At 67.2% G+C, this 57,299-nt stretch carries 49 protein-coding genes; 22 read left to right on the top strand and 27 right to left on the bottom strand.

Annotation, left to right across the window (positions count from 1 at the left end; translation table 11 throughout):
- Positions 1-144: 144 nt before the first annotated feature.
- Positions 145-1,443, bottom strand: a complete 1,299-nt coding sequence (locus LL962_RS12240) for a murein hydrolase activator EnvC family protein (protein WP_228317081.1) — start codon at positions 1,441-1,443, stop codon at positions 145-147.
- Positions 1,444-1,540: 97 nt separating this feature from the next.
- Here LL962_RS12240 and LL962_RS12235 point away from each other — a divergent pair, with 97 nt between their 5' ends.
- Both LL962_RS12235 and LL962_RS12230 read left to right on the top strand, forming a co-directional pair.
- Positions 1,541-2,197 carry a hypothetical protein gene (locus LL962_RS12235; RefSeq protein ID WP_104588184.1) on the top strand — a complete coding sequence of 219 codons (657 nt, stop codon included), beginning with the start codon at positions 1,541-1,543 and terminating at the stop codon, positions 2,195-2,197.
- 268 nt (positions 2,198-2,465) lie between these two features.
- A complete protein-coding gene (locus LL962_RS12230) occupies positions 2,466-4,277 on the top strand; it encodes a M28 family metallopeptidase (protein ID WP_228317080.1) in 1,812 nt (603 codons plus the stop codon).
- Between the two features lie 261 nt (positions 4,278-4,538).
- Here the strand turns inward: LL962_RS12230 and LL962_RS12225 are convergent, their stop codons facing one another.
- The 4 genes from LL962_RS12225 to LL962_RS12210 all read right to left on the bottom strand — a co-directional run bounded on the left by LL962_RS12225 (position 4,539) and on the right by LL962_RS12210 (position 9,231).
- Complete coding sequence (locus tag LL962_RS12225; protein WP_228317079.1) at positions 4,539-4,982, bottom strand: PepSY domain-containing protein; 444 nt, start codon at positions 4,980-4,982, stop codon at positions 4,539-4,541.
- Between the two features lie 264 nt (positions 4,983-5,246).
- Positions 5,247-6,326 (bottom strand): glycoside hydrolase family 5 protein, encoded by a 1,080-nt coding sequence (locus LL962_RS12220; protein ID WP_228317078.1) that lies wholly within the window; start codon positions 6,324-6,326, stop codon positions 5,247-5,249.
- A 370-nt stretch (positions 6,327-6,696) separates the two neighbouring features.
- Positions 6,697-7,692 (bottom strand): glycoside hydrolase family 5 protein, encoded by a 996-nt coding sequence (locus LL962_RS12215; protein ID WP_228317115.1) that lies wholly within the window; start codon positions 7,690-7,692, stop codon positions 6,697-6,699.
- 465 nt (positions 7,693-8,157) lie between these two features.
- Entirely contained in the window at positions 8,158-9,231 is a 1,074-nt protein-coding gene (locus LL962_RS12210) for a glycoside hydrolase family 5 protein (protein WP_228317077.1), read from the bottom strand.
- 329 nt (positions 9,232-9,560) lie between these two features.
- Here LL962_RS12210 and LL962_RS12205 point away from each other — a divergent pair, with 329 nt between their 5' ends.
- Complete coding sequence (locus tag LL962_RS12205; protein ID WP_228317076.1) at positions 9,561-10,619, top strand: NAD(P)-dependent alcohol dehydrogenase; 1,059 nt, start codon at positions 9,561-9,563, stop codon at positions 10,617-10,619.
- 776 nt (positions 10,620-11,395) lie between these two features.
- Here LL962_RS12205 and LL962_RS12200 read toward each other — a convergent pair.
- From LL962_RS12200 to LL962_RS12185, 4 genes are all read right to left on the bottom strand, one after another.
- Positions 11,396-11,674, bottom strand: a complete 279-nt coding sequence (locus LL962_RS12200; protein ID WP_228317075.1) for a hypothetical protein — start codon at positions 11,672-11,674, stop codon at positions 11,396-11,398.
- 174 nt (positions 11,675-11,848) lie between these two features.
- Positions 11,849-13,330 (bottom strand): FAD-dependent oxidoreductase, encoded by a 1,482-nt coding sequence (locus LL962_RS12195; protein WP_228317074.1) that lies wholly within the window; start codon positions 13,328-13,330, stop codon positions 11,849-11,851.
- 129 nt (positions 13,331-13,459) lie between these two features.
- Positions 13,460-17,932, bottom strand: a complete 4,473-nt coding sequence (gene gltB, locus LL962_RS12190; RefSeq protein ID WP_228317073.1) for a glutamate synthase large subunit — start codon at positions 17,930-17,932, stop codon at positions 13,460-13,462.
- Positions 17,933-18,135: 203 nt separating this feature from the next.
- Complete coding sequence (locus tag LL962_RS12185; RefSeq protein ID WP_228317072.1) at positions 18,136-18,516, bottom strand: I78 family peptidase inhibitor; 381 nt, start codon at positions 18,514-18,516, stop codon at positions 18,136-18,138.
- Between the two features lie 55 nt (positions 18,517-18,571).
- Here LL962_RS12185 and LL962_RS12180 point away from each other — a divergent pair, with 55 nt between their 5' ends.
- The gene (locus LL962_RS12180) at positions 18,572-19,843 is read left to right on the top strand and encodes a DNA topoisomerase IB (protein WP_228317071.1); all 1,272 of its coding nucleotides are present in this window, start codon (positions 18,572-18,574) and stop codon (positions 19,841-19,843) included.
- 64 nt (positions 19,844-19,907) lie between these two features.
- Here the strand turns inward: LL962_RS12180 and LL962_RS12175 are convergent, their stop codons facing one another.
- Complete coding sequence (locus LL962_RS12175) at positions 19,908-20,252, bottom strand: hypothetical protein (RefSeq protein ID WP_228317070.1); 345 nt, start codon at positions 20,250-20,252, stop codon at positions 19,908-19,910.
- Between the two features lie 407 nt (positions 20,253-20,659).
- Here LL962_RS12175 and LL962_RS12170 point away from each other — a divergent pair, with 407 nt between their 5' ends.
- From LL962_RS12170 to LL962_RS12150, 5 genes are all read left to right on the top strand, one after another.
- Positions 20,660-23,056 (top strand): penicillin acylase family protein, encoded by a 2,397-nt coding sequence (locus LL962_RS12170; RefSeq protein ID WP_228317069.1) that lies wholly within the window; start codon positions 20,660-20,662, stop codon positions 23,054-23,056.
- Positions 23,057-23,202: 146 nt separating this feature from the next.
- A complete protein-coding gene (locus tag LL962_RS12165; RefSeq protein ID WP_208621470.1) occupies positions 23,203-23,601 on the top strand; it encodes a BlaI/MecI/CopY family transcriptional regulator in 399 nt (132 codons plus the stop codon).
- Positions 23,602-23,604: 3 nt separating this feature from the next.
- The gene (locus LL962_RS12160; RefSeq protein WP_228317068.1) at positions 23,605-25,293 is read left to right on the top strand and encodes a M56 family metallopeptidase; all 1,689 of its coding nucleotides are present in this window, start codon (positions 23,605-23,607) and stop codon (positions 25,291-25,293) included.
- A 601-nt stretch (positions 25,294-25,894) separates the two neighbouring features.
- A complete protein-coding gene (locus LL962_RS12155; protein ID WP_230439679.1) occupies positions 25,895-26,464 on the top strand; it encodes a hypothetical protein in 570 nt (189 codons plus the stop codon).
- A gap of 77 nt (positions 26,465-26,541) precedes the next feature.
- On the top strand, positions 26,542-27,660 hold the full coding sequence (locus LL962_RS12150; protein WP_104588169.1) for a saccharopine dehydrogenase family protein: 1,119 nt from the start codon (positions 26,542-26,544) through the stop codon (positions 27,658-27,660).
- Positions 27,661-27,777: 117 nt separating this feature from the next.
- On the opposite strand, the gene LL962_RS12145 is transcribed toward LL962_RS12150, so the two are convergent.
- From LL962_RS12145 to LL962_RS12125, 5 genes are all read right to left on the bottom strand, one after another.
- The gene (locus tag LL962_RS12145) at positions 27,778-29,961 is read right to left on the bottom strand and encodes an FUSC family protein (RefSeq protein ID WP_228317066.1); all 2,184 of its coding nucleotides are present in this window, start codon (positions 29,959-29,961) and stop codon (positions 27,778-27,780) included.
- Entirely contained in the window at positions 29,958-31,406 is a 1,449-nt protein-coding gene (locus LL962_RS12140) for an efflux transporter outer membrane subunit (RefSeq protein ID WP_228317065.1), read from the bottom strand. Before LL962_RS12140 ends, LL962_RS12145 begins: the two co-directional genes overlap by 4 nt.
- Positions 31,403-32,332, bottom strand: a complete 930-nt coding sequence (locus LL962_RS12135; RefSeq protein WP_228317064.1) for an efflux RND transporter periplasmic adaptor subunit — start codon at positions 32,330-32,332, stop codon at positions 31,403-31,405. The genes LL962_RS12140 and LL962_RS12135 overlap by 4 nt, the downstream gene beginning before the upstream one ends.
- Positions 32,329-32,538, bottom strand: coding sequence for a DUF1656 domain-containing protein (locus LL962_RS12130; RefSeq protein ID WP_228317063.1), 210 nt, complete (start codon positions 32,536-32,538; stop codon positions 32,329-32,331). Before LL962_RS12130 ends, LL962_RS12135 begins: the two co-directional genes overlap by 4 nt.
- A gap of 97 nt (positions 32,539-32,635) precedes the next feature.
- Positions 32,636-33,091, bottom strand: coding sequence for a MarR family winged helix-turn-helix transcriptional regulator (locus LL962_RS12125; RefSeq protein WP_104588164.1), 456 nt, complete (start codon positions 33,089-33,091; stop codon positions 32,636-32,638).
- 128 nt (positions 33,092-33,219) lie between these two features.
- On the opposite strand from LL962_RS12125, the gene folE reads away from it, so the two are divergent.
- From folE to LL962_RS12100, 5 genes are all read left to right on the top strand, one after another.
- On the top strand, positions 33,220-33,822 hold the full coding sequence (gene folE, locus LL962_RS12120) for a GTP cyclohydrolase I FolE (protein ID WP_104543982.1): 603 nt from the start codon (positions 33,220-33,222) through the stop codon (positions 33,820-33,822).
- Positions 33,823-34,092: 270 nt separating this feature from the next.
- Positions 34,093-35,562 (top strand): DUF3375 domain-containing protein, encoded by a 1,470-nt coding sequence (locus LL962_RS12115; RefSeq protein ID WP_104588163.1) that lies wholly within the window; start codon positions 34,093-34,095, stop codon positions 35,560-35,562.
- Positions 35,549-36,265: a DUF4194 domain-containing protein gene (locus LL962_RS12110; RefSeq protein WP_104588162.1), complete on the top strand. Its 717-nt coding sequence runs from the start codon at positions 35,549-35,551 to the stop codon at positions 36,263-36,265. The genes LL962_RS12115 and LL962_RS12110 overlap by 14 nt, the downstream gene beginning before the upstream one ends.
- A gap of 65 nt (positions 36,266-36,330) precedes the next feature.
- Positions 36,331-39,708 (top strand): ATP-binding protein, encoded by a 3,378-nt coding sequence (locus tag LL962_RS12105; protein ID WP_228317062.1) that lies wholly within the window; start codon positions 36,331-36,333, stop codon positions 39,706-39,708.
- A 22-nt stretch (positions 39,709-39,730) separates the two neighbouring features.
- Complete coding sequence (locus LL962_RS12100; protein ID WP_228317061.1) at positions 39,731-40,906, top strand: Wadjet anti-phage system protein JetD domain-containing protein; 1,176 nt, start codon at positions 39,731-39,733, stop codon at positions 40,904-40,906.
- A 50-nt stretch (positions 40,907-40,956) separates the two neighbouring features.
- Here the strand turns inward: LL962_RS12100 and LL962_RS12095 are convergent, their stop codons facing one another.
- Positions 40,957-41,730, bottom strand: coding sequence for a sulfite exporter TauE/SafE family protein (locus LL962_RS12095; RefSeq protein ID WP_208621469.1), 774 nt, complete (start codon positions 41,728-41,730; stop codon positions 40,957-40,959).
- A 159-nt stretch (positions 41,731-41,889) separates the two neighbouring features.
- Between LL962_RS12095 and LL962_RS12090 the strand changes: the two genes are divergently transcribed.
- Together LL962_RS12090 and LL962_RS12085 are read left to right on the top strand one after the other, a co-directional pair.
- On the top strand, positions 41,890-42,279 hold the full coding sequence (locus LL962_RS12090; protein ID WP_228317060.1) for a YchJ family protein: 390 nt from the start codon (positions 41,890-41,892) through the stop codon (positions 42,277-42,279).
- Positions 42,280-42,673: 394 nt separating this feature from the next.
- A complete protein-coding gene (locus tag LL962_RS12085; protein WP_104588240.1) occupies positions 42,674-42,880 on the top strand; it encodes a hypothetical protein in 207 nt (68 codons plus the stop codon).
- Positions 42,881-43,155: 275 nt separating this feature from the next.
- Here LL962_RS12085 and LL962_RS12080 read toward each other — a convergent pair whose 3' ends face one another.
- Positions 43,156-43,386, bottom strand: a complete 231-nt coding sequence (locus LL962_RS12080; RefSeq protein WP_228317114.1) for a hypothetical protein — start codon at positions 43,384-43,386, stop codon at positions 43,156-43,158.
- A gap of 285 nt (positions 43,387-43,671) precedes the next feature.
- On the opposite strand from LL962_RS12080, the gene rmuC reads away from it, so the two are divergent.
- From rmuC to LL962_RS12060, 4 genes are all read left to right on the top strand, one after another.
- Positions 43,672-45,207, top strand: a complete 1,536-nt coding sequence (gene rmuC / locus LL962_RS12075; protein ID WP_208621472.1) for a DNA recombination protein RmuC — start codon at positions 43,672-43,674, stop codon at positions 45,205-45,207.
- Positions 45,208-45,548: 341 nt separating this feature from the next.
- On the top strand, positions 45,549-45,923 hold the full coding sequence (locus tag LL962_RS12070) for a hypothetical protein (RefSeq protein WP_167395387.1): 375 nt from the start codon (positions 45,549-45,551) through the stop codon (positions 45,921-45,923).
- An 81-nt stretch (positions 45,924-46,004) separates the two neighbouring features.
- Positions 46,005-46,550: a glutathione peroxidase gene (locus LL962_RS12065; protein WP_228317059.1), complete on the top strand. Its 546-nt coding sequence runs from the start codon at positions 46,005-46,007 to the stop codon at positions 46,548-46,550.
- Positions 46,551-46,578: 28 nt separating this feature from the next.
- A complete protein-coding gene (locus tag LL962_RS12060; RefSeq protein WP_228317058.1) occupies positions 46,579-47,382 on the top strand; it encodes an FRG domain-containing protein in 804 nt (267 codons plus the stop codon).
- A 77-nt stretch (positions 47,383-47,459) separates the two neighbouring features.
- On the opposite strand, the gene LL962_RS12055 is transcribed toward LL962_RS12060, so the two are convergent.
- Genes LL962_RS12055 through LL962_RS12030 form a run of 6 tightly spaced genes read right to left on the bottom strand, consistent with a single transcriptional unit; the run spans position 47,460 to position 51,562 of the window.
- Positions 47,460-48,524 carry an MlaA family lipoprotein gene (locus tag LL962_RS12055; RefSeq protein ID WP_228317057.1) on the bottom strand — a complete coding sequence of 355 codons (1,065 nt, stop codon included), beginning with the start codon at positions 48,522-48,524 and terminating at the stop codon, positions 47,460-47,462.
- A 10-nt stretch (positions 48,525-48,534) separates the two neighbouring features.
- On the bottom strand, positions 48,535-48,828 hold the full coding sequence (locus tag LL962_RS12050) for an STAS domain-containing protein (RefSeq protein WP_228317056.1): 294 nt from the start codon (positions 48,826-48,828) through the stop codon (positions 48,535-48,537).
- A complete protein-coding gene (locus LL962_RS12045; protein WP_104588151.1) occupies positions 48,818-49,480 on the bottom strand; it encodes an MlaC/ttg2D family ABC transporter substrate-binding protein in 663 nt (220 codons plus the stop codon). Before LL962_RS12045 ends, LL962_RS12050 begins: the two co-directional genes overlap by 11 nt.
- On the bottom strand, positions 49,477-50,010 hold the full coding sequence (gene mlaD / locus LL962_RS12040) for an outer membrane lipid asymmetry maintenance protein MlaD (protein ID WP_064507882.1): 534 nt from the start codon (positions 50,008-50,010) through the stop codon (positions 49,477-49,479). Before mlaD ends, LL962_RS12045 begins: the two co-directional genes overlap by 4 nt.
- Positions 50,011-50,018: 8 nt before the next feature.
- Positions 50,019-50,768 (bottom strand): MlaE family lipid ABC transporter permease subunit, encoded by a 750-nt coding sequence (locus LL962_RS12035; RefSeq protein WP_228317055.1) that lies wholly within the window; start codon positions 50,766-50,768, stop codon positions 50,019-50,021.
- Positions 50,768-51,562 (bottom strand): ABC transporter ATP-binding protein, encoded by a 795-nt coding sequence (locus tag LL962_RS12030; protein ID WP_104588149.1) that lies wholly within the window; start codon positions 51,560-51,562, stop codon positions 50,768-50,770. The genes LL962_RS12035 and LL962_RS12030 overlap by 1 nt, the downstream gene beginning before the upstream one ends.
- A gap of 377 nt (positions 51,563-51,939) precedes the next feature.
- On the opposite strand from LL962_RS12030, the gene LL962_RS12025 reads away from it, so the two are divergent.
- Entirely contained in the window at positions 51,940-52,227 is a 288-nt protein-coding gene (locus LL962_RS12025; protein ID WP_104588148.1) for a DUF6916 family protein, read from the top strand.
- 21 nt (positions 52,228-52,248) lie between these two features.
- Here LL962_RS12025 and LL962_RS12020 read toward each other — a convergent pair whose 3' ends face one another.
- The 4 genes from LL962_RS12020 to LL962_RS12005 form a co-directional block, all read right to left on the bottom strand.
- Entirely contained in the window at positions 52,249-52,797 is a 549-nt protein-coding gene (locus LL962_RS12020) for a GNAT family N-acetyltransferase (protein ID WP_228317054.1), read from the bottom strand.
- Positions 52,798-52,805: 8 nt separating this feature from the next.
- Positions 52,806-53,342, bottom strand: coding sequence for a phage tail protein (locus tag LL962_RS12015; RefSeq protein ID WP_104588146.1), 537 nt, complete (start codon positions 53,340-53,342; stop codon positions 52,806-52,808).
- A 60-nt stretch (positions 53,343-53,402) separates the two neighbouring features.
- Complete coding sequence (locus LL962_RS12010) at positions 53,403-53,930, bottom strand: phage tail protein (protein WP_104588145.1); 528 nt, start codon at positions 53,928-53,930, stop codon at positions 53,403-53,405.
- Between the two features lie 69 nt (positions 53,931-53,999).
- Complete coding sequence (locus LL962_RS12005; RefSeq protein WP_228317053.1) at positions 54,000-54,545, bottom strand: phage tail protein; 546 nt, start codon at positions 54,543-54,545, stop codon at positions 54,000-54,002.
- A gap of 314 nt (positions 54,546-54,859) precedes the next feature.
- Between LL962_RS12005 and LL962_RS12000 the strand changes: the two genes are divergently transcribed.
- On the top strand, positions 54,860-57,299 hold a 2,440-nt coding region (locus LL962_RS12000), incomplete at its 3' end, for a beta strand repeat-containing protein (RefSeq protein ID WP_228317113.1).

Below are 57,299 nucleotides of genomic sequence, written 5' to 3'. Positions count from 1 at the left end.
CATGCCGCGCAGGCCTGTCTGGCTTGCGTGCGGGCACGAATACGCCGCTCATGCCACGGCGCCGATGACAGACAGCGCCGCATGCGCGGCCGTGGCGCCGGGCAGCTGCCGAAGCTGCGCGCCCATGCGCCCGGCATGCGTGGACTAGCGCCGCTGCAACCAGCTCGATGGATCCACCGGCTGCCCGTTGCGGCGCAGTTCGAAATACAGCGCAGGCACGCCCTGCCCGCCAGAGCTGCCGACCTTGGCCACCGCGTCGCCGCGCTTGATCGACGCGCCGGCATCGCGCAACAAGGTGTCGTTGTGCGCGTACAGGCTCATGTAGCCGTTGCCGTGATCGACGATCATGATCATGCCGTAGCCGGTCATCCAGTCGGAGAACACCACGGTGCCGTCGGCCACCGCGGTGACCGTGCTGCCCTTGGGCGCGCCGATCAGCACGCCCTTGCTGGTGTGGCCATCGGGCAAGGTGGCGTTGAAGCGTGCCAGCAGATTGCCGGCCACCGGCCAGCTGAGTCCGCCCACCTTGGGCGCTGGCGCGCTGGCGACGACCTTGGGCGGGGTCTTGCCGGCGCGCTCGGGGCGCTCGGACTTGCCGCGCTTGGCCTGCGCGGCGGCTTCGGCGGCGGCGCGTCTGGCGGCAGCACGGCGTTCGGCTTCGGCCTTGGCAGCGGCGGCGCGCAAGTTGGCCAGTAGCTGCTCCAGTGCCTTGGCGTCCTGGCCCAGGGCTTTCTCGCGTTCGGCGCGTTGCTTGTAGCGGTCGTCCAGCTGGGCGACGGTGGCGGCCTGTTGCGAGCGATCCTTCTGCAGGGTTGCCGCCTGCGCCTTCTGCTGCGCGCGTGCGGCATCCAGCGCCTGACGGCGGCTGGCGATGTCCTGTTCCACCTTCGCCAACGCATCCAGCTGGGTGGTGAGCGCGTGGATCTGTTGTGCACGGGCGTTCTGCACATAGCGGTGATCGGCCAGCATGCGCGTGGCATCGCCGACCGTGTCCTGCGACAGCAAGACCTTCAGCGGCGCGTTGCGGCCGACCTGGTCGGCGGCGCGCAGCAGCGCCGCCAGCTGCGCGCGCTGGCGCTGCAGGCCCTGCTGCAGGCGCGCACGATCCTGCTGCAGCGTGGACAGGTGCTGTTCCTGCGTGCGCATCGCCGCTTCGGTCTCGCTGAGCGCGCGCGCGGTCCTGGCGACCTTTTCGTCGGCCTGCCGCAGTTGTTTGGCGGCGGTGCCGCGCTTGCCTTCCAGCTCGCGTCGATCGGCGCTGATGGTCTTCAGCTCATCGCGCAGCTGCTGCAGCTTGCGTTCGGTCTCGCGCTGGCTTTGCGCCGTGACAGCGGCGCTGCCCAGCAGCAGGCAGGCCAGCACGGCCGCCGACAACCACCGGCGGCCATGGCCAGTGGCACGGACGAGCGGCAGGTGCGGCAGCGGTGCGGGCGAAGGGGGCAACGAAAGGTCCAGTGACTTCAGGCAGATGCGCGATTGTAGCCAAGCGTGATGTGATCGCCGCCACGTCCCCGAACGCCACTGCCGCACGAGGTTCAGCATGAAGTCCCCGCATCTTCTCCTGGCGTTGTCCCTGGTCTGCACGAGCGCCTGGGCCGACGACGACATCAGCAAGGTCAACGGCCGCATCGGCGCCGAGGCCGGCAAGGTCTACGGCAACCTGGAAACGGTCAACGGCTCCATCGAGGTCGCCGCCGGCGCGCAGACCAAGGACGTGGAAACGGTGAACGGCGGTATCCAGATCGGCAACGGCGCACGCACCGGTGGCGTGTCCACGGTCAACGGCGGGATTTCCGTCGGCCAGAAAGTGATCGTGTCCGGCGGGCTGGAAACGGTCAACGGCAGCGTGCTGGTGGAGCGCGGCAGCCGAATCAGCGGCGGCGTGGAAACGGTCAATGGTGGTATCGGGCTGGTGGGCACCGACCTCGGCAAAGGCATCGAGACGGTCAACGGCGACATCACCGTGGGCGTCGATTCGCACGTGCACGGTGGTATCCAGGTCGAAAAACCGAACTTCAGTTTCGCATTCAAGCCGGCGCGCAAGCCGCGGGTGGTGATCGGCCCGAATGCCGTCGTCGATGGGCCGCTGCAGTTCGAACGCGAGGTGAGCCTGTACGTGCACCGCACCGCCAAGATCGGTGCGGTCAGCGGTGCCACCGCGCGCAGCTTCGACAGCGACGTGGCACCGCAGGACTGAAGCCCTCGCCCGTGCATGCGGGCAGACGGTGCCCGGCATGCACGCCACGCAGGGCCCATCGTGGCGTGCGGCGCCCAGGCAGGCGCCAGCGCCGCCCTGCGTGCGCGTCGCCAGCCGGTCGCCGGCCAGCGCCGTAATGGCCTGGCTGCCCTGCCCGACTGCGCGTCCAGCCGGTGATCGGCGGTACGTCCGGGGCGGCCAATCCCATGCTCACCTCGCCCTCCGCCGCACGTTCTAAGATCGGGGCCTGGTTGCACGAGGAATTCCGATGCCCCGCAAGATCCTGTTGTGCCTGTCCGCGAGCCTGGCCCTGGCCGGCTGCCAGCGCGACGCTGCCGATGCGCCGGCTGCACCGACGGCGCAAACACCCGCCGAGACCGCGCCCAGCGCACCGCCGAGTCGGCATGCGTTCTCGCCCGAGCTGACCCAAGGCGACTTCGCCGAGCTGGTCAAGACACTGGCTTCGGACGATTTCGAAGGCCGCGGTCCGGGCACTGCCGGCGAAGAAAAGACCGTCACCTATCTCCGCGACCAGATGCAGCGCATCGGCCTGCAGCCGGGCAATGGCGACAGCTGGTACCAGGAAGTGCCGATGGTGGAGACCACTGCCGATCCCGCCACCGCGCCCAGCCTGCGCAGCGGTGAGCGGACCCGCACGCTGGCCTTCGGTACCGACATCGTGGTGGGCACCCGCACCGGGCAGCCGGAGGTCAAGCTGGACAACAGCGAGCTGGTGTTCGTCGGCTATGGCGTGGATGCGCCCGAGCAGCAATGGAACGATTACGCCGGCCAGGACTGGAAGGGCAAGACGGTGGTGATGTTCGTCAACGACCCGGGCTTCCACAGCAACGACGCCAAGCTGTTCGACGGCAAGCGCATGACCTACTACGGGCGCTGGACCTACAAGTTCGAAGAAGCCGCGCGCAAGGGCGCGGCGGCGGCGTTGATCGTGCACGACACCCCTGGCGCCAGCTATGGCTGGGACGTGGTGAAGAACTCCTGGTCCGGTCCCCAGTACGACCTGCCAGCCAAGGAGGATCCGGATCCGCGGTTGCCGGTGCAGGGCTGGATCAGCGCCGAGACGGCCAAGCAGCTGTTCGCCGATGCCGGGCTGGATCTGGCGCAGGCTTACAAGGACGCCGGCAAGCGCGGCTTCAAGCCGGTGCCGTTGAAGGCCAGCTGGTCGGTGGATCTGAAGAGCAGCATCGCCGAAAAGACCTCGCGCAACGTGGTCGGCGTGCTGCCCGGCACCACCCATGCCGACGAGGCGGTGCTGTACATGGCGCACTGGGATCACCTGGGCAAGCATCCGGGCGAAAGCGGCGACAACATCTACAACGGCGCGGTCGACAACGCCACCGGCGTGGCCGGGATCCTGGAGATCGCCGACGCGTTCGCCCATCAGGAGCCCAGGCCGGAACGCTCGGTGGTGTTCGTGGCGGTCACGTTGGAGGAATCGGGCCTGCTCGGTTCCAAGTACTACGTCGCCAATCCGAGCTTTCCGCTGGACAAGATCGCCGCGGTGATCAATCTGGACGCGATGTCGGTGGCGGGGCGCGCGCGCGATGTGACCGTGGTGGGCATGGGCAGCTCGGAGCTGGAAGACATCCTCAAGCCGATCGCCGCGATGCAGGGCCGCAGCCTGCATGCCGAAGCCACGCCGGAAAGCGGCTCGTACTTTCGTTCGGACCACTTCAATTTCGCCAAGGCCGGCGTGCCGGCGCTGTATGCCGACGGCGGCGAGGACCTGCGCGAAGGCGGCACCGCTGCCGGACGCGCGGCGGCGCAGGACTATGGGCGCCACCGTTACCACGCACCCGGCGATCAGTACGATGCGGCCACCTGGAAACTCGACGGCACCATCGAAGACCTGCAGGCGGTGTATGGCGTGGGCAAGGAAGTGGCGGTCGGCGGTCGTTGGCCGAACTGGTATGCGGGCAACCCGTTCAAGGCGGCACGCGATAGCATGATGGCCGGCAAGCCGGGAGCGGGTGCACATGCCGCGTCGCAGCCAGGCGGGACGGAGACCGCAGCGCAGCGTAGCGCTCCGGCAGAAAGATCTGTGCCGCAGACTCGCTGAGCGAATCGATCGCCCAGCTTCGCCCTGCGGCGGAGCAGCCGGTGAGCGTTACGGTACGACGGCAGGGCGATGATGCAGCGGGCCTCCCTGGGAGGCCCGCTGTGTTCGTGCGTTGCGCCGCCTGCCATGCAATGCCCGGCAGCAGGTTATGTGCGCTGCCACCAGGCCGACAGCGACCGGCCGGGCAAACAGTGGCAGCACCGCCTCGGAGGCTTTCGCCAATGGCACGCGCCGTCACGCAGGACAGCACGCACCCGCGCATCAATCCTGTTCGGCGCTGACCACGTGGCCGTCTTCCGGGTCCACATGCAGTTCCACCTTCCGCCCGTCGCGCTTGGCATCGGCCTTCCACAGACCGTCCTTGAACTCCAGGTCGTGCACGTCGGAATAGCCGCCGGTGGAGAGGGCGGCGCGTACGTCCGCTTCGGTCAGGCGCGAGGTGGTCTGATCGCCGTAGATGCGGCCGGTGACCGGATCGATGTGCACGTCGACATCCTTGCCATCGCCGCTGCGTGCGTCTGCCGTCCACACGCCGTGTTCGAACTTGACGTCGTGCACCTTGGTGTAGCCCTTGGCGGTCAGCATGCGGGTGACCTCGTTGCTGGTCAGTGCTTTGGCCGGTTTGTCGGCCGCCTGCGCGACCGTCGCGTACGAGGCCAGCGCCAGCGCTCCGACCAAGGCGGTTTTCATCAATCGCTGCGTCATCGTCGTGCTCCTCACAGTGAAGTGCGCCGATGCTGAGCCTGCCGCAATCGATGGCAGGTGAAAAACGCAGAACGGCTGCAGAGGAAGTTCATGCAGCTGAAATCGGCGTGATCCTCGCTGTCGTTCTCTGCGTGGTGATGACATGCAGGTCCAGGCATCCGAACCGGTACCGCCAGCCTGCGCCAACAGGGATCGGCCACCGCTGCGTGGCCACGACCGAAGAGCCGCCTTGCGGCGGCTCTCCTCGTTCTGCATCACTTGTCCTCAGCGCTTGGAACGCATGACGCCGGCTGCGCGTGTCGTTCGCGTCGCCTGCGGCGACAGGATCGACATCTGCGGCTTGGCGGTCCCGTCCTTGTTGGGGTGCACGTTGTAGGCGTAGGAAAGATTCCACCACGAGCCGGCCGCCCACCAGGTCCAGCCCAACCACACATCGGCGTTGGTATCCAGGAAGGCGAGCATGCCCTGCAGTGCCTGGTTGCACACTGCATTGTTGGCGGTACCGAACTCGGCCAGAAAACCGCGCTTGTTATGGATGCGCAGCCACTGGGTGAAGTTGCGCAGGCGATCGGCACCGATGGTGGGGCTGACGCAAACGCTGCTGGTACCGCTGGAATCGGCGTCCAGATACTGATGCACTTCGAAGGCGTACCGATTGAGCGGGTCGTAGATGGAGGCCAGTGCAACGGCGTTGGAGTACCCATCGCTGGTCGGCGAATACCAGCTGTGCGCACCGGTCCACGACGCCCCCGGCACCAGGATCAGATTATCGGCACCGGTGGCACGGATGGTGTCGATGGCTGCCTGTGCGGCGCCGGCCCACTGACTGGACGAGATGTTGTAAGGCTCGTTCATCAGCCCGAAGATCACTGCGTTGTCGCCTTTGAACACCAGCGCCAGGCGACGCCACAGATCGGTGAAGGTGGCAACCGGAACTTCCGGCCCGCCGATCAGGTAGCCGTAGTACTTGGCGTAGTTATGGATATCCAGCACCAGATACATGCCCGATGCCTTGGCGCGTGCCACCGCCTGTTGCACCAGCGCCAGTTGCGCCGGATCCAGCTCGCCGCGCGCGCTGGGCTGCAGGCGTTCCCACAGGATGGGAAGGCGCACGGTATTCATGCCGACGCCGGCGAAATAACTGTAATCGCTGGCCGAGGCGTACATGTAATCCTTGTTGAGGACCCCGGGTTTTTTCGAGGAAGCGAACTCCGCGCCGGACAGATTGACGCCGGCATACGTGAGCGCGCGGGTTTGTGCCTGCACCTGCGGCAACATGCCGAGCAGAAGCAGCAACAGGACGCAGCGAACGATGCCGCGTGGCGGGACAGAAACGACAGACATGGAAAGACTCCTGGCGACGAGGTGGGGGATGCGTCGCAGCTGATTGCGTACGATCTGCGCGCAGTGCGGCGCATCGATGCACAGCAGTGCATCGGCCGTGCCTAAACGTCGTGTTCACTGAACGCGGCTGAATGTGTGGATTCATCCGCAGTCATTAAGTGCCTAGAGCACGCTTGTCGTAGGGCGCTGGTACGCTCGAGGCGGATGGCGCGATGCCACGTCAGCGGCATCGCGGCAAAGGCCGTACCTGCGTCAGCAACCGGGCGTATGGATGCGCCTGCTGTCGGTGCGGTGACGCCGGCCTACCGACGCGCGGCGCAGGCGACAGGCGCGGTGGTCACCGCGCCTGCGTGTCCCCGGAACGTGTCGTCTACCTGGCGCGTCGCGCGGCGCGCGCGCTCAGCAGTGCCATCTGCGGTTTGTCGCGCCCCTGGGCGTCGGGATGCACGTTGAACGGATAACCTGCCCTCCACCACGCGCCGGCAGCCCACCATGTCCAGCCCAACCAGACATCGCCATTGCCCTCCAGATACCCCAACATGCCTTCCAGTGCGCGATTGCAGGTGACGTTGTTGGCGGTGCCGAATTCGCCCAGAAAGCCGCGCTTGCGGTGGATGCGCAACCATTGGGTAAAACTGCGCAAGCGCTCCACGCCGACGGTAGCGCTGACGCAGCCGGCGGTGGTGCCGCTGGAATCGGCATCCAGATACTGATGCACCTCGATGGCATAGCGGTTCAGCGGATCGTTGATGGACGCCATGGCCACCGCGTTGGATTGGCCGGCAACGGTCGAGTACCAACTGTGCGCCCCGCTCCACAGCGCGCCCGGTACCAGGATCAGGTTATTGGCGCCGGTCTTGCGAATCGTGTCGATGGATGCCTGTGCGGCGCCGGCCCAGGCGCGTGGATCGATACCGTAAGGCTCGTTCATCAGGCCGAAGATCACGCTGTTGTCGTTCTTGAAGGCGAGGGCCAGCCGCCGCCATAGATCGGCGAAGGTGGCGATCGGTACGCGCGTGCTGCCGATCTTCTGCCCGTAGTATCTGGCGTAATTGTGCACGTCCAGGATCAAATACATCTTGGACGCCTTGGCGTTGGCGACGGCCTGCCGGATCGAGGCCAGCTGCGCTGGATCCAGTGCACCGCCGGCCCTGGGCTGCAGGCGCTCCCACAGAATGGGCAAGCGGATCGTGTTCATCTGCTTGCCGGCGAAGTAGTCGTACTCATCGGCGTCGGGATAGCGGTAGTCGACGCCGGCGATGCCGGGTTTTTGCGAGGATTTGATCTCTGCGCCAGAGAGATTGACGCCGACGAACTTCAGCCGGTTGCCGCTCTGTGCCTGCGCCAACGGCATGAGGACGAGCAACAGCAGCAGCAACGACACGCGCGCGCAGCCAAGCAGCCGGCGCAACCGGGTGGAGAAAGAGAACATGGGCACTCCTGATACATGCGGGGGAGATGCAGCGCCGTGGCCTGGATCTGCACTCGGCATCGCGACACCGCACCACTGCTCAGCCTAAGCGCACGCGCATCGGCAAACTACGCATGCGAGGTATCGCAGCGGCAAGCTGTGCAGCACTTCTCAGTCGAACTGCCGACGCCGTGCGGTGATGCATGCAGGCCGCGCATGGCAATACCCGATGCGCGCAGCAAGTCTGGAGTCGATTGCCCATCGCGGCGCCGTTGCGGATACCGCTGGCTCGATAAGGCGTGTGTCGGTGCGCAGATGCGCGGTGCGTAGATGTGCCGTCGCGTCCTGCCACTGGCCGCGTGTCGCCCGTCGCAGCCGCAGCGGCTAGGCTGCGGCCAGTCAGACGGGCAAGGCGACGGGTTATCTGGCGGCGCGCTGCGCGTACTTGCTCAGGATCTTCATCTGCGGCTTGTCGCTGCCGTCCTTGCCCGGCTGTACGGTGAAGGGGTAGTCGGGCTTCCACCACGCGCCGGCCGCCCACCAGGTCCAGCCCAGCCACACATCGCTGTTCTTTTCCATGTAGGTCAGCATGCCTTCCAGCGCCTTGTTGCAGACCGGATTGTCGGCAGTGGCGAATTCGCCCAGGAAGCCCTTCTGCTTGTTCTCGCGCAGCCAGGCGGTGAAGCCACGCAGTTTCTCCTCGCCCACGGTCTCGCTGGTGCACACCGGCTTGGTGCCGCTGTAGTCGCCATCCAGGTACTGGTGTGCCTCGAATGCCAGATGATTGCCGGGATCCTTGAGTACCTGCAGCGCCTTGGCGTTGGAGACGCCATAACTGGTGCTGCGCCAGCTATGCGCACCGGTGTAGGCGGTGCCGGGCACCAGGATCAGGTTGTTCGCGCCGGTCTTGCGGATGGCGTTGATCGCCGCCTGCGCGGCGTTGGCCCAGTCCGGCGCGGAAATGCCATTGGGCTCGTTCATCAGCCCGAAGATCACCGCCTTCTCGCCCTTGAATTCCAGCGCCAGCCGTCGCCACAGGTCCGCCACGGCGGTCGCTGGCGCCTCGTCGCTGCCGATGCGCTTGCCGTTGTACTTGGCGTAGTTGTGCAGATCCAGGATCAGCACCTGCTTGTTGGCCTTGGCGGCGGCGAGCGATTTCCTGATCAGCCCGAGCTGGGTCTGATCCAGCGGGCCGTTGAGCGTGGGCTGCACGCGTTCCCACAGAAATGGCAGGCGAATCGTGTTCATGCCCTTGCCGGCGAAATAGCTGAAATCCGCGGCGCTGGGGTAGGTATAGTCCTTGAACAGGGTGCCGGGCTTCTTGCGCGAATTGAATTCCGCACCGGACAGGTTGACGCCAACATATTTCAGGCCGGTAGACGCCTTGTGCGGGCTATCGGGCTCCTTGGCGTGGACCAGCGGCACCGCCGCCAGCAGCGAGAGCGCCAGTGCAGCAAGACGCAGGCGGGCAAGGTGTGGGGGAGCGCGGAACATGGAAGCCTCCTTCGGCATCGACGTGGGGCCGCAGGGGGAGGGCACGGCCAGGGGGGATGGTGCAGCGCGAACCGCACCTGCGTCAGCCTAGAAGCTCCGGCGTTAGCGCGTCATTCACGCGGGCGTGCCTGCATCGGGTCGTGCGCGCCCTGCACACGCCGTGTCATGCCGCTACGCTAGCGTTCGCAAGAGGATGCGCAAAACGCACTGTCGCAGGAGTGCGACGCCAGCGTGCTCTAACCTAGCGTGTCCTAACGTATCGCCCTTCGTCATCTTGCCGTGCGTGGCGTTTGCAGCTGCTGCCCACGGCCCTCATCCCGGAGTCTCCCATGAGCCAAGCCCACGCATACGCCGCCCAGGCCGCAGACCAGCCGCTTGCCCCGTTCGTGTTCGAGCGGCGCGCGCCCGGCCCCAACGACGTGCAGATCGACATCGCTTATTGCGGTGTCTGTCACTCGGACCTGCACACCGCACGCAACGAATGGCACAACACGCTGTACCCGTCCGTTCCCGGCCACGAAATCGTCGGCCGTGTGACGGCGGTCGGCAACGCGGTGACCGGCTTCAAGGTCGGCGACCTGGCCGGCGTTGGTTGCATGGTCGACAGCTGCCGCAGCTGTGCCTCCTGCCAGGAAGGCGAGGAGCAGTACTGCGAAGCCGGCTTCACCGGTACCTACAACGGCCCGATGTTCGGTGGCGGCGAGAACACCTACGGCGGTTACTCCGACCATATCGTGGTCGACCAGAAATACGTGCTGCGTATTTCGCACACCGACAACCTGGCCGCGGTGGCGCCGCTGCTGTGCGCCGGCATCACCACCTACTCGCCGCTGGCACACTGGAAGGTGGGCCCGGGCCAGAAGGTGGGTGTGGTCGGTCTCGGCGGCCTGGGCCACATGGGAGTCAAGATCGCCAAGGCGATGGGCGCCACGGTGGTGCTGTTCACCACCTCCGAAAGCAAGCGCGCCGATGCGCTGCGCCTGGGCGCCAGCGAAGTGGTGATCTCCAAGGACGAGGCGCAGATGGCGGCGCAGTACAACACCCTGGATTTCATCCTCAACACCGTGGCCGCGCCGCACAACCTGGACCCGTTCCTCAACGCGCTCAAGCGTGACGGCGCGATGGTGCTGGTGGGCGTACCCGAGCAGTCGCACCCGTCGCCGGCGGTGTTCAACCTGGTGATGAAGCGCCGCACCCTGGCCGGCTCGCTGATCGGCGGCATCCGCCAGACCCAGGAAATGCTGGACTTCTGCGCCAAGCACAACATCGTCTCGGACATCGAAACCATCCGCGCCGACCAGATCAACGAGGCCTACGAGCGCATGCTCAAGAGCGACGTGAAGTACCGTTTCGTGATCGATATGGCGACGTTGGATAAGGCGGCTTGATCGCATATCAATATGACGGATGCCACCGCTTGCGTCGTCGAAACGCAAGCGGTGTCGCTGAGCAACGTGTCACTGGCGGGAAGATAGGCGAAGCAGATGACTGATCTGGAAGCGTAGCTACTCATCGCGCTGTTCCAGCGGATTTGATGCTCAAACGACGTGTCAATATTGATGTCGTGACCAGCGCATGATTAAAACTATGGAGAAGACAAAACCAGCCAAGAACGTGATTGCTGCCGCATAGAGAAGTAGGACAGTCAGCCAATACGAAAACGGATCGTGAGCAGCGGCAAAAAAGCCGATGGCACAATGTCTACATGGCACCGTGCCAACTACCAATGCCTGCCATACCATTAGTGCTGGGGTTATACCTATGCAGAGCGACAAAAAACTGGCGAGGACGAGACGAGAGCGAACCTTGGGCTTGGCATATCTGCTCCAGAAGAATCGATAAGCGGCCCACATCATCGGGAATGTAGCGAAGACAAAAGCGTAAGCTGGCGACGATATTTCCATTTGGGTTTAGCTTCAATGGTGCGATCCGTCCTGGGATCAGCAGTTGAGATTGAACAGCGTAGTGATGTGGACTCTGGTGCTCAAGAGTCGGACTGCTGCTAAGCGAGTGGATCGGTACCAGGCTCGCACCCAGTCCCTCGTGAGTTTGCAGGCTGCGATCCAGAATTCCCTTTAGCCATGACTGGAAATGCGGCTATTCACTCCCACACGTCAGCACAAATTAAATCTCGCCAGGAGCTGGCGTCAATTCGAACAAACTGTTAGGTGCAGCGCCTGATATCCAATTTTCGCCAAAGAGCATGCGTGAGTGCGATAACGAAAGGAACGATGACAAGAAGATAAAAGATCTGCAGTGCCGGGACGATAAAAAAATTCCAGCCATCGGTGCGGGCATCTATTGCAATCCACCATACGTTTGGTACGGCTGAAAGTGCGACGAGAGTACACAGCACAAATAGCTTCAGCACTGGGCCCGCTTTTGATATCGGTACAAACAACGAATAAATGGCGTAAGGGGCTGCTCCAATCAATGCTGTCATTCCGAATGGAACGAGCGCTGCCAACCACTGGCCTCTCCCCGCGAAGATGGACCAGTCAACAGCCGTAGCAGTGAATGCGACAGTGAGAAGCGCGCAGCACCATGCGACGCGCCTTGCTGCCTTATCCAGATTTGGGGCGGAACTTGTCATGGCGCATAGCATACGCTCACGCCCTCACGCCGCGGCCGGCTCCTTGACCTGCGCTTTCACGCCCAGCAGCTGCACGATGCTGCCGGCCGCGTCGCGGCCTTCGGCCACTGCGGTCACCACCAGGTCGGCACCGCGCACGCAGTCGCCGCCGGCGAACAGGCGCGGGTTGCTGGTCTGGTAGGGCAGGCGGCCATTGCCGTCGGCCGGGGCGACGATGCGGCCGTTGCTGCCGGCTTCCACGCCTTGCGATGACAGCCAGTCGGGCAGGGTGGGCGAGAAGCCGAAGGCGATGATCACCACGTCCGCTTCCAGCAGCGATTCGCTGCCTTCCACCGGCACCGCGTTGCGGCGGCCGCTGGCGTCGGGCTCGCCGAGTCTGGTTTCCACCACGGTCACGCCGATGGCTTCGTCGTCGGCACCGGATTCGATCGACAGCGGCTGGCGGTTGAACAGGAAGCGCACGCCTTCCTCGCGGGCGTTGGCGACCTCGCGCGCGGAGCCGGGCATGCTGGCTTCGTCGCGGCGGTAGGCGCAGGTGACCTTGGCCGCGCCCAGGCGAATGGCGCTGCGCACGCAGTCCATGCCGGTGTCGCCGCCGCCCAGCACCACCACGCGCTTGCCGCTGAGGTCGGGCAGGGCGAGCTGGTCTTCCCAACCGGCGATCGGCCGGCCGTGCGGGTCGTTGCCGCTGACGATGCGGCTGTTCTGCACCAGGAACGGCAGCGCCGGCAACACGTTTTTCAGGTCCTGCCCGGGCAGGCCGCCGTCGGTGTAGCGGTACGCGCCGGTGCCCAGGAACACCGCATCGTATTCGCCCAGCAATTGTTCGATGCCGATGTCGCGGCCCACTTCCACGCCCAGGCGGAACTGCACGCCCATGCCTTCGAGGATCTCGCGCCGCTTGCCGATCACCGACTTGTCGAGCTTGAAGCTGGGGATGCCGAATTGCAGCAGCCCGCCGATCTGCTCATAGCGGTCGTACACCACCGCTTCGACACCGGCACGCGCCAAGCGATCGGCGCAGGCCAGACCTGCAGGACCGGCGCCGATGACCGCGACGCGGTGGCCGGTCGGCTGCACGTTGCCCAGGTCCGGGCGCCAGCCCATCTTGAAGGCGGTGTCGACGATGTATTTTTCCACCGCGCCGATGGTGACCGCGCCGAATTCCTCCAGTGTGCAGCTGCCTTCGCACAGGCGATCTTGCGGACACACGCGCCCGCACACTTCCGGCAGCGGATTGGTGGAGTGGCACAGCGCGGCGGCTTCCTCGATGCGGTTTTCCTGCACCAGCTGCAGCCACTGCGGGATGGCGTTGTGCACAGGGCACTTCCAGCTGCAGTACGGATTGCCGCAGTCCAGGCAGCGGCCGGCCTGATACTGCGCATCGGCCTTGTCGAACTTGCCGTACAACTCGCCCCAGTCGCCGGACGTGCGCAGCTCCACCGGAATGCGCGTGGGCATGGTCCGGGGCAGGTCGAGAAATTGGAAGGCTTGCTTGCGGCTCATAAGAAAATCCGTGGCTGATTCCCTTCTCCCGCGTGCGGGAGAAGGTGCCCCGAAGGGGCGGATGAGGGGGGCAGGCCACTGCCCTCACCCCCAGTCCCTCTCCCGCGCGCGGGTGAGGGGGGCAAAAACTCAGGCGGCGCGACGCAGCGATTCCGTCAACGACTCGATGCTGGCGGCCTTGGGTTTGACCAGCCAGAACTTGCCGATGTAGTCGCGGAACTCGTCCAGGATCTGCTGCGCCCAGATGCTGCCGGTCAGCTCGCGGTGGCGGCTGATCAGGGTGTGCAGGTGCTGGCGATGGTTCTCGAAGCCTTCGGCCGAGACGCGGTGGATGTCGATCAGCTCGTGGTTGTAGCGGTCCACGAAGTCGCGTTCGATATCCAGCACATAGGCCAGGCCACCGGTGAAACCGGCGCCGAAGTTCAGGCCCACCTTGCCCAGCACCAGCACCACGCCGTCGGTCATGTATTCGCAGCAGTGGTCGCCGGCGCCTTCCACCACCGCCAGCGCGCCGGAGTTGCGCACCGCAAAGCGCTCGCCGGCGCGCCCGGCCGCGAACAGCTCGCCGCCGGTGGCGCCGTACAGGCAGGTATTGCCCACGATCGGCGTGTTGCGCGCCTCGAAGCGCGCGCCGCGCGGTGGGCGTACCACCAGCCGGCCGCCGGCCATGCCCTTGCCGACGTAGTCGTTGGCTTCGCCTTCCAGTTCCAGCTGCAGGCCACCGGCGTTGAACGCGCCGAAGCTTTGCCCGGCGGTGCCGCGAAAGCGCAGGTTCAACGGCGCATCGCTCATGCCGTGGTTGCCATGCACGCGCGCGATGGCGCCGGACAGGCGTGCACCGATCGAGCGGTCGGTGTTGTGGATCAGGAAGCGATGATCGCCGCCGGTCTTGTTGGCGATGGCATCGGCGAGCAAGCCATCCATCTGCGTGGCCAGGCTGTCCGGCGATTCGTACAGGCGCTGGGCGGCGCAGTGGCTGCCGTCGTACTGCGCATGGGTGAGCAGGCGCGAGAGGTCGACCTTGACGCCCGGACGCGGGGAGACGTCCAGCTGTTCGAGCAGGTCGGTGCGGCCGACGATCTCGTCCAGCGAGCGCACGCCCAGGTAGGACAGCCACTGCCGCACTTCTTCGGCCAGCAGGCGGAAGAAATGCTCCACCCGTTCCGGCAGGCCGGTGAAGTAGCCGGCACGCAGGCGCTCGTCCTGGGTGGCCACGCCGGTGGCGCAGTTGTTGAGGTGGCAGATGCGCAGGTACTTGCAGCCCAGCACGATCATCGGCGCGGTGCCGAAGCCGAAACTGTCGGCGCCGAGCAATGCGGCCTTGACCACGTCCAGGCCGGTCTTCAGGCCGCCATCGGTCTGCAGGATGGTGCGTTCGCGCAGGTCGTTGGCCACCAGGGCCTGGTGCGACTCGGCCACGCCCAGTTCCCACGGCACGCCGGCATAGCGGATCGAGCTGACCGGGCTGGCACCGGTGCCGCCGTCATGGCCGGACACGGTGATCAGGTCGGCGCCGGCCTTGACCACGCCGGCGGCGATCGTGCCGACACCGGCATGGGCCACCAGCTTCACCGACACCAGCGCGCTCGGGTTGACCTGCTTGAGGTCGTAGATCAGCTGGGCCAGGTCTTCGATCGAATAGATGTCGTGATGCGGCGGCGGCGAGATCAGGCCGATGCCGGGCTTGGCGTAACGCAGCCGGGCGATCAGCTCGTTGACCTTGTGGCCGGGCAACTGGCCGCCTTCGCCGGGCTTGGCGCCCTGGGCGACCTTGATCTGCAGCACTTCGGCATTGACCAGGTACTCCGGGGTCACGCCGAAGCGGCCGGAGGCCACCTGCTTGATCTTGGAGCGCTTCTCGGTGCCGTAGCGGGCCGGGTCTTCGCCGCCTTCGCCGGAGTTGCTGCGTCCGCCCAGGCGGTTCATCGCAATGGCCAGCGCCTCGTGCGCCTCGGGCGACAACGCGCCCAGGCTGATCGCGGCGCTGTCGAAGCGGCGCAGCACGTCCGATGCAGGCGCCACCTCGTCCAGCGGGGTCGGGGTGGTGGCACGCTTGAGCTGCACCAGGTCGCGCAGCGTGGAAGCCGGGCGCGCATGCACCGCGTCCACGTACTTCTGCCAGTCGCCGGCGTCGCCGGTGCGGGTGGCGCGCTGCAGCGTCATGACCACGTCGGGGTTGTACATGTGGTACTCGCCGCCGTGCACGTACTTGAGCAGGCCGCCCACTTCCGGCTTGAGCTGGTCGTTCCAGGCGCGTGCGGTGAGCTCGCGCGCCTCGGTGTCCAGCCGCGCCAGGCTCACGCCGCCGATGCGCGCGGGCGTCTCGGCAAAGCACAGTTCCACCACGTCCGGATCCAGCCCGACGATTTCGAACAGCTGCGCGCCGCGGTAGCTGGCGATGGTGCAGATGCCCATCTTGGAGATGATCTTGGACAGGCCCTTGTAGATACCCTTGCGGTAGCGGCGGCCGATCTGCGACTGCTCGCCGCCCTTGCTCAGCTGCAGGATGCCGCGCCGGCCCAGGTCGAACAGGGTCTGGTAGGCCAGGTACGGATACACCGCGGTGGCGCCGACACCGAGCAGGCAGGCCATGTGGTGGGCATCGCGCGCGGTGCCGGTCTCGATGATCAGGTTGACGTCGCAGCGCAGGCCCACCTTGCACAGATGGTGATGCACCGCGCCGGTGGCCAGCAGCGCATGCGCCATCGGCCGGTCCGGCACCGGGTAACGGTCGGACAGCAGCAGCATGACCGCGCCATCGCGCGCGGCGGCCTCCACTTCCTGGCAGATGCGTTCCAGCCCGGCCTTGAGCCCTTCCTCCACGCTGTAGGACAGGTCGATCAGGCGGTTGCGCTCGACGTACTGCTCCATCTTGAGCAGCTGGCGCAGTTTGCGCTGGCTGAGTACCGGCGAGTTGAGGATGACGTGGTTCACCGTCTCCGCACCGGCATGGAAGATGTTGGTCTCCTTGCCGAGCTGGGTGGTGAGCGACATCGCGATGCCTTCGCGCAGCGGGTCGATCGGCGGGTTGGTGACCTGCGCGAACGCCTGGCGGAAGTAGTCGTACAGCGGCCGGGTCTGGCGGCTGAGTACCGCCATCGGGGTGTCGTCGCCCATCGAGCCGGTGGCTTCCTGCTCGGTTTCGGCCAGCGGACGCAGCACCTGCTCCACTTCCTCGGTGCTGAGCTGGAACAGTTTGTGATAGCTGCGCAGGGTCTGCTCGCTGAAGGGCTCTTCCACCAGCGAGGGGTCGATCAGTTCGGTCTGCAGATAGGTCACGCCCTGCTGCAGCCATTGCTTGTATGGCGCGCGCGCGCGGTTGATGCGGTCGATGGCGTCCGAGTCCAGCAGGTCGCCGCGCTTGAGGTCGATCGCCATCATCTCGCCCGGGCCGAGCTTGCCCTTGCGGGTGATGCGCTCGGCCGGCAGTTCCCACACACCGGCCTCGGAGGCGACCAGGAAATGGCGGTCGGAGGTCAGCATCCAGCGCGCCGGGCGCAGGCCGTTGCGGTCGAGCATGCAGGCCGCATAGCGGCTGTCGCAGGCCACGATGCCGGCCGGGCCGTCCCACGGCTCGGTGTTGAGGCCATAGAACTCGTAGAACGCGGCCAGGTCGGCGTCCTTGAACTCCAGCGACTGAGTGGCCGGCGGCACCAGGATGCGCAGCGCCTGCAGCAGGTCCATGCCGCCGGCGATCAGCAGCTCGAGCATGTTGTCCAGGCTCTGCGAGTCCGAGCCATGCATGGAGATCACCGGATCGAACTGCGCGATATCGAAGCGCGGGGTCTGCCACACCTTGCTGCGCGCCTGCGCCCAGCGACGGTTGCCTTCGATGGTATTGATCTCGCCGTTGTGGGCGAGCAGGCGGAACGGATGCGCCAGCGGCCAGCGCGGCAGCGTGTTGGTGGAAAAACGCTGGTGGAAGACAATTGCGCTGGAGGACAGGTCGCTGCGCTGCAGGTCCGGGTAGAACGTGCTCAGTTTGTCCGGCAGCACCATGCCCTTGTAGCTGATGCCATTGGGCGACAGCGTGGTGACGTAGAAGTCCTGCACGTCCTGCAGCTGCTGTTCGGCGCGGCGGCGCGCCAGGAACAATGCCAGGGTGAAGGCGTCTTCGGTCTGTTCCGCACCGGCGTCGACGAACACCTGCTCGATGCGGGGCAAGGTATCGCGCGCCAGCTGGCCGCACACGCTGTCGTCGGTGGGCACCACACGCCAGCCACGCAGCTGCGCGCCGGCGCTGAGCAACTGGCTTTCCAGCTCGGCGCGGCAACGCGCGGCCTCGGCGGCGTCCAGCGGCAGGAACACCACACCGGCCGCGTAGCGCGTGCCCAGGGCGATGCCGGCATCGCGGGCCAGCCCGCGCAGGAACGCATCGGGTTTGCGGATCAGCAGGCCGCAGCCGTCGCCGGTGAGCCCGTCGGCGGCCACGCCGCCGCGGTGGGTCATGCGCGAAAGCGCCGCAATTGCGGTGTCCACCAGCGAGCGGGAAGGCTGGTCGTCCAACTGGGCGACCATGCCGAAGCCACAGGCGTCGCGCTCGTCGCGTACGCCGTTGTAGAGACCGTGGTCGTTGAGCCCTTGGCGAGTGCGGGGGGCCATGTCTGCCTCGTTGCGATCTTGGGAGAGCGGCGACGACGTTGCACCGCTCGATCCGTGGAGCGTTTCGAAGAGGTCACCGGACGATCGACTAGACCACAGTTGATGCGGTGCCGCAATACACCGTTACAGCTGCAACGAGACCTGCCTGAATCCCTTGTGCCAGCTGGCTTGGCGCCGCTCCGGCGAGCGACGCCAGGCGGTGCCTAGCCGCAGCGAACCGAGGTGACGATGTTCTTGGCATCCACTTCCAGGTTGAGCCGTTCGCCATTGAATTCCATGGTCACCATCTGGCCGGGTTTGAGCACGCGCACCGACTTGGCGCCGGCATCGTTGCGCGCCTGTTCGCCCGCGGCGTCGGTCATGGGCTGGCCCACCAGCGACTGCACCTGGGTGGCATCGCAGCTGCCGATCGGCGGCGCTTCGGGTGCGGTGGCCGGTGCCGGTGCGGAGGCCTGCTCGGCAGCCTGCTGCGCCTTGGCGGTGACGGCTTCCTGCTCGTCCGGCTGCGGCTTGTTGCAGGCACTCAATGCGGCCAGTGCGAGCAAGCTGCAGGCCACGCGGGTGATAGGCGGGACAGTGCGCATCGATGACTCCAGCGAAGGGGAATGGCCAAGCATAAGCACAATTCGCACCACCGGCATGGCTTGCCCACACGGCGTTGGCGTTACGTTGACGCAGCCTAGTCCTGCCGCGCCCAACAATCGGGCCAACGCCTTCGACCCAGATGCAATGAAAGCCAAACGTGTTCTTCGCAATGCCGCCGCAACGGCCACCACCGCCGGCAAACTCGCTGGCGCCGCCACCGGTGCGGCAGTGGCCACGGCTGCGGTTGCGAGCGATGCGGCGGTGGCGCAGGCCAAGGCCACCGCGCGTGCAGCGGGATTGACCTATGTCAACGACCAACAGCCGGGCATCAGCCGGCGCCGCGCCGGGAAGAGCTTCAGCTACCGCAGCGCGGACGGCCAACGCATCGCCGACGCCGACACCCTGCAACGCATTCGTGCGCTGGCGATCCCGCCGGCCTATACCGAGGTGTGGATCTGCGCCAAGCCCAATGGCCACCTGCAGGCGACCGGCCGCGATGCGCGGCGGCGCAAGCAGTACCGTTACCACCCGGATTGGGCCCAGGTGCGTGGCGAAGGCAAGTTCGAACGCGTGATCGCTTTCGGTACCGCGCTGCCAACACTGCGCAGGCGACTGCGCCGCGATCTGGCGCTGCCCGGCTTCCCGCGCGAGAAGGTGCTGGGCATCGTGGTGGCGTTGCTGGCCGATACCCTGGTGCGCGTGGGCAATGCCGAGTACGCGCGCAGCAACCGTTCCTACGGGCTGACCACGCTACGCAACCGGCACATGGAGTTTCTCAAGGGCGGGCGTGCACGGCTCAAGTTCCGCGGCAAGAGCGGGCAGGAGCACGATATCGAGGTGGACGACAAGCAGCTGGTCAAGCTGATCCGCCAATGTCAGCAGCTGCCCGGGCAATCCCTGTTCCAGTATCGCGACGACGATGGTCAGCTGCAGCCGGTGGACTCGGGCGAGGTCAACGACTACCTGCGCGAGGCGATGGGCGAGGACTTCACGGCCAAGGACTTCCGTACCTGGGGCGGCACGTTGGCCGCCCTGCAACGCCTGGCCCGGCTGCCGTTGCCCGAGCGCAGCAGCGAACGTGCGCTCAAGCACGTGCAGAACGATGTCATTCGCGAAGTGGCCGACGCGTTGGGCAACACGCCCTCGGTGTGCCGCAAGGCCTATATCGACCCTTGCGTGTTCGAGGGCTGGCGCGCCGGCGAGCTGCAGGCCATGGCAACCGGCGTGCGCGGCGAGCGGCAATGGGAGGCGGCCACGCTGAAATTCCTCACCGCCTCGCGTGCCAAGCTCAAGACAACGGCAAAGGGCGCTTCGAAACGCAAGTGAGGGGGCGGGACCGGTGATCGAAAAGCCGCGATGCTTTCGATTCCCGAATCCCGAATCCCGATTCTCAGCCGCAATAGACCGCAGTGATGTTGTTGGTGGGGCCGGTTTCGATGCTGAGGTGGTCGCCGCCACTTTCGCTGGCGCCCTGCGCCGGATCGGCCAGCCCGCTGGCGGTGGTACCGCCGGTGGTGCGTTCGCCGCGGCGCACGCTGACCTGCAGGCTGTCGCTGTCCACGCGCGCGCGTTCGATGGTCTGTTTTGCCGCAGCGAGGCCGACGATGCCGCGCACTTTTTCGATGTGGCACTGGCCGGAGATGACGCCGTCGATCGGCTGCACCTGTGCTACCTGGTTGGAGGCGCAGGCCGAGAGCAACAACACGGCAGCGAGCGGAGCGAGGGTGCGGATCATCGGGGATCTCCAGCGGAAGAATGGGGCAAGCGTGAAGAACCCGTTGTTGGTGTGGCATGAAGACCGGCGGCATGTGGGCCGCACCGGGGGCGGTAACGCGGCCGATGCTCTGACGGACACAAGTGGTGACCATCCTAGAACCCATGTGTCGAGCCGGGATTCGGCCGATGTGGCCGCCATTCGTTCTGCGCGCCCGGGGTTCCGCTGCACACCAGCGTGGGCAGCGCAGGCCCGGCATGCTGTTCCCAGGTGAATGCGCGAGCATGGCGCGCACCACGCGTATGCATGGCGAACGTGGCCGATCGGAGGTGCCGGGCGTCGGCATCGTGGTCGCCGCAATCGCTCACCTTCCAACGCGGCGGCTTCATCCAGCGCATCGCCGCAGTCATCCACCAGGATCGTCCCGCATGTTCGCTGCTTCGTTACGGCTGGCCTGGAGTGTTGTCATCGGCTCGCTCGCGTTCGCCAGTGCCGCCACCGAACCACCCCGTACCACGCTGACGGTGCCCGGCCTGCAGCAACCGGCGCAGATCCGGGTGGACCGCTGGGGTGTGGCGCATATCTACGCCAGGACCGATGACGATGCCTTTTTCGTGCAGGGGTTCAACGTCGCGCGCGACCGCCTGTTCCAGCTGGACCTGCTACGTCGCAAGGGCCTGGGTCACCTGTCCGCCGCGTTCGGCCCGGGCTATGTCGACCAGGACCGTGCATCGCGGCTGTTCCTGTATCGCGGCGACATGGCCGCCGAATGGGCCAGCTACGGGCCAGACACGCGCCGCGATGTCGGCCGCTTCGTCGCCGGTATCAACGCCTACATCGCGTGGCTGGACAGCCACCCGCAGGCGCTGCCCTACGAATTCCGCACGCTCGCCTACCGCCCGGAACGCTGGGCGCCGGAAGACGTGCTGCGCATCCGCACCACGGGGCTGAGCCGCAACGTCAAGAGCGAAGTGGCGCGCGCGCAGGTGGCGTGCGAGGCGTCGTTGAAAACCGATGCGATGCGGGTGATGTTGCAGCCGGCCTGGACGCCCGCGCTGCCGGACGGGCTGGATCCCTGTCTGCCGGAGCAGGTGTTGAAGGTCTACGAACTGGCCACGCAGTCTCCCAGGCTCACCGCAGAGACACCGCTGGCGGCGCGCGAGCCGACGCGCGCTGCCATCGACGACGAGGCCAGCGCCGAAGGCAGCAACAACTGGGTGATCGCACCGTGGAAATCGGCCACCGGCCACGCGGTGCTGGCCAACGATCCGCATCGGGCCTACACCGTGCCCAGCCTGCGCTACTTCGTGCACCTCAGCAGTCCCGGCCTGGACATCATCGGCGCCGGAGAACCCACCGCGCCGGGCATCGCGATCGGGCATAACCGCACCAGTGCCTTCGGTCTGACCATCTTCAACATCGACCAGGAGGATCTGTACGTCTATCGGCTCAATCCCGACGACGATGCGGCGTACTGGTACCAGGGCAGGTGGGAGCCGCTGCGCACCGAACGCGAACTTATCGCCGTGCGGGATGCGGCGCCGGTGGAGGCGACGCTGCAGTTCACCCGCCACGGGCCGGTGGTGTACGTCGATCGCGACAGGCACCTGGCCTATGCGATCCGCTCGGCATGGAGCCAACCCGGCACCGCGCCGTACCTGGGCTCGCTGCGCTATCTGCGCAGCGCCACGTTCGCCCAGTTCCGGCAGGCGCTTGCGCATTGGGGCGCGCCCTCGGTCAACCAGGTGTATGCGGACGTGCACGGCACCGTCGGCTGGGCCACCGCAGGCATGGCCCCGCGCCGCGACCACGGCGATGGCCTGTTGCCGGTGCCGGGCGATGGTCGCTACGAATGGAATGGATTCTGGAATAGCGCCGCACTGCCGTGGTCGACCAATCCCGCGGCCGGTTTCATCACCACCTCCAACGAAATGAATCTACCGAAGGACTATCCCTACGCGCAGCGCAAGCTCGGCTTCGAGTGGGCCAACGGCGCGCGCCATGCACGCATCACCCAGGTCCTGTCGCAGCTGCCCAAGGTGAGTCTGCAGGATTCGGAGAACCTGCAGAACGACCAGGTGTCGCTGCCGGCCCAACGCCTGCTGGCCCTGCTCGAGCCGCTGCAGGCGCAGGATGCCGACACACGCGCCGCGCTCGACCTGCTGCGCGCGTGGAATGGCGAGGTGGCCGCAGGTTCTGCCGCCGCCGCACTGGAAGAAGTCTGGTTCACCCGCTATCTGGGCGCCGCCTACAAGGCACTGGCGCTGCAGCCGGCCGAGGCAGCCAGCTTCGGTGCACCCGACGCCGAAGTGCTGTTGCAGGCGCTGGAACGACCCGGCGCCGTCTTCGGTGCTGCGCCGGCGGCGCGCCGCGACCAGTTGCTGCGCGAGTCGCTGCGCAGCGCCTACCAGGCGCTGGTGGCCCTGCAGGGGCCCGATCCGGCGCACTGGCAGTGGGGCAGGCTGCACACCAACACCGTTGCGCATGCGATGAGCGCGGTGGCCGGCGCCGATCGCGCGCTGCTGGATGTGGGCCCACTCGCCAAGGGCGGCAGCCCCTACACGCCCAATCAATCCAGCTACGACCCGTCCAGCTTCCGGCAGACCATCGGCCCCTCGGCACGCCTGATCATCGACCTGGGCAACTGGGACAACTCGCGCGCGATGAATCATCCAGGCCAGTCCGGCGACCCCGCCAGCCCGCATTACCGCGATCTCGCACCGTCGTGGCTGCAGGGCAGCTACTTCCCGCTGCTGTATACGCGCGCTGCGGTCGAAGCGGCCACCGAGCAAGTGTTCGATCTACTGCCCGCTGCGGCGCATTAGCTGTCGCGCGGTGCGGCAGCTGGGTGCAACCTGCGTCTTGAGTGACGTCGAACCCCCTGGCGTATCGGACCCTACGGGACGCCCCCCTGCCATCCGACCTATTGACTACAGCTGTCGTCACGCCTACGTTAGCGACAACTGTAGTCATGGAGGTCGATATGCGCGGCAAGACGATCGGGGATCAGGAGCTGGCCCTGCTGCAATACATCGAAGAACACGGCACCGCCAGCGTCGGTGAGGTGGCCGCGGTGTTTGGCGAGGCGCGTGGATTGGCGCGCTCGACCGTGCTGACCATGATGGAGCGCTTGCGCACCAAGGGGTTTCTGCGGCGCAAGCAGGTCGCGGGGATGTACCGCTACAGCGCCACGACCGGTCAGGACGATGTGGTGCGCTCGGCAGTGGGGCAGTTCGTGGAGAAGACCCTGCAGGGCTCGGTGTCGCCGTTCGTGGCCTGGATGTCGCAACGTGCCGAGGTCAGCGATACCGAGCTGGCCGAACTGGAAGCGTTGGTTGCCAAGCTGCAGTCGCAGCGCAAGGAGGATTGAGCCATGTTCCCCTCGATCGAAGCGGTGTTATGGACGCTCGGCGCCACCAGTCTGCAGACCGCCGTCCTGGTGCTGGCGGTGTGGGGCCTGTGCCGGGGCGTGCGGCGGTTGCCTGCCGCTACCCAGGCGTGGCTATGGTGGCTGGTGGGCGTGCAGGCGGTGGTCGGCCTGGTGTGGCGCAACCCGGTGCAGCTGCCGGTACTGCCGGCGCACGCGGTGACTTCGGCGCTTGGCTCGGCCGACAGCCTGGCGCCGATGGCGACCGCCACCGCTGCGGCGGCCACGGCGGCGCATGCCGGCGCCAATGCGCAGGCCATGCAGGTCTCCTCCTGGCCCACCTGGTCTGCGGCCCTGCTGGCGCTATGGGCGGCGGGTGTGGTGTTGCTGGCGACCGGCACGGTGCGCGCGTATCTACGCAGCCGTGCCCTGGCGCGTTCGGCGCAGCCCTGCACCGATCGCGGCCTGGTGCAGGCCCTGCAACTGGCGTCCGAAGCGCATGGCCTGGCCCGCGCGCCTGCGTTACGCGTCTCGTCGCAGATCGATTCGCCGCAGTTGATCGGCCCGTGGCGGCCGGTGCTGCTGTTGCCTGCCGCGCGCTTGCCGCACATGGCCGACGACGATCTGGACATGGCGCTGACCCACGAGCTGATCCACCTGCGGCGCCGCGATCTGTGGTGGGGATTGCTGCCGGCGCTGGCCCAGCACCTGTTCTTCTTCCATCCGCTGGTGCATCTGGCCGCGCGCGAGTACGCCATTGCCCGCGAAGCGGCCTGCGATGCGGCGGTGGTCGCCGGACACCGGCACTGTCGTCATGACTACGGGCGGCTGCTGCTGCAACTGGGTGTGGCCAAGCGCCCACATGGCGGCGTGGCAAGCGCCTCGCCCTCGTTCCTCAGCCTCAAGCGGCGGTTGTCGATGTTGCAGGACACCGGCACGTTTCCGCAGCTGGGCGCGGCCATGATCCTGGCACTGGTGGCGGTCTGCGGTGTGCTGCCGTTGCGCCTGGTCGCCATGCCGGTGCCGTCGTCGCCTCCCAGCCTGCGGCCGACCGTGGTGAGTGCGCCGGCACTGCCGGCACGCGCGCAGGCTGATGCGGCCATGGCCGATCCGATGCGCGTGGTGCCTGCACCGGCGCAGCCGGCCATGCCGGCGGCCGCGCCGGCCCCGGCGACGCAGGGCATCGTCGCCACTGTGCTCGATGCGGCGCCACCCCATGGCGACGCTGCAGACCTCTTGCCTGCGGACTGGGATGCCTATGTGGAGCGGGTCACGCGCGAGGCGCTCGCCTCTGCCATGCCGCAGGCGCGCGCCGCGTTGCACGAGGCGTTCGACGCCAGCAACCGTGATGTCGAGCTGCAGCAGGACCGCATGCAGGAGGCGCAGGACGCGCTGCAGGAAGCACGCGAACAACTCGCCGCGCTCGGTCCCGAACTGGCGCAGGCCAGGCAGGACGCGCAACAGCAGACGCGTAACGCCGAGCAACAGGTTCGCGAGGCGGCGCAGCAGCAGCGCGCGGCGCAATACGCGTATGCCGCAGCAGTACGCCAGGCCGCCGAACTGACCCGGCACCAGGCCGAACTCGACAAAGAGGCGGCGCGGCAGGAGGCACGGCAGGCACGCATCGAGGCAGCGCGCGCGCGGCACGAGGCGGCGCAGGAGCAACAGGACGCCGCCGACATGCAGAACGACTAGACGGCTGCCTCCGGCGTGCCGGCGGCGCTGCGTCCAAGCGCAGGCAGCGCCGCTGGTGTCGGCAGCCACCCACTGCGTCCAGCAGGCCGGCATCGCGGGCTGGACGTCATGCAGTCAGGCATGGCCGTGCACGGCCGGCCGGCTGGATAGGCGCCGCCGCTCGCCGCGCAGCTGATCCCGCGCGAGTGTGTCCGCTCGCGGACAGCCGCTGGCATGGCAGCGCGGCCCACCCAAACCCCTTGTGTTCGCGGACAGACGACGCCAGCGGCGTCGGCAACGCCGTGGCCGTGTGACTGCTGTTTCCCTCCGCCTGCACGTCCTGCGCAGGCGGCAACCACCGTCCTGTGATTCCTAGTGGAGATCTCCGATGATCCAGACCACGTCGTCGTTGTCATACCTACGTCAGCCGCTGTTGCTGGCGCTTGCTGCCGTCGCTATTCCATTCTCGAGCCTCGCTGCCTGCGCTTGGGCGGCTACGGTGCCGCCGCTGGCGCCGTTGCCGCCGACAACGGCTGCTTCACCGATCGCGCCTGCAACGCCGTCGGCGCCGGGCGTGTTCGATCTGGCTGGTGCATCGACCGCGCCACGTCGCCATTGCGGTGTGGCCGCTGCTTCCGGCGCCGACGCCTCTGCTGTAGCCCAGGGCGATGCCTATGTGCTGGTCTACGGCGACCGCCAGACGATGCATGGCTCGCTCGACGACCTGCAGACCGCGCGCAGCTATCAGCGGCACGGGGAGCGGCTATTGTGGTTCCGCGCCGATGGGGTGGACTATCTGGTACGCAATCCCACGCTGTTGTATCGGATGGCGGCTGCGCACGCGCCCGTCCGCCAACTGGACCAGGCGCAGGCCGCACTGGACGCACGTCGGCAGGCGCTGAGCGAGCAACAGGCCGCCTTGGCCGCACAGCTGTCTGCGCAGGCGCGGCCGCGCCTTTTGCACGCCTCGACCGGCACGTTGCCCGCGCCGGTCGCTGCGGACGAACAAGCAGCCATGGCGCCGGCCGCACTGCAGGGATTGGCGCGACAGCAACGCACCCTGGCCGACCGCCAGGCCCGCCTGGCCGCCAGGCAAGCCGCCGCTTCCACACGGGCAACACGCCAGGCGCTGCAGGTGCTGCGTGATGCATTGAAGAGCGGCCTGGCCACGCGGGTCGCCGGCCAGTCGTAGTGACCGGTTTCATCATGGCAGGGCGCCGATGCCGCCGCGCTCGCCGATACTGTGCGGCAGGCAGACGGTGAGCAGGCATGACGTACCGGGTGGTGGTGTTGGGAGGGTTCGGGCATTTCGGCGCGCGTATCGTGCGGGCGTTGGCGGCCACGCCGACGATCCATGTGATCGCCGCTGGCCGGCATCCGGGGGAGGTTGCCGTGCACTGGCCCGATGCCGCACCCGGACGTATTTCGACGTGCCGGCTGGATATCGATGCCGGGGATTTCATGACGCGGCTGGCGGCCACCGGCGCCGATGCGCTGGTGCACACGGCCGGACCATTCCAGGGACAGGCCTATGCGGTGGCACGTCGCTGCCTGCAGGCCGGCATGCATTACATCGATCTGGCCGATGGCCGCGCCTTCGTGCGTGATTTTGCCGCGGCGCTGGATGCGCCCGCGCGTCAGGCGCAACGGGTCGCCATCAGTGGCGCCAGTACCCTGCCCGCGCTCTCCAGCGCAGTGGTCGATGCCTTGCTGCCGCAGTTTTCGGCCCTGCACGAGATTCGCATGGTGATCGCGCCTGCGCAGGCGACGCCGCTGGGGCTGGCCACCGTGCGCGCGGTGCTGTCGTACTGCGGCATGCCGTTCTCGTGGTGGCACGATGGCCGTTGGCAACAGGTGGTGGGCTGGGCGCAACCGGAGCGGGTGCGCTTTGCGCACCTGGCCGGGCGGCTGGCCGCGCCCTGCGATGTGCCCGACCACGATCTGCTGCCGCAGCGCTATCCCGGCGTGCGCACCGTGCAATTCCGTGCCGCGCTGGAAGTGGCATTCCTGCAGCGTTGCCTGGCTGCCATCGCCTGGCTGCGGCAGCACGGCATGCCCTTGCCGATGGAGCGGCTGGCCGCAGCGCTTGCCCGCGCCGGACGCTGCTTCGATCGCTTCGGCACCGAGCTGGGTGGCATGCGCGTGCGCTTGCGCGGCGTCGGACAGCAGGGGCTGCCGCTGCAGCTTGACTGGGACCTCACCGCGCCGATGTTGCATGGCCCGGAGATCCCGTGCTTCGCCGCCATCCTGCTGATCCGCAAACTTGCCGCCGGGCAGCCGCTGCCGGTGGGCGCACATGCCTGCATGGGGTTGTTGACGCTGGACGACTTCGAAGGCGCCTTCTCGGCCTGGCAGATGACCACCGCGGTGACACGCACGCCCGAATGAGCGCGCAGCGTACGGCGTGACGACGGCGCGCGCACGATCTCGACGCCATGCCGCCATGCCGAGGGAAGCTGCCTGCGCGACATGCGCCGCCATCCCGGCCTGCATGCCGGCGGCGTTTCACCCAGGCGCCGGATCCGACGACCGCCGCGCCCCGGCCGATGGCATGCGCGGCGGCGGCGCGTTGGCACGTATGGCGTCCGAAAACAGGGTGTGACGCAGGCCGATCAAACCCAGCAGCGCCGCATCGTGTTGCGGCCCGGGCGGCAGTGTGCCCATGCGTGCCAGTGCACTGTCCAGCCGTTCGCGTAAGGCCACCGGGCCGGGTAGCGCGCGTCTGTGCAGCGCCTGCTGCCGGTAATGCGCCGCCACATCGGCCAGGATCGCATCGATCGCTTCCACGCGCGCGTGCGGCAGGCCGTGGCGGGCACCGCGCAGCTGCAGGATGTTCAAGCCCACGCGCACTTCGCCGAGCATGTCCAGCGCCGCCAGTGCGCTGCCCTGCGGCGCCAGGGCCAGTCGCGGCGCGAGCAGGCCGAGCAGGTCGAGCATGCGCGCGGCGAACTGGTGGCGGTTCTGCGTACCTTGTCCGTCTGCGGCATCGGCCAGCGTGCGCCAGGTTTGCCGTACCAGACGGCGGGCGCTCCATTCGGCGCCGACCGAGCGAAACAGGCGCGTCAGCACCACCGCGAAGACGACTCCGAGCACCGTGCCCACCGCCGCGTTGACGAAGCCCTGGAAATCGGCGCTGTAGGTGTTCTGCAGGTTCAGCAGGATGGGGATGTTCACCACCAGCGGCAGCGCGATCATGGTGGTGGCCGGCCGCTGCAGCAAGGCGCCTAACGGCAGCAGCACCACCGCCAGCAGCAGGACCAGCACCGGGAAGTCGTGGACCGCGGGGAAGATGCCGAACAGGTAGATGCCGGCGATCGCGCTGGCCACCACCGACCACAGCAGGAACGACAACATGCCGGGGGCGGGGTCGTCGTGCGAGGCGAAGAAGGCGGCGGTCACCGCGGCCATCATGGCGCCGTTGCCGCCGCCTTCCCAGCCGATGCCGATCCACAGGACGCAGTAGGCCAGCAACGCGACCCCTGCGCTCGCCGCCGCGAACGCGATCATGCCCAGGTCGACATGCCGTGCGGACGGGTCGGGCTTCGCACGCGCTCCGCTGCGCCGCCGCGCCCAGCCGATGTGCTGCAGCAGCGGCCGGCGCGCCTGCGTCCGCTGCGTGGCGGGCTGCGTCGGTTCTGGCGAGGCCGCGCCGATGTCAGCGATCGCATGCAGCGCCGGGGGCGGGCCGCCGCTCACGACCGCCTGTTCCAGCGCACGGCAGTCCTGCCAGAGATCGAGCAGCTGCTCCAGGCGCAACAGCAGGCTGGTAAGCAGTAGATGCTGCAGGCGATCGTCCACCACCGGGCGGAATGCGGCCATGCGCGCGCGCAGCTCGGCCAGCGCGGCAGCCTCGTCGGCCGGTCCGGGCCGTTCCACCCACGTGCCCAGATCGCGCAGCAATTGCGTCAGCGCAGGCGTGGCGGCAGCCGTGGACGCCTGCAGCGCGTCCAGCCGGTCGGTGATGGAGGACAGCACCGGCAACAGCATCAGCAGGCGCGCGCGCAGCTGTTCCAGCAGTGGGGTCACCTCGGCATGGCGCGGGTCGTCGTGGTCCACGAATGCGATCAGCGCGTCGAACTGCATCAGGCTGGCCGCCAGCCGGTCACGCGGTGCCTGCGCCGGCCCGCGTTGCAGCACCTGGCGGCACCATTGCGCGGCGTCGAGCATCCAGCTGCCCACGCGCGCATCCAGCATCGGACGCACCGAGGCGGGAAACACCACCGACGCGAACAGCACCGCCATCGCCGTGCCCAGCACGATCTCTTCGCTGCGCGCCACGACCGTGTCGAAGATGCCCTCCGGTGCCGTCACCGCCGGAAAGCCGATGAAGGCGACGGTGTAGCCGGCCAGCAGGAACGCATAGCCGCGCGGGCCGCGGTCGCGCAGGGCCAGGAACAGGCACGCCGACAGCCACAGCGCCATGGCCGCGCTCAGCAACAGCGGTGTCTGCACCAGGTTGGGCAGCATCACCAGGGTCGCCGCGCCGGCCAGCAAGGTACCGAGGACGCGATACACGCCTTTGGCGCGGGTGGGGCCGAGCAGCGGTTGCGACACGATGTAGACCGTGGCCACGGCCCAGTACGGCCGCGACAGATTGCCGGCCAGTGCGATGTACAACGTCGCGATGGCCGCGGCGAAGGTCTTGACCGAGAACAGCCAGGCCTGACGGTCGCGCAACAAGGCGGTCATGGTGCAGCGGTGGGGGCAATGGTGGCGCCCTCCCACCCCCCGCCCAGGGCCAGGAACAGCTGGACCTGATCCTGCGCGACCTGCGCCTGGATCTGCGCCAGGCTGATCTCGGCCACGGCCAGGCTGCGCTCGGCATCCAGGCTGGACAGATACGGCGCCCGCCCACCCTGATACAGCTGGCGGTTCTGCGCCGCTGCCAGCGCGGCCTGCTGCTGCGCCTGCTGCAGCAGATGCAGGCGATCCAGATCCTGCGCGTAACGCGACAGCGCGGTCTGCACCTCGCGTAACGCCTGCAGTACCGCGCCATCGAACTGCGCCAGTGCGGCATCGGCACCGGCTTCGCTGGCGCGCACGCGCGCATGCGCGCCGCGGGAGGGGAGCGTCCACGCGAGCAGCGGCCCAAACGACCAGGCGCGCGTGGCGGCTTCGCCGATGTCGGCCAATTGGCCGGTGGCCCCGATCGAGCCACCCAGGCGGATCTCCGGGTACAGCTCGGCGGTCGCCACGCCGATGCGCGCGGTGGCCGCGGCCAGACGGCGCTCGGCCTGGCGCACATCCGGGCGACGCGCCAGCAACGCGCGGCCGTCGCCGATGGGAATCGGCAACTGCGGGCTGGGCGCGTGCGCGCAGCGGTCCACGCCAGGTGGTACTTCGCCCGGCGTCTTTCCGAGCAGCGCCGCCAATTGGTAGCCGGCTGCCTGGCGGCGCGCGCGCAATGGCGGCAACGCCGCTTCCAGCGTGGCCACCTGCGCGGTGGCGCGCGCCAGATCCGGCGGCGTTGCGCGGCCGGCGGCGATCATGCGTTGGGCCACCGTGCGGCTGCGCTGCTGCACCTGCAGCGCATGCTCGGCCACCCCCAGTTCATGGTTGGCGTTGCAGATCTCCACATAGCTGGCGGCGACCTGCGCAGCCACGTTGACGCGCGCCAGGTCGATCGCCGCCTGTGCCGCCTCGGTGTCTGCATGCGCGGCTTCGGCGCCGCGCTGCAGCTTGCCGAACAGGTCGAGCTGGTACGACACCCCGAACTTGCCATCGGCGAGGTCGAGCACGGGCAGCTGCTCCCGTTGCAGGAACGCCTGGGCGGAAAGCTGCGCGCGGCTGGCCCCGGCATCGGCCGTGTACTCGACGCCGCCGGCGTCCAGCGCCTGTTCGTACACCGCCGCCGCGCGCCGCAGGTTGGCGCCGGCCACCTTCAGGTCGCTGTTGTCGCGCAGCGCCTGTTCGATCAGGCCATCCAGCAACGGATCCTGGTACAGCGCCCACCAGCGTGCCGGCAGCGGTGCACCGGGCTGCACCCGGTCGTTGCCGGTGTCCACGAAGCCGGCATTGGCGGCCGGGCGCCTGGCGGCGGCGTGGTCGGGCACGGCGTAGTCCGGACCGACCGTGCTGCAGGCGGCAAGGCCGGCGATGACAGCGCTCAGGACAACCGGGCGCAGGCGGTTCACGGCGTCGCCCCGGCCGGCGCATGCCCCGGTGCCGCCACCGGCGCGCCGTGCGCGGCGTCGGGCAGGATCGACACCGTCGCCGTGCGCCCGGCGATCAGACGGACCTGGTCCGGTACCGCGTCCAGTGCGATGCGCACCGGAATGCGTTGCGCCAGCCGCACCCAGTCGAAGGCCGGAGTGACATTGGGCAGCGCACCGGCATCGCCGCTGCGGTAGCGATCCTCGATCCCGGCGGCGATGCTCTGCACGTGGCCGTGCAACGCCGCCGGTTCGCCCATCAGGTGCACCTCCACGCGCTGGCCCGGATGCACCCCGCGCAAGCGGGTTTCTTCGAAATAGCCATCCACGCGGAACGCGCCGGTCTCCAGCACCGCCAGCACCGGGCGCCCGGCGCTGACGTAGTCGCCCACGCGCACGGTGCGATCGCTGACATGGCCGTCGGTGGGGCTGCGCACCTGCGTGCGATCGAGGTTGAGCTGGGCCAGCGCGAGCGCCGACTGCGCAGCGGCCACCGCGGCTTCGGCCTTGCGCACCTCGGAGCGGCGCATCTCGGCGTCCTCGGCGGCCACCAGATCCTGCAGGTGGCGATCGCGTGCGCTCTCGCGGCGCAGCTGGGTCAGCGTGGCCTGCCGTTCGGCCAGCGCGGCGCGGGCCTGCTGCAGCGCGATCGCATAGCGCGCGCGGTCGACCACGAACAGTACCTGCCCGCGCGCGATCGGCTGGTTGTCGGCCACTGCCACCGATTCCACCAGCCCCGACACATCCGGCGCCACCTGCACCACATCGGCGGCCACGTGCGCATCGCGCGTCCACGGCGCTTCCATGTAGTAGCGCCATAGCTGCTGCAGCACCCATCCCGCCACCGCCACCGCCACCATCGCCAGCGTCAGCAAGGCCGGCGCGGCGGCCTTGATCCACTTGTTCACCATTGCATCCACCGCATCAGAGAAAACAGGCCACCCAGCAACACCACATACAGCGACAGGTTGAACAGCGCCGGATGCCAGATGTGGCGATACGCACCGGCCCGGGCCAGCAGCGCGCCGATGGCGCAGTTGAGCAGATAGGCCAGCGTCATCAAGGCCAGCAGGGTGGGAACGAACACACCGTGGAGATCGAATTCGCCGTACATCGGTGACTTCCTGGAAAAGAAAAACGACGGTGCCGGCCTGCGCAGCGTCCGCCTGGTTCCGCACGCCGCCGGACACGGCGGCGCCTGCCGCCAAGGTCTATTCGGTGCGGCTCAACTGCGCATGCGCCTGCGCGAGCTGTTCCCACAGGCTCAGCACCACCTGGATCTGTTCTTCGCTGAGCGCGCCGAACACCTGCGCACGCAGCGCATCCAGGCGTGCCTCGATGCGCCCGACCAGCGCCTGGCCGGCGTCGGTGAGCCACAGTTGGTTGGCGCGGCGATCGCTGCTGTCGGCCTCGCGCCTGACCAGGCCCATGATCGCCAGCCGGTCCAGCAGCCGCACCAGTGATGGGCTCTCCATGCCCAGGCGCTGCGCCAGCGCGACCTGGCGGATGCCGCCACCGCAGCGGCCGATCATCAGCAGCGGCGTGGTGCAGGCGCCGGAGAGGCCGAATTCCTCCAGCGCCTGATCGGCCAGCCGCTGCCACTGCCGTGCGGCGACCAGCAGGCCGGAACTGAGCCGGGAACGGGATTCGGGAAGGCTGCTCGTCATAATAGTTAGGATCCTAACAATTGGAGCATGAATCGATTCGCACCGAACCGGGCGCGGCCGCAGCCATCGGCGCTGGGGCCACCGGCCTGTCCTCGGGTACCATGCTCGCCCCCTTTGGGTGCACTTGCATGAGCCAGTCCGACCAGCCCGATTCCCCCGTCACCCAGGCCCAGGCCGAAGACGCCGTGCGCACCCTGCTGCGCTGGGCCGGCGAGGACCCTGCCCGCGAAGGCCTGCTGGACACGCCGCGCCGGGTCGCCGAGGCCTATGGCGACTGGTTCAGCGGCTACCGCGAGGAACCGCGCGAATACCTGGAGCGCACCTTCGAGGAAGTGGCCGGCTACGACGAGCTGATCGTGCTGCGCGACATCTCCTACGAAAGCCATTGCGAACACCACATGGCACCGATCATCGGCAAGGTGCACGTCGGCTACCTGCCGCGCGGCAAGGTCGTGGGCATCAGCAAGCTGGCCCGCGTGGTGGAAAGCTATGCGCGCCGTTTCCAGGTGCAGGAAAAGATGACCGCCCAGATCGCCCAGTGCATCCAGGACGTGCTGCAGCCGCGCGGCGTGGGCGTGGTGGTGGAGGGTGCGCACGAATGCATGACCACCCGCGGCATCCACAAGCGCGGCGTCAGCATGGTGACTTCCAAGATGCTGGGCAGCTTTCGCGAAGACGCGCGCACGCGCGCCGAATTCCTGCAGTTCATCGAAGTGGGCGGCAAGCGTTGAGCGAACGTGGGCATTGATGGCTGGTAGAGTGAACCTCCACACGCCGGCGACAGCGCGCCCACGCGACGCGGTGGCCCAGGCATCGGCCGAAGGCACACCTGCACTCTGCCGTCGGCAGGGCTGGCCGGCCCACTCCGCGCGTCGCAAGCGCAGCCAGGCACGACCGATGTACGGACGCCCGCACGAGGCGAACGGTTGCTCGCCAGGCTTTCATGCCCTCATCGATGGAGTCCGCCACGTGGCACTCGATCTCGGTTACCAGCTACCTGCATGAAACACCTCGCCCGGATCGCCCGCTATCGCACCTTGCGCGATAGTCCGCTGTGGAAACTTCTGGCGGCCGACCACGCGCCGGAAGTGATCGGTCTGCTGCAGTCGCTGCTGCTGGACGGGGAGCGTCTGCTTCCGGCGGCGGTCCTGCACGAGCGCCTGCAGCGCATGCTCGACGAACTCAATGCCGAACATCTGGCGCGCGACCTGCCGCGTACCGCCCAGGCCTATGTCGCGCACTGGCTGGCGCAAGGTTGGCTGGAACGCCATCTGCCCGAAGGTGCGCAGCAGGAGCAGTTCGAATTGTCGACGCTGGCCACGCAGGCGATCCGCTTCGTCGACGGCCTGGAGCACAGCCGCGGCGCCGCCACCGAAAGCCGGCTGGCGCTGGTGATGCAACAGCTTGCCCAGCTGGCGGCATTGACCGAAACCAACCCGGATGCGCGGCTGTCGGCGCTGCGCGACGAGCGTGACCGCATCGATGCGGAAATCGCCCGCGTCTCGGCCGGCAAGGTGGCCTCGCTGGACGGCAAGCGCGCGCTCGAACGCGCCCGTCAGGTGATCGCCCTGGCCGATGAGCTGACCGAGGATTTCCGTCGCGTGCGCGACGATTTCGAGCAGCTCAACCGGCAGTTCCGCGAACGCATCATCGACGACGAGGGCGAGCGCGGCGACGTGCTGACCCGCCTGTTCGAAGGCGTGGACGTGATCGGCGACAGCGAGGCCGGGCGCAGTTTCCAGGCGTTCTGGGCGCTGCTCAACGACGCCGAACAGAGCGCGCAGTTGGATGCGGCGCTGGAGTCGGTGTTGGGGCGGGCGTTCGCTCGCAAGCTCGACCGGCGCGAACGCAGCTTCCTGCGTGGGCTGACCGGCACCATGCTCGAGCGCGGCGGCCAGGTGCACGATGTGATGCAGCATTTCGCGCGCAGCCTGCGTGGCTTCGTGCAGAGCCGCGGCTATCTGGAACAGCGTCGGCTCAATCGGCTGCTCAAGCAGGCGCAGGCCGATGCGCTCAGCCTGCGCGAGCAGGTGCCGGCACAGCGGCCGATCGGCCGCGATCTGATGCTGACCACCAGCCGTCTGCGCTCGCTGGCGCAATGGCGCCTGCACGACCCGCGCCAGCAGCAGGTCGATGGCGACATCCAGCGCAACGAGGCGGCGGCGATCTCGCTGGACAGCGTGGGCGATCTGGTCGCGCAATCGGAGATCGATTTCCGCAGCCTGCGCCGCGATCTGTTCGAACTGCTCGGCAACCAGCCGCAGGTGTCCATCGCCCAGGCGCTGGCGCAACGTCAGGCCGCCCAGGGCCTGGGCAGCGTGATCGGCTATCTGTCCCTGGGCACGCGCCATGGGGTGGTCGATGCCGGGCAGTACGAACTGGCCCATTGGTGCGGTGGCGATGGCCAATGGCGTCGCGCCCGTATTCCGTTGATCTGGTTCACCCAGGAGAAGCGCCATGAACTGGCCTGAGCACGACCACGCACACGATGCGGACGACAGCGATATCGCTGCCGACAATGGCGGGGCCGCCGACACCGGCCCGACGACAGGCACAGGGCTGTTCCTGGGCGATACCGGGCAGTTGCCGGTCGAGGCGCGGCGCGCGCTGTGCCAGCTGCTCAGCGGCCCCAGCGTGGACGCGCAGCGGCATGGCCGCCTGTGGCCGGCGCTGCTGCGCAGCGAGGCGGGCATCCGCAGTGCGCTGTCGGAGCTGTTCCTGGAGTTGGTGCTCGATCGCGAGGCCGGCATCGCCTTCACCCGCCAGGCCGACACCGGCGAGCTGGAAACCCCGGTCCTGCTGCGCTCCTCGCCGCTGACCTTCATCGACTCGGTGCTGCTGCTGCATCTGCGTCAGCAGCTGGCCGATGCCGACGCGCGCGGCGTACGTGCGGTGGTGGAAGACGCAGAGCTGGGCGATGCGTTGGCCGTGTACGAGAAGAACCTGTCCACCGACCGCGCCGGCTTCCTGCGCCGGGTGGCGACGGCAGTCCAGAAGATGAAGGACAATCATGTGCTGACCCGGTTGCGTGGCGAAGAGACGCGTTATGAAGTCTCGCCCGCGCTCAAGTTGCTGTTCTCGGCCGAAGACGTCGCTGCACTGGGGCAGGTCTATCGCCAGCTGCGCGAGAGTCCGGCCGAAGGCGACGATGCCACGGCGAGCGCGCACGCGTAGCGCGACGGGCACCGCGTCGTTACAGCACACCGCTGCGCTTTTCCCGTCTTTCCTGGACCGTCCCGATGACCTCCGCCGCCTCTTCCAACCTGTTCGGCAACGATCTGCCCGACCCGCGTCTGCAGCAGTTCCGCATGCGCCGGTTGCAGGTCCATAACTGGGGCACGTTCTCCGGCCTGACCGAAGTGCCGATCGCCGAGCGCGGCTTCCTGTTCGTGGGCCGTTCCGGCTCGGGCAAATCGACCCTGCTCGATGCGATGTCGGCGTTGCTCACTCCACCGAGCATCGTCGACTTCAATGCCGCCGCACGCGAAGCCGAACGCAGCGGCCGCGATCGCAACCTGGTGTCGTACGTACGCGGCGCCTGGGCCGACCAGCAGGACAGCAGCTCCGGCGAGATCGCCACCCAGTACCTGCGCAAGGGCGCCACCTGGACCGCGTTGGTGCTGGAATACCGCAACGGCGAAGACCGCGTGGTGAGCCTGATCCGGCTGTTCTGGATCGCCGGCAGCAGCACGGCCACAGCCGATGTACGCAAGCACTACATGGTGGCCGAGCGCAGCTTCGACGTGGCCCAGGACCTGGCCGGCTTCGACCTGGATCTGCGCAAGCTCAAGCAGCGCCTGCACGATGTGCATCACTTCGACAGCTTCGCTGGTTACGCCGAACGCTTTCGCCATCAGCTGGGCATCGGCAACGAGATGGCGCTGCGCCTGCTGCACAAGACCCAGTCGGCCAAGAACCTGGGCGACCTCAACGCCTTCCTGCGCGGCTTCATGCTGGAGGAGCCCAAGACCTTCGATGCCGCCGAGCGGCTGGTCGGCGACTTCGCCGAGCTCGACGGCGCCCACCACGCCGTCGTCACCGCCCGCCGGCAGGTGGAGACCCTGCTGCCGGCACGCGCCCAGCATGCCGAGCTGCTGCAGCTGCGCAGCCAACGCAGCGAGCTGGAAGAACTCAAGCTCGGCATCGACGCCTATCGCGAACAGCGCCGGCTGGCGCTGCTGGACGCGCGCCTGCAGGAGCTGGACGTGCAGGACCGCGGCCTGGCCGGCGAAGAGGGTCAGCGCCGCGCCGCACTGGACAACCACACCCGGCATTTGGAGGACCTGGAAGCGCAACGGCGCGCGCAGGGCGGCGAGCGCATCGATGCGCTGGAGCGCGAACAGCTGCAGCTGCAGGCCGAGCGCGATCGCCGTGCCGCCAAGCGCGCACAGGCCGAACAGGCCTGCCGCGCGCTCGAACAGGCCCTGGCCGGTAGCGCGCAGGGATTCGCCGAACAGCTCGCGCAGGCGCGCGTGGCGCTGGAAGACGGGCAGCGCCTTGCTGCAGAACGCGACGAGGCGATCAGCGCGCGCATCGCTGCCAAGCACGACGACAGCAAGCGCTTCGCCGAGGTGCGTGCCGAGATCGAGTCGCTCACCCGCAATCCTTCCAATATCCCTGCGCCGATGCAGAGCCTGCGCGCACGCCTGAGCGCCGATACCGGCGTACCCGAGGCTGCGCTGCCGTTCGTCGGCGAACTGATCCAGGTGCGTGAGGAGGCAGCGGCCTGGCGTGGCGCCATCGAGCGCGTACTGCACGGGTTTGCGCAATCGCTGCTGGTGGACGAGCGGCATTACGCCGAGGTCGCCGACTGGGTCAACCGCACCCATCTGGGTGCACGACTGGTGTACTACCGCGTGCGCAGCAACGAGCCGGCATTGGGCGGACGCGAACTGGGCGGCGCCTCGCTGCTGCACAAGCTGCAACTGCGCGAACATGCCTTCGCCGGCTGGCTGCGCCGCGAGCTGGGCAAGCGCTTCGACTACGACTGTGTGGACAGCGCCAAGGCCCTGCGCCACGCCGAGCGCGCGATCACCCGCGAAGGCCAGGTCAAGCATCCTGGCGAGCGTTATGAAAAGGACGACCGTCACGCGATCGGCGACCGCCGGCGCTGGCTGCTGGGCTTCGACAACCGCGACAAGCTGGCCTTGTTCGAGCGCGAAGGCCAGGAGCTGGCCCAGCGCATCGCCGCCTGCGATGCCGAGGTGGCGGCTCTGCGCGCCGAGCGCGAGCGCGATGGCACGCGCCGCCTGGCCCAGAACACGTTGGTGAATCTGAGCTGGGAGGAGATCGACGTGGCTGCCTCGCTGCAGCGGCTGAGCCAGATCGCCGAGACCCTGCAGCAGTTGCGCGAAGGCGATGCCAACCTGCGTGCGCTGGGCGAAGCCATCGACCGCACGCGTGCAGACATCGTCCAGGCCACGCGCACGTACGAGGGCGTGCGCGCAGAGCGCATCGGCCTGGCCGCCGAGCGCACGCGGCTGGAGAAGCAGCAGCACGAATGCGCCGACGCACACAGCCGCGTGGTCACCCCGCTGCAGCAGCGGGGCCTGGCCGAGCGCCTGCAGACGCTCGGCGAGCTGAGCCTGGACACGCTGCAGGAGCGCTTCCGCCATCTCGAACGCGGGCTGGATGCGCAGCTGGGGCTGAGCAAGGACGAGCTCACCCGTCTGGAGCAATTGCTGCTGGGCTGCTTCCGTCGCTATTGCCAGCAGTGGCCCGAAGACAGCGGCGACTTCACCGTCAGCCTCGGCAGCGCCGACGATTTCCTCGCCCGCCTGCAGCGCCTGGAGCGCGACGGCCTGCCGCAGCACGAAGCGCGCTTCTTCGATCTGCTGCAGAGCCAGAGCAAGAACAACCTGCTGGCCTTGCAGCGCCACACCGCCGAAGCACGCAAGTCCATCGCCCAGCGGCTGGACGAGGTCAATGCCAGTCTGGAACAGGTGCCGTTCAACCACGGCACCTTGCTGACCATCGAACTGAGCGACCGCCGCCTGCCGGAGGTGATCGAGTTCCATCAACGCCTGCGCGATGTCCTGGGCCATCATCAGACCGAACAGCGCGAGGTGGCCGAGCAACAATTCGCGGTGCTGCGCGAGCTGGTGGGCAAACTGGGTTCGCAGGAGGGCGAGGACAAGCGTTGGCGCGAAGTGGTGCTGGACGTGCGCCTGCATGTGGAATTCGTCGGCGTCGAGCTGGATGCGGCCACGCGGCAGCAGGTGGAGATCTACCGCAGCGGTGCCGGCAAGTCCGGCGGCCAACGACAGAAGCTGGCCACCACGTGTCTGGCGGCCGCCTTGCGTTACCAGCTCGGCGGCGAAGACGGCGAACTGCCGCGCTATGCGGCGGTGGTGCTGGACGAAGCCTTCGACAAGGCCGACAACGAGTTCACCGCACTGGCGATGAACATCTTCGAGAACTTCGGCTTCCAGATGGTGGTGGCCACCCCGCTGAAATCGGTGATGACGCTGGAGCCCTTCATCGGCGGCGCCTGCTTCGTGGAGATCAGCGGTCGCCACGATTCGGGCGTGCTGTTGATCGAGTACGACGAACAATCGCGTCGTCTCAAGCTGCCCGAGCGCTCCCGCAGCGCCGCGGCGGTGGCCGAGCAGGCCTGAGCCGGTGGCTCGCACGGCCAGCATGCTGCTGCCGTCCATGGCCATCCAGGCGTTGCGCGGGCAGTGGCAACGCCACCGCGGCGAGTGGCTGATCGGTGCCGCGGCGCCGCGGCCGGTTGCCCTGCACCCACCCACCCAGGCCCAGGCCAGCGCGCAATTCGCTGCCTTCGGTGCCTGGCTGCGGGCCTGGCAGCGCGTCGACCTGCCGGGGCGGGTGGAGACCCGCGAGGTGTCCTGGTCGCAGTTGGGGCCACAACGGCTGCCGCAGAGCTGGGTCTGCGACACCCCGGAGGACGCAGCCATTGCGCTGCAGGAACACCACCGCTGGCAGCGCGCCAGCTCGCGCTGCGCCAGCCTGCTGGCGCGATGGCCGGAAGCGATCGGCCTGGCCGCGCGCCTGCGCCGCCAGTTCGATCTGTTGGCCGATGGCGAGCAGGCCGAGATCGAGCGGATGGCCGATGTGGTCGATTGGTTGCACCGGCATCGTGACAGCGGTTTGTTCCTGCGCCAGCTCCCCATTGCCGGCATCGACAGCAAATGGGTGTACTCCCGTCGCGGCGTCATCGCCGATTGGCTGGCCGGGTTGCGTGGCCTGGCCGAACCGCGCAGCTTCGACAGCCTGTCCGGCCTGCGCCGGGCGCCGGACCGCGTGCGTCTGCGTTTGCTGGACCCGGCGCTGTGCCGGCACGTCGGCGGCCTGAGCGATCTGACCGTTCCGATCGAGCAGCTCGCCGCGCTGCGCCTGCCGGTCGCGCGCCTGCTGATCGTCGAGAACCTCGACACCGGCCTGGCCTGCGAACCGTTGCCGGGTACTGCGGTGCTGATGGCGCGCGGTTACGCGGTCGATTACCTGCGCTCCATTGCCTGGCTGCGCACGTTGCCGTTGTTCTATTGGGGCGATATCGACACCCATGGCCTGGCGATCCTGCACCGGCTGCGCACGTATGCGCCGCAGACCATCGCCGTGCTTATGGACGAAGCCACCCTGCATGCCACCCCGCGCGTGCTGTGGGGCCACGAGCCGCGGCAGCATCGTGCGCATCGTCTTGGCGCGCTCACCGCGGAAGAGCAGTGCCTCTACGCCGGCTTGCGCAATGGCAGTTTCGGCGCCGCGCCCCGGTTGGAGCAGGAGCGTATCGACTGGAGCTACGCCTGGCCACGCGTGCAGACGGCGCTGGCCCCGCCAACGCCGCCATAGCTGCTGCGCAACCTGCACGATCGCGGCGCATCATCCGTGCGGTGCCGTGTTCAGTGCAGCACATCCCAGCCCATCTTGCCGATCAGCACCACCACCAACACCAGGAACAGTTGCCGGATCAGCGGCGTGCCGCCGCGTAGCGCCATCCGTGTGCCGGCCATTGCACCGGCCACGTTCGCCATTGCCATCGGGATGCCCACCGCCAGCATGACCTGCCCGCTGGGCAGGAAGAACGACAGTGCCGCCAGGTTGGTGGCCAGGTTCACCACCTTGGCCGCCGCCGAAGCGCGCAGGAAGTCCAGCCCGAAGAAGCGGATGAACAGAAAGATCAGAAAGCTGCCGGTGCCCGGGCCGAAGAAGCCGTCGTAGAAGCCGATCGCCGCGCCCATCGCCAGGGCGGTGGCCAGTTCGCGGCGACCGATGTTGCGCGGCCGATGCAGCGCGCCGAAATCCTTCTTGATCAGGGTATAGACCAGCATCGCCACCAGCAGCACCAGGATCACCGGGCGTACCGCCTGCCGGGGCATCAGGCTCACTGCCGTCGCCCCCAGGAACGAACACGTGAATGCCGCCGCGGTTGCGTACAGCACCGGCCGCCATGGGAAGCGCACGTTGCGCGCATAGCGCCATGCCGACGCTGCGGTACCGAACATCGCGCTGAACTTGTTGGTGCCCAGCAACAGCGATGGCGCCTGCTGCGGCAGGGTCGCAAACAGCCCCGGCAGCTGGATCAGCCCGCCCCCACCAACCGCCGCGTCCACCAATCCCGCCACGAACGCGATGCACAACAACCACGGCAACTCGGTGGGAATCAGGTCCAGCAAGGCAGCGCTCCGCACGACGGGATGGCAGCATAGCCGCTGCCATCCGGCAGTGCGCTTGGTCCCACGCGCGCGCCACGCACGCGTGACGATGGCCGTCGAACGCCGCTGCTTCTGGACGCCTGGATTCCCACTTCCGCCACACGCCCGCACAATGCCGCCATGCCGACGTCCACACTGATCGATCCCTGCCCCTGCGGCCGCCCTGCCGACTACGCGCGCTGCTGCGGGCCCTATCACGCCGGCGCCTTGGCCGCCGATGCCGAGACCTTGATGCGTGCGCGCTATAGCGCCTATGTGCGCCGCGATGTCGCCTATCTGCTGGCCAGCTGGCACCCCTCCACGCGCCCGGCCGAGCTGACGCTGGATGAAGGTGGCCGCACCACCTGGCTCGGTCTGACCGTCCAGCGCGTCCTGGTCACCGCCGACGACCGCGCCGAGGTGGTGTTCCTGGCGCGCTATCGCATCGGCGGCGGCAGCGCGGTACGCATGGTCGAACACAGTCGCTTCGTCCGCGAAGACGGCCGCTGGTACTACCTCGACGCCCGCTGACCGCTCGGCGAGCGAAGCGTGCCTGCTGCGTCCTTGGTCGGGGCACGACGGCCTGAAAGAGGGCGCAACACGCGTTCGGACAGCGTCAGCCTGGGGTGTCCCTGGCTGCGCCTTCGGCAGTCCGGAGGCTGGGTGCAGCACTCCTCACCCAAGCTGTCGCCGGCCCGGGCGCCAGCTCGGCGGCCGAGGACGGCAGGCGCACCGGTGCGATGGGTCAACCCGACGGCAACCATCATCTGCAACCGCGGCATGCGGCTTCCAGCGGCAGGTGCCCATCGCCCACCCTGCATCCGACCAATGGCATGGGGGTGGGAGACTTTGTCGACACGGCGTTCGCGGCCGATCCGCGAAGCTTGCCGCGCCGGCGGAGCTCGCCGTGGGGGTGCACACGATCATGGGAATCTTCAATTTCTGGCAGTGGGCGCTTCTGGCCATCGTGGTCTTCGCAATCGTGCTGCCGGCGCTGCTGGCCACCGTGATGGTCCGTTTCGGGCCGCGCCATGACGCACCGCGGCGCAGACGCAGCCTCCGCGCCGCCGATGGCAACGCCTCCGGCCCGGCGCTTTCGCTGCTGACCGGCATCACCGGCGACGGCAACTGACGCGGCAGCGCGGCAACCTCGGCACCCTCGGCACCCGGCAGGGCGCTCGGTCACCCGGGAAGGGCTGCAGCACGCATTCGTAGCGTCGGCCGCGCGATGCCGCTGCCGTTGCCGGTGCCAGAGGCATCTTCCGTCGATGGGGCAGGCCGTCTTGTGGTGCGGCCGCGCGGCTGCAGCGGTCGGCGCGGTGGCAACCGTGCGGATGCCAGGCGCCAGATTTGGTCATGCCGGTGGCCGCACGCACCCAGCTCCACCACCGCGTCGCAGATGGCTGGCTACGGATCGACCCGGCCCGCGCTCGCCTCGCGCAGGTGCTGGCTGATGTAGGTGCTCAACCCGCGCCCGGAACGCGCCAGGCACTGCATCCTCGCCACCGCGTCCGCGCCAGCGCTGTCCACGGTGTACACATAGGTCTGGCCGCTGCGAAAGCGCATGGCAATGGCGCCATCGGCCAGCGCGTACGCCACCACCCCGGACTGGCCATGGCGATTGCCATAGCGCTGCATGACGAGCGGGCCGTGCGGTGTCATGCGGGCAGGCTAGAACGGCCGTGGTGACGGGGACTTCAACGCAGGCACCATTGCGTTCGGCAGTGCGAGTCGTCGCAGCTGCCTCGTCGTCCGTCACGTGGAGACGGGCGGGCTGCCGTCCATCGCGTCTTGGATGCGGTGTGGCAATCGCCCACAGCGCGTTGCGGACCGTACCGACGCAGCGTCTGCGACCGGCGCCGTTACACTGCACGCATGTCATCCGAATCCCTGATCCTGCTCGGGCTGCTGTGCGCAGTCTTCGTGCTGCAGCTGGCCCTGCTGCTGCGGCGTTCTTCCACTGGCGGGCTGGAGCAGGCGCTGCGTGCCGAGCAGCGCGAGGGCCGCGGCGAACTGCGCGAGCAACTCGAAGGCCTGGCCAGGCAGCAGGACGCGCGCCTGGAAACCTTTGCGCGCAACCTCACCGAGCTGTCCACCCGCACCGACCAACGTCTGGACCTGCTGCGTGAGGCATTGGGCGAAGACGCACGCAAGGCCCGTGAAGAGGGCGGGTTGGCGCAGCAGCGCACCGGCGAGCTGCTGACCGCGCGCCTGACCGAACTGCGAGCCCAGCTGGACGGATTCGGCCAGCAGCAGGAAACCCGCATCCGTGTGTTCGGCCAGCAGTTGACCGACTTGATCGCACGCACCGACACGCACATGGCCGCGCTGCGCGAGGCGCTGGCCGAGGATTCGCGCAAGGGCCGCCAGGAGGCCGGTGAATCGCAACAACGCTTCACTGAAGCGCTGGGCCAGCGTTTGAACGACCTCACCCAGCGCAACGAGCTGCGCCTGGGCGAGCTGCGCGCCACCCTGGAGCAGCAGCTGACCAATCTGCAGAGCGACAACGCCAGCAAGCTGGAGCTGATGCGCGCCACCGTCGACGAAAAACTGCAGACCACCCTCAATACGAGGCTGGATGCATCGTTCAAACTGGTCTCCGAACGGTTGGAGCAGGTGCAGCGCGGCCTGGGCGAAATGCAGCAGCTGGCCACCGGGGTGGGCGACCTCAAACGCGTGCTGACCAACGTCAAGAATCGCGGCGGCTGGGGCGAAGTCCAGCTGGACAACATCCTCGAGCAGACGCTCACTGCCGAACAATATGCACGCAGCGTGCGGGTACGCCCGGACACCAATGAAGCGGTGGATTTCGCGGTGCGCCTGCCTGGGCGCGATCATGCGGACACGCCGGTGTGGCTGCCGATCGATTCCAAGTTCCCGCGCGAAGATTACGAGCGCTTGCTGGACGCGCAGGAAACCGGCGACGGCGAACAGATCCGCCTGCTCGGCAATCAGCTCGAACGCGCCATTCGTATCCAGGCCAGGTCGATCGGCGACAAGTACATCTGCCCGCCGCATACCACCGACTTCGCAGTGATGTTCCTGCCCACCGAAGGGCTGTATGCCGAAACTATCCGCCGGCCCGGCCTGGTCGATGTGTTGCAGCGCGAACACCGGGTGGTGATCGCCGGGCCCACCACGGTCACGGCCCTGCTCAACAGCTTGCAGATGGGATTTCGCACGCTGGCGATCGAAAAGCGTTCCAGCGAGGTATGGGGGCTGCTGGGCGCGGTCAAGAGCGAGTTCGGCAAGTTCGCCGGCATCCTGGAGAAGGCGGAAAAGCAGATCAGCACCGTGGGCCGCAGCCTGGGCGAAGCCAGCCGCAAGACCCGCACCATCGAACGCCGTCTGCGCGGCGTGGAAACCCTGTCCACCGAGCAGTCGCAAGCCCTGCTCGATGACGCCGGCCCCGACGACCCCGGCAGCAGTGACGACCCGGCCGGTGACGAGCAGGAGTAAGGTGCAGGAGTGAGGAGCGCAACGGTGCACTCGCAAAACGCTGGTTCGGCTTCGACAGCCTCCACGACGTCGAACCCGGGGCACGTCAGCGGGTGCCCGACGCAGTGTGTCTCGACACCGCTGCCGGAACACAGCCGGGCGCGACGGGCCTTCCCGGGAAAGCCTCATCGCCCAGCTGCGCCTCCTACGTATCCGCACCGCTTTTTGCGCGCAGCGGCGGTGTTAAGCAGTAGAAGGCATCTCGCTCCTGCCCGCTGGATGACAAGCGCTCCCGGCCGAGGACGCCATGCTGACGCAGCGGCCGCGATGCTTATCGCACCCTTGGTCAGGAGAAGTTCCGCATGTCGAACCGCTGGATGTACGCACTATCGTCTGCACTGCTGCTGGCCGCCTGCAGCAATACGCCAACCACCCAGCCGGCACAGGCGGGGGTTACATCTGCACCATCGACATCGACAGACGCCGCTGCCTGCGCTGCCAAGGGTGGCCAGCTGCGCCCGGTGGGGCGCATGCAGCTGACGCGTTGCGTCGTGCCTTATGCCGATGCCGGCAAGACCTGCAACGACAATGCCGAGTGCGGCGGCGACTGCCTGGCCACCAGCATCGTGCCTGCCGGCGCGGCCACCACCGGCACCTGTCAGCGCGATAGCGATCGCTTCGGCTGCCGTCAGGAAGTGGTCGGCGGCAAGGGTCAGGCGGCGTTGTGCATCGATTGATCGGCTGGCAGGCGCGTGCTGCATCGCTCCGGCGCGCAGGGCGGTTTATGCTCTGGCGCCATGTCCAGTCAGGGCGCACCGATGAGCCAGAGCATCCATGACATTCCCGTGACCCGCATCGATGGCGCCCGCGCCACCCTGGCCGACTACCGCGGCAAGGTGCTGCTGGTGGTCAACGTCGCTTCCAAGTGCGGCCTGACCCCGCAATACGAAGGTCTGGAAGCGCTGTATCGCGATAAACAGGCGCAGGGCCTGGAAGTGCTGGCGTTTCCGGCCAACGACTTCAACGGCCAGGAGCCCGGCAGCGACGCGGAGATCGCGCAGTTCTGCCAGCTGACCTATGACGTCACCTTCCCGATGTTCTCCAAGATCGCCGTCACCGGCGCCGACACGCATCCGCTGTATCAAGCGCTGACCAGCGCCCGCCCGCAGGCCACCGGCGACGGCCCGATGCGCGACAAGCTCGCCGGCTACGGCATCGCACCCAACCCCGCGCCCGGCGTGTTGTGGAACTTCGAAAAGTTCCTGATCGGCCGCGATGGCCAGGTCATCGCGCGCTTCGCCCCGGACGTCCCTGCCGACGATGCACGCCTGCGTGAGGCAATCGATGCCGCGTTGGCTGCTTAAACCTAGCGACTATTTTTAGGAGGATTTCATGGAAGAACGAAAATTATCAAGTCTGCATGAACTGGAGAAATGTGCAGAGACGCTTAAAAGTGATTGTGGCGCAAGGTCTTCGGACGGCTATCACTACGTCTCCCCAATTTTGTTTCGTGGCCAATCACGAGCAGAATGGAAGTTGGAGACGACATTAGAAAGATTTGGAAAAAAAGATATTCCGCTTGACGAGTATGTTCGCTACTTGTCGAAAGTTAAACCAGGAATTGAGGCTTACACGGATAAATCATTTAAGTTCGACTGGAGGAATCAGAAAGTTCCTGGAAGCACGTTTTCGTTGTCCCAAGTCAGCTTTTTGGAGGGGCAATATGAGTTCATGGTTTACCTAAGGCATCACGGATTTCCTACTCCATTACTCGACTGGAGTCGATCGCTATACGTTGCCTTATTCTTTGCTTGCAGTGGACAAGATCATTATGATGATTCGGCACTGTACATGTATGTCGAAGACTTAGGGTTCGGAAAAGGTGGCATGGTTGGTTCTCCCGAGATTGCCACTCTGGGTCAATACGTAACTGCGCACAGAAGACATTTTATTCAGCAGTCGGAGTACACAGCATGCATCGGAAAGTTTGATGATGAGTGGTGTTTTTCGCAACATGAATCTGCCATGGGGGGAGTGGCAGGCAGGCAAGATAGGCTAGAGAAATTCATTATACCTGCAAGACTTAGGCGAAGTATTTTACGCCAACTTGATGCAATGAATATCAACGCTTTTTCTCTGTTTGGTACAGAAGAATCCCTTATGCAAATGCTGGCTTTTCGCGAGATAAGTGATTGAGATTCAGCACAAAAAAGCCCGGGAGCGATCCCGGGCTTTCTCTTCCTATCTTCAGTCAGACACGCAAACCCGACCGCTTAACGCACCCAGCTCGGGATCGGCATCGCGTTACCCGGCACGGTATTGTCCTTGTCGTCGCGCAGGTATTCCGGCAGCTCGTTGTTCTGTTCGCGGTGGCTGCGCAGATCGCGGGTGATCTGGTAGTTGCGCCGTTGCATCCACGCGTCGCGGGTCAGCGCGTATTCGTCCGGCGCCTGGTCGCGCAGCGAATCCAGCGACATCAGCTGCGAGCGGGTATCCACCAGCTGCAGGCCCTGCAGGGCGAAGCGTGCGCCGCTGTCGTCGAGATGACGGATCCACGACAGCGGGATATCGCCGCCCAGGCCCAGGGTGTCGCGCACGGTACGCGGCCCGAACAGCGGCAGTTCGAAGTAGCGCGAATTGCGCCAGCCCCAGGCGCCCAGGGTCTGACCGAAGTCCTCGCTACGACGCGGAATGCCGGCGGCCGTGGCCGGATCGAACAGGCCACCCACACCCAGGGTGGTGTTCATCACGAAGCGTCCCAGCGACTGCACCGCATAGACCGGGTGGCCCTGCAGCAGCTGGTTGATCATGGTCAGCGGCGTGCCGAGGTTGTCGAAGAAATTGGTCACGCCCAAGCGTGCCGGACCGGGTACCACCTTGGTGTAGGCGGTCGCCAGCGGACGCGCCACGCCACGGTCCACCGCCATGTTGAAGCGGTGCATGCCGCGGTTGTAGCGCTCCCATGGGTCGTAGGCCGGTGCCGCACCCGGTTGCGCGGTCGCGCCGCTGGTTCCGGCCTGTGCGGTGCTCGTGCCGTACAGCGCGGCAAAGTCGTCTTCGGCAGCGGTAGGCGCGCCCGTGGTCGTCGATGTCGCACCGGCATCGGTGCCGGCCTGTTGGTCGGCAGGGGAGGCGCTGACCGTGGCCGGTAAGGTATCGGGCGCAGCGAAGCCGGCGGCCGCCGGTTGCGCGATCACGCCGGCATCGTCGCGGGCAGGCGCCTGGCTGCTCGCGGCAGGCGAGGCATCGGCCGCCGGGGGCGTGGACTTCGGCGCGTGGCTGGCGCAGGCGCCCAGCAGCAGGCAGGCCAACAAGGGAGCGGAACGGAACTGGGTCATGGGGTGGCGCTCAGGCCTGGAAATCGAGAGTGGGGGACAGGCGATAGGCGGCGCGCAGGTCGTCCAGTGCGGACGTCCCGCCCACCACCGCCACCGCGTCGGTGCCGCGCGCACGCGCAGCCAGTTCGGCCAGCATCGCCACGCCGGCACTGTCCAGGCGTTGTACACCCGACAGGTCCAGCGTGCGAATGCCGTCCAGCTGCGCCAGCGCCTGCGGCCATACCGCTGTCACCGCTGCGCGGTCGAGCACGCCGGTGAGCACCAGCGCGTCGCCGCTGCGTTGTATGGCGCCGTTACTTGCCATTGGCCGGTGCCGCACCGACCTGCAGGCTGCCGCTGCGCAGGTCCGCGGCGACCTTGGCGATGCCCTTCTCGCGCAGCGGGCCGTCGAACTGGCCCTTGAAGGTCTGCACGTAGGAGATGCCTTCGATCATCACGTCGAAGATCTTCCACTGGCCGCCGACATTGCGCATCAGGTAGTCGACCGGGGTCGGGTCGTTGCCGGCACGCAGCAGGTCGGTGGACACCTTGACGCCACGGTTGCCCGGCAGCGCGCTCTCGGACTTGGCGCGGAAGGTCGGCTTGCCTTCGAAATTGAGCAGGGCGGTGCCATAACGCTGCATCAGGTTGTCGGCCATCGCGTCGGCGAACAGCTTGATGTCGGCATCGGAAGCGCCGCGGCCATGCACGCCCAGCACCAGACGCGCGGCGTAGTCGCGGTCGAAGGCCTTGTTCAGTTCGCCGTCGATGTACTGGCGCAGCGCAGCCGGGTTGCTGCGGAATTCGGCGCGGCGCTGTTCCAGCGTGCCCAGGATGCGGGTGCTGCTGTCGATGACGGTCTTGGTGGCCGCGCCTTGCGCAGGTGCGCTGGCGGCGGCCGGCTGCGCCAGCACGGTGGCCGGTGCGCACACCAGCAGGGTCGAGGCCAGGACGGCGGAGAGCAGGGTGGTCTTCATTGATGCGGTTCCGTAGAGGGAGAAGCGGGCTGGGCAGGCGGGGCGGCCTGGCCGTCTGCAGCGGATTTATCACCGCCGCCACTGAACATGTACTTGCCGACCAGCTGCAGCAGATCCACCGCCGGCTGGGTGAAGCCGATTTCTTCGCCCGGCTTGAGCGTTTCCGGGTCGCCGCCCGGCTGCAATCCGATATAACTCTCGCCCAGCAGGCCGCTGGTGAAGATCCCGGCCGAGGTGTCGGCAGGCAGGTCCTTGTACTTGGTGTCCAGCGACAGGGTCACCACCGAATCGAACTTGGTCGGATCCAGGCTGATGTCGGACACCTTGCCGATGGTCACGCCACCGATCTTCACCGGCGCCTGCGCGCGCAGCTGGCCGATCTGGCTGAAGCGCGCGATCAGGGTGTACTGGCTGGAGCCGAAGCCCCAGCGCTGGTTGGTCGAGGCCACCGCCAGCACCAGCAGCGAGGCCAGGGTCAGCAGCAAAAAGGCGCCGACAGCGAATTCGAGTCGTGGTCCACGCATGGCCATGGGCTATCTCACCTAAACAACATTGCAGAAAGGACGAAGTTGAACATCAGCACCAGCAGCGAGGCATTCACCACCGCGCGGGTGGTGGCGATCGAGGTGCCCTCGATGGTCGGCTCGGCATGGAACCCCACATAGGCGGCCACCAGCGCGGCGGTGCCGCCGAAGATCGCCGACTTGAGCATCGCCACGCCGAAGTCGTCCCAGAAATCGACGCTGTTGCTCAGCCCCGACCAGAACGTGCCGTTGTCGATGCCCAGCACGTGCACGGCTTCGAAATAGCCGCCGGTGATGGCCAGCGAACAGAACACCCCGGTCAGCAGCGGCACCGTCAGCACCGCCGCCCAGAAGCGCGGCGCCACCGCCTTGGCCACCGGGTCGATGGCCATCAGCTCCAGCGCCTTGATCTGATCGGTGGCGCGCATCAGGCCGAGCTCGGCAGCAATCGAGCTGCCGGCGCGGCCGATGAACAACAAGGCGGTCAGCACCGGCGCCAGTTCGCGATACAGCGACAGCCCCAGCAGGGTGGACAACGCGTCGGAGGCACCATAGGTGGTGAGCGTGCGGTAGCCCTGCAGGGTCAGCACCAGGCCGACGAAGGCGCCACCCACCGCAATGATCGGCAGCGAGCGCGCGCCGACCTTGTAGATCTCGCGCACCAGTTCGCCCAGGAAGTCGCGGCTGGGCAGCGAGCCGCGCAACACCGTCAGCGAAAACAGGCCGGCGCGGCCGAGGCTGCGGATCGATTCGACGAAGGCCATCAGGCAGCGCTCCGTGCGCGCCGCGGCGCGGCGTCGAAGGCGATCGGGCCGTCCGGCTGTCCGTGCAGGAATTGCCGCACCAGCGGGTCGCCGCTGTCCTGCAGCTGCGCCGGCGTGCCGGCGAAGACGATCCCGCCGTTGGCGATCACCACCGCCTGATCGCAGATCGGCAGCGTCTCGTGCACATGGTGGCTGACGATGATGCTGGTCAGGCCCAGGCTGTCGTTGAGGCGTTGGATCAGGCTCATGATCACGCCCGAGGCGATCGGGTCCAGCCCGGTCAGCGGCTCGTCGTAGATCATCAGCGGTGGATCCAGCGCAAGCGCACGCGCCAGTGCCACGCGTCGGGCCATGCCGCCGGACAGTTCGCGCGGCCATGCATCTGCCGCGGCCAGCAAACCCACTGCATGCAGCTTCATCTGCACCAGGCGGTCGATCACCGGGCGTGGCAGGCGGGTGTGGGTGCGCAGGGGCAGGGCGACGTTCTCGGCCACGCTGAGGTCGGTCAGCAAGCCATTGCCCTGCAACAGCACGCCGACATTGCGGCGCATCTCCAGCAGCGCGCGACTCCCGTGCGGGATGGCATCGCCGAACAAGGTGACGGTACCCGCCACCGGGCGCAATTCGCCGGTCAACGCGGCCAGCAGCGTGGACTTGCCGCTGCCGGACGGCCCGAGGACGGCGGTGATGCTGCCGCGCGGCACCTGCAGCGAAACGTCGCGCAGGATCGCACGCCCGCCGCGATCGATACGGACATCGGACAATTGCACGACAGGGGAGGCGGACGCCGTCATCGAGGCCTTTAACAGAATTCCAACGCGATAGAGTAGCCGTCACACGGCTGAACATAACCGAACCGCCGCGTGCAGTATTGTCGCATTCGCCGCACCCACGATGTGGGCATCGATGACGCGATCTGCGTAACAGCGTGTCCTGCAACGCATCAAACCCCGGCCACGTGCGCAACGTACGCTGCAGTAGGGAGCATCGCGTGTCCGTGCGGCGCCTTGGGTCGGTGGCGCGCATGGATGTCGGTGCGCGTGAGCTGTCGCGTGTCGCTCGCTGGTCCGTGCCGATCTGTCGAATGCGTCGCGTTGCCGGTGCCGACATCTTGTCGGACCAGCGACAAGACGCGAGGATTCACGCTACCTCGTCGCTGCAGGAGTCTTCCATGGAGTTGTTGACGCTTGAACATTTCGCCGGCAGCGTCAACGAGACCTTTGCCGCTGCATTGAACGATGGCGAGGTGCCGTTCGTGCTGGTGGAGGCGCGGCCCTTGCAGGCCACGCGCACTTCGCAGCGTGCGCCGTTCTCGTTGCTGTTCCGCAACGGGTCGGCCTTCCTGTTCCCGCAGCAGACCTACCAGATGCGTCACGCGCGGCTGGGCGAGATCGGCATCTTCCTGGTCCCGGTGGCGCGTGAGCGCGACGGGTTTCTGTATCAGGCCGTCTTCAACTGAAGTGCCGTCGACCGAACATGTTCAATCCAGCCGGTGATCGTGCGGATGCCAGTGCATCTGCAGATGGGTCTGGTTGCTGGGCCCGGCGACGAAACCATGGCGGGCATACAGGCGCTGCGCGGCCGGGTTGGCGTGCAGCACGTGCAACGACAGCACGCATCCGGCATCGCGCGCCATCGCCTGCGCATGGCCGATCAGTTGCGAGCCGATGCCCTGGCCACGCCACTGCGGCAGCAGGCTGATATCCACCAGCGTGTGATGCGTGGCAGGGCGGTGCAGGTACAGGCGGCCGATGCGCAGATCCCCCATCTGCACGATCGAAAAATCGGCACCGGCAAAGTGCTGCCGGTAATGCGCGTGCTGCAGGGCGAACTGCTGCTGCAGGAAGGCGCGCTTGGTCGCCTCTGGCCACGGCACCGGTGCCAGCTCGTCGCTGCGGGTGCTGGCGTACAGATCCTGTAACCACGCCAGATCGTCGGCCTGCTCCGGCCGCAGCCTGAGATCCGCTGCGGCCGGCGCGTTTGCACAGAGCGGCGACCGAGTTCTGGCCTGCGTCACGCGCCCGGGCATTGGCATTGCTAGTTGAACACCGGGTAGTTGCCCTGCAGCGCGATGCAGAAATTCATCGCCAGGTAGGGTTGCCGGTTCTCGTGCGCCAGGCCGGTGCCGGTGGGCTGCAGCATGGTTGGCGAAAACTGACTGCTGGGCGCGACCGCCAGGAACGGACGTTCGGTGTTCACGCTCAATGTCGACAAGGCGACACCGCTTGCAGGCGTCCCCGTTCTCTTCGTCGCATCGGATTGCGAGGCGGCGTTGATCGTGTGCTGGTGCATCGGGATTTGCGTGCTCAACAGGCTGACATCGGCGGAGCCGAAGTTGCTGCCCAGCGCATGCTGGGTCAGACCTGGGCCCGGACCCTGCTGGCAGCCGGCGCGCGCGGTGAAGTTCGGTAACTGGAACGTGCTGGAGCCATTGCCACCGTAGGCGATGCCGAGCAGCGAATACAGCGTGGTGTTCTGCGTGATCGGCAGGACGGCGCCATTGCACAGTGCCCAGCCATACGGGTTGTAGTCGAAGCCGAACAGCTGGATTTCGCCGATATAGGGTTCGGTCATGAGCGGGTTCCTTCGCTGGAGCGGATGCATGCCGTCGCCAAGTCGGCGCGGCGCAGAAGATCATGCCTGTTGCGGGAAAATGCCGGTGGTGGCGATGCAGTACTGCACCGTCAGTGTCGGCATGAGGTTGTCGTGCGGTTGGCTGCCACCGGCGAAGGATGTGCTCTGCGCGGACATCGCCAAGGTACTGGCGCCGGTGAGATCGCTTGTGTAGAACAAGCCGCCGTTGACGGCGGCCGGCAGCAGGCCGGTGGGCGCGGCGGCTGTGGCCGGCGCGGTCGTGGCCTGTGCGGTATGTGTGTGCGCCGGCATCTGCAGCTCGGTCAACGTCACCGTTTCGGTGCCGGCACGCTGGGCGAGCACATAGTTGCTGAGTCCTGGTCCCTGTCCTTGGTGGACCGGCAGGCGGCCGCGCAGATCCGGCACCGCGAAGGTGCTGGTGCCGTTGCCGCCGTAGGCGGTGCCCAACAACACGTACAGCGGCTCGTACTCGGCGATCTGCAGCAGCGTGCCGTCGCAGGCCTGCCAGCCGTCGGGCGTGCGGCCGAAGCCGAACATGCGGATTTCGCCGATGAAGGGAGTACCCATGAGATTCTTCCTGGTCGATGAGGCGCCATCGCGCATCGCTGCGCGTTGCACGCCTGGATGCGGATGCGTCTAGCTGCGCGAGGGGAAGATGCCGGACAGCGCGATGCAGAAATTGATCGCGGTGTACGGCTGCAGGTTCGGATGCGCCTGGCTGCCACCGCTGTCGGCGACGGTGGACTGCGCCAGCGGCACCACCGCGCCGGGCGCGGCATACAGCGCGTGCGCGGTTCCGGTGGTGGCAACGTTGTTGGCGAACAGGCGGCCGGTGGGCAGACGGTTGTCGCCGTTGGCGCTGCTGCACTCCATCAGATGGGTATGCGGGGGCAGGTTATCGGCTACCAACGTCACCGTCTCAGCGCCGGCGGCTTGACCGATGGGCATTGCCGGCGGTTGCCATGCCGGGTCGGCCGAGGGCCCGTAGCCCATCGGCGTGCGCCCACGCAGGTCCGGCAGGGCAAAGTTGGTCCTGCCGTCCCCCCCATAGCGGGTGCTGAGCAGACTGAACAATGCCTGGTTCTGATTGATCGGAAGCAGCTGTCCGTTGCACTGCGCGAAATACTTCGGGGCGAAGGCGAAACCGGTCAGCATGACCTGACCAATGAAGAACTCGCTCATCCAGATCTCCCTGCGTAGGTAACCCACCGACCGTGTGTCGGGGACATTCGTACACATACCTGCCCAGCCTGCGTGCGGCAAGCCGCGCTGCATCAGAACTGGAATGAAGTATTAATTTTTTGTTCTTTAACTTGCAGTCAGTTCCTGTTTCAATGCGCTCGCGATGCCAGGGGTGTTCTCCATGGCGGCATTGCCTTCAGGCACGAGGAACGTGCCAGCGCCGGGGTGGCGCTCTCAAGGGGTTGAACGTGAAAAAGTCCTGGACGCGTAGAACGCACGGCGCTGCATCGCTGCGGTGGGTGTTGACGCTGGTGATGTTCGCATGGGCGGTCCTGCTGTCCGGCCAAGCCATGGCTCAGCAGGGGACCTCGGTCTATTGCCCGAGTCCCCTCACGGCAACCATCAATCAAGGCGGGTCGCACACGTTCGATGTCAGCAACTGCGATGGACCTGCCGACATCGGCATGGGCGAAGGCAATGGCACGATCGAACCCGCCAACGGCACCCGGGTCGTCAATCCGCAGTCACCAAGCGGGCAGACGGTGACCTATACGCACAACGGGAACTCCGCCACATCGGACACGTTCCAGTTGAACGATGAGGATGAAAACCTCGTCACCTTCAACATCACCATCAATCCCTCGCGCACCGCCAGCATCGCGGTCACCCCGGCCAGCCGCAACGAGGACAGCGGCGCGTCGTTCGTCTACACGGTGACGCTGAGCCAGACCAACAGCTCGGCCACCACGGTGAACCTGACCCGCAGCGGCACCGCTACCAGCGGCACCGACTACACCGGTGCGATGAGCAGCATCGTGGTGCCGGCCAACGCCACCTCCGCCAGCTTCAGCGTCACGCCGGTCGCCGATACCACGGTGGAGCCGGACGAAACGGTGACCTTCACCGTCGCTTCCGGTACCGGTTATTCACCGGGCAACCCCGGCAATGCCACCGCCACCATCGTCAACGACGATTTCCCGGTCGCCAGCATAGGCGTGTCTCCGGCCAGCGTCAGCGAAGATGGCGCCACCAATCTGGTCTATACCGTCAACCTGAGTCAGGCACCCGTATCGCCCGTGTCGATCGGTTTCAGCGTGGGCGGCACCGCGACCTCGGGCACCGACTACGCGGCGGTCAGCTCGCCGCTGGTGATTCCGGCCGGGCAGACCAGCGGCACGATCACGATCAATCCAACCGCCGACAGCACGGCCGAGCCCGACGAAACCGTGGTGCTGACGCTCGCCGCAGGCAGCGGCTACAGCATCGGCTCGCCGGCCAGCGCCATCGGCACCATCCTCAACGACGACCTGCCTGCGTTGAGCATCGACGATGTGTCGGTGAACGAGGGCAACGCCGGCACCACCAACGCGACCTTCACCGTTTCGCTGAGCAGCCCGGCGCCGGCCGGTGGGGTCAGCTTCGATATCGCCACTGCCAACGGCACCGCCAGCGCGGGGGTGGATTACGTGGCCTCCAGCCAGAGCGGGTTGCTCATCTCCCCTGGCAGCAGCAGCGCGACCTTCACCGTGCTGATCAACGGCGACACGCTCAACGAGCCGGACGAAACCTATTTCGTCAATGTCAGCAATGTCAGCGGCGCCAACGTGGCCGATGCGCAGGGCCTGGGCACCATCGTCAACGACGATGCGGTGCCGGCGCTGTCGGTCGGCGACATCAGCGTGGCCGAAGGCAATAGCGGAACCACCACGGCGACCTTCGTGGTCAGTCTCAGCGCCGCCAGCGGCCAGACGGTCACGGTCAACTACGCCACTGCCGACGGCAGCGCCAGCGCCGGCAGCGACTACGTCGCCGGTTCCGGTACGCTGACTTTCGCTCCCGGAGTCACCGCGCAAAACGTCACGGTCACCGTCAACGGCGACACCACGGTGGAACCGGACGAGACCTTCTCGCTGGGGTTGTCCGTTGCCAGCGGCGCAACCATCGCCCGTGCCACCGGCACGGCGACCATCCTCAACGACGACGCGGTGGTCACGGTCGCGCCCGCCTCGCTGCCGGCAGCCACCGCTGGCACGGCGTATAGCCAGAACCTGCTCGCCAGTGGCGGCACCGCCCCGTACAGCTTCGCGATCACCGCTGGCGCGTTGCCGGCAGGGCTGACCCTGAGCAGCACCGGCGTGCTGTCGGGGACGCCGACCGCCAGTGGCGCCTTCAACTTCACCGTGACCGCGACCGACAGTGGCACGCCGACCTCCGGCAGCCGTGCCTACACCTTGACGGTGGCCGGGCCGACCGTGACCCTGCCGGCGACCGCCCTGCCGGCCGGCACCGCAGGCCAGGCCTATGCCAGCGCGATCAATCCGGCCACCGGCGGCATTGCGCCCTACACCTACGCGATCACCGCCGGCGCGCTGCCGGCAGGGATGACGTTCTCGGCCAGCACGGGTGCGCTGAACGGCACGCCGACCATTGTGGGCACCTTCAATTTCAGCGTCACCGCGACCGACAGCACCGGCGGCACCCCGTCGCAGGCCACGCGCAGCTATTCGCTGAGCATCGCCGCCCCGCAGGTCGTGATCGCGCCGACCACCGTGCCGGCCGCCACGCGTGGCACCGCCTACAGCCAGGCACTGAGCGCCAGCGGCGGCACGGCGCCGTACACCTATGCGCTCAGCGGCGGCGTGCTGCCGGCTGGCCTGACCCTGGCCAGCACCGGCAACTTGTCCGGCACGGCAACGGTGGAAGGCACCTTCAACTTCACCGTGGAAGCCACCGACGCGAACGGCTTCACCGGGG

Origin of the sequence: Xanthomonas sp. NCPPB 1067 (assembly GCF_020783795.1) — a bacterium.
In the GTDB taxonomy this organism is placed as follows: domain Bacteria; phylum Pseudomonadota; class Gammaproteobacteria; order Xanthomonadales; family Xanthomonadaceae; genus Xanthomonas; species Xanthomonas melonis.
The sequence above is the reverse complement of the archived record's forward strand: the minus strand, read 5'-3'. Positions and strand labels throughout refer to the sequence as shown.

What these genes read in the sequence shown, in the direction of transcription:
- LL962_RS12235 (WP_104588184.1), top strand. Translation starts at nt 1,541, where the DNA reads ATGAAGTCCCCGCATCTTCTCCTGGCGTTGTCCCTGGTCTGCACGAGC.
- LL962_RS12230 (WP_228317080.1), top strand. Translation starts at nt 2,466, where the DNA reads ATGCCCCGCAAGATCCTGTTGTGCCTGTCCGCGAGCCTGGCCCTGGCC.
- LL962_RS12225 (WP_228317079.1), bottom strand. Translation starts at nt 4,982, where the DNA reads ATGACGCAGCGATTGATGAAAACCGCCTTGGTCGGAGCGCTGGCGCTG.
- LL962_RS12220 (WP_228317078.1), bottom strand. Translation starts at nt 6,326, where the DNA reads ATGTCTGTCGTTTCTGTCCCGCCACGCGGCATCGTTCGCTGCGTCCTG.
- LL962_RS12210 (WP_228317077.1), bottom strand. Translation starts at nt 9,231, where the DNA reads ATGTTCCGCGCTCCCCCACACCTTGCCCGCCTGCGTCTTGCTGCACTG.
- LL962_RS12205 (WP_228317076.1), top strand. Translation starts at nt 9,561, where the DNA reads ATGAGCCAAGCCCACGCATACGCCGCCCAGGCCGCAGACCAGCCGCTT.
- LL962_RS12200 (WP_228317075.1), bottom strand. Translation starts at nt 11,674, where the DNA reads ATGACAGCATTGATTGGAGCAGCCCCTTACGCCATTTATTCGTTGTTT.
- LL962_RS12195 (WP_228317074.1), bottom strand. Translation starts at nt 13,330, where the DNA reads ATGAGCCGCAAGCAAGCCTTCCAATTTCTCGACCTGCCCCGGACCATG.
- gltB (WP_228317073.1), bottom strand. Translation starts at nt 17,932, where the DNA reads ATGGCCCCCCGCACTCGCCAAGGGCTCAACGACCACGGTCTCTACAAC.
- LL962_RS12185 (WP_228317072.1), bottom strand. Translation starts at nt 18,516, where the DNA reads ATGCGCACTGTCCCGCCTATCACCCGCGTGGCCTGCAGCTTGCTCGCA.
- LL962_RS12180 (WP_228317071.1), top strand. Translation starts at nt 18,572, where the DNA reads ATGGCTTGCCCACACGGCGTTGGCGTTACGTTGACGCAGCCTAGTCCT.
- LL962_RS12175 (WP_228317070.1), bottom strand. Translation starts at nt 20,252, where the DNA reads ATGATCCGCACCCTCGCTCCGCTCGCTGCCGTGTTGTTGCTCTCGGCC.
- LL962_RS12170 (WP_228317069.1), top strand. Translation starts at nt 20,660, where the DNA reads ATGTTCGCTGCTTCGTTACGGCTGGCCTGGAGTGTTGTCATCGGCTCG.
- LL962_RS12165 (WP_208621470.1), top strand. Translation starts at nt 23,203, where the DNA reads ATGGAGGTCGATATGCGCGGCAAGACGATCGGGGATCAGGAGCTGGCC.
- LL962_RS12160 (WP_228317068.1), top strand. Translation starts at nt 23,605, where the DNA reads ATGTTCCCCTCGATCGAAGCGGTGTTATGGACGCTCGGCGCCACCAGT.
- LL962_RS12150 (WP_104588169.1), top strand. Translation starts at nt 26,542, where the DNA reads ATGACGTACCGGGTGGTGGTGTTGGGAGGGTTCGGGCATTTCGGCGCG.
- LL962_RS12145 (WP_228317066.1), bottom strand. Translation starts at nt 29,961, where the DNA reads ATGACCGCCTTGTTGCGCGACCGTCAGGCCTGGCTGTTCTCGGTCAAG.
- LL962_RS12130 (WP_228317063.1), bottom strand. Translation starts at nt 32,538, where the DNA reads ATGTACGGCGAATTCGATCTCCACGGTGTGTTCGTTCCCACCCTGCTG.
- LL962_RS12125 (WP_104588164.1), bottom strand. Translation starts at nt 33,091, where the DNA reads ATGACGAGCAGCCTTCCCGAATCCCGTTCCCGGCTCAGTTCCGGCCTG.
- folE (WP_104543982.1), top strand. Translation starts at nt 33,220, where the DNA reads ATGAGCCAGTCCGACCAGCCCGATTCCCCCGTCACCCAGGCCCAGGCC.
- LL962_RS12115 (WP_104588163.1), top strand. Translation starts at nt 34,093, where the DNA reads ATGAAACACCTCGCCCGGATCGCCCGCTATCGCACCTTGCGCGATAGT.
- LL962_RS12110 (WP_104588162.1), top strand. Translation starts at nt 35,549, where the DNA reads ATGAACTGGCCTGAGCACGACCACGCACACGATGCGGACGACAGCGAT.
- LL962_RS12105 (WP_228317062.1), top strand. Translation starts at nt 36,331, where the DNA reads ATGACCTCCGCCGCCTCTTCCAACCTGTTCGGCAACGATCTGCCCGAC.
- LL962_RS12100 (WP_228317061.1), top strand. Translation starts at nt 39,731, where the DNA reads ATGCTGCTGCCGTCCATGGCCATCCAGGCGTTGCGCGGGCAGTGGCAA.
- LL962_RS12090 (WP_228317060.1), top strand. Translation starts at nt 41,890, where the DNA reads ATGCCGACGTCCACACTGATCGATCCCTGCCCCTGCGGCCGCCCTGCC.
- LL962_RS12085 (WP_104588240.1), top strand. Translation starts at nt 42,674, where the DNA reads ATGGGAATCTTCAATTTCTGGCAGTGGGCGCTTCTGGCCATCGTGGTC.
- LL962_RS12080 (WP_228317114.1), bottom strand. Translation starts at nt 43,386, where the DNA reads ATGCAGCGCTATGGCAATCGCCATGGCCAGTCCGGGGTGGTGGCGTAC.
- LL962_RS12070 (WP_167395387.1), top strand. Translation starts at nt 45,549, where the DNA reads ATGTCGAACCGCTGGATGTACGCACTATCGTCTGCACTGCTGCTGGCC.
- LL962_RS12065 (WP_228317059.1), top strand. Translation starts at nt 46,005, where the DNA reads ATGAGCCAGAGCATCCATGACATTCCCGTGACCCGCATCGATGGCGCC.
- LL962_RS12060 (WP_228317058.1), top strand. Translation starts at nt 46,579, where the DNA reads ATGGAAGAACGAAAATTATCAAGTCTGCATGAACTGGAGAAATGTGCA.
- LL962_RS12055 (WP_228317057.1), bottom strand. Translation starts at nt 48,524, where the DNA reads ATGACCCAGTTCCGTTCCGCTCCCTTGTTGGCCTGCCTGCTGCTGGGC.
- LL962_RS12050 (WP_228317056.1), bottom strand. Translation starts at nt 48,828, where the DNA reads ATGGCAAGTAACGGCGCCATACAACGCAGCGGCGACGCGCTGGTGCTC.
- LL962_RS12045 (WP_104588151.1), bottom strand. Translation starts at nt 49,480, where the DNA reads ATGAAGACCACCCTGCTCTCCGCCGTCCTGGCCTCGACCCTGCTGGTG.
- mlaD (WP_064507882.1), bottom strand. Translation starts at nt 50,010, where the DNA reads ATGGCCATGCGTGGACCACGACTCGAATTCGCTGTCGGCGCCTTTTTG.
- LL962_RS12035 (WP_228317055.1), bottom strand. Translation starts at nt 50,768, where the DNA reads ATGGCCTTCGTCGAATCGATCCGCAGCCTCGGCCGCGCCGGCCTGTTT.
- LL962_RS12030 (WP_104588149.1), bottom strand. Translation starts at nt 51,562, where the DNA reads ATGACGGCGTCCGCCTCCCCTGTCGTGCAATTGTCCGATGTCCGTATC.
- LL962_RS12025 (WP_104588148.1), top strand. Translation starts at nt 51,940, where the DNA reads ATGGAGTTGTTGACGCTTGAACATTTCGCCGGCAGCGTCAACGAGACC.
- LL962_RS12020 (WP_228317054.1), bottom strand. Translation starts at nt 52,797, where the DNA reads ATGCCCGGGCGCGTGACGCAGGCCAGAACTCGGTCGCCGCTCTGTGCA.
- LL962_RS12015 (WP_104588146.1), bottom strand. Translation starts at nt 53,342, where the DNA reads ATGACCGAACCCTATATCGGCGAAATCCAGCTGTTCGGCTTCGACTAC.
- LL962_RS12010 (WP_104588145.1), bottom strand. Translation starts at nt 53,930, where the DNA reads ATGGGTACTCCCTTCATCGGCGAAATCCGCATGTTCGGCTTCGGCCGC.
- LL962_RS12005 (WP_228317053.1), bottom strand. Translation starts at nt 54,545, where the DNA reads ATGAGCGAGTTCTTCATTGGTCAGGTCATGCTGACCGGTTTCGCCTTC.